General features: G+C 64.7%; 46 protein-coding genes, 2 tRNA genes and 1 pseudogene (2 of these 49 running past the window's edge). 16 read left to right on the top strand and 33 right to left on the bottom strand.

Features of this window, described 5'->3' with window-relative positions; all coding sequences use genetic code 11:
- The 3 genes from QFZ30_RS05620 to mtrA all read right to left on the bottom strand — a co-directional run.
- On the bottom strand, positions 1 to 1,677 hold the 5' portion of the coding sequence (locus tag QFZ30_RS05620; protein WP_307074268.1) for an LpqB family beta-propeller domain-containing protein. The gene continues 42 nt to the left of window position 1, outside the view; the window shows 1,677 of its 1,719 coding nt (coding positions 1-1,677); the start codon lies at positions 1,675 to 1,677; its stop codon lies beyond the left edge, outside the window.
- Entirely contained in the window at positions 1,674 to 3,500 is a 1,827-nt protein-coding gene (gene mtrB, locus QFZ30_RS05615; protein WP_307080069.1) for an MtrAB system histidine kinase MtrB, read from the bottom strand. The genes QFZ30_RS05620 and mtrB overlap by 4 nt, the downstream gene beginning before the upstream one ends.
- A 121-nt stretch (positions 3,501 to 3,621) precedes the next feature.
- The gene (mtrA, locus tag QFZ30_RS05610; protein ID WP_307074266.1) at positions 3,622 to 4,296 is read right to left on the bottom strand and encodes an MtrAB system response regulator MtrA; all 675 of its coding nucleotides are present in this window, start codon (positions 4,294 to 4,296) and stop codon (positions 3,622 to 3,624) included.
- A 236-nt stretch (positions 4,297 to 4,532) separates the two neighbouring features.
- Here mtrA and QFZ30_RS05605 point away from each other — a divergent pair, with 236 nt between their 5' ends.
- The 6 genes from QFZ30_RS05605 to QFZ30_RS05580 are packed head-to-tail and all read left to right on the top strand — an operon-like array spanning position 4,533 to position 10,656.
- Positions 4,533 to 5,774, top strand: coding sequence for a DUF7847 domain-containing protein (locus QFZ30_RS05605; RefSeq protein ID WP_307074264.1), 1,242 nt, complete (start codon positions 4,533 to 4,535; stop codon positions 5,772 to 5,774).
- Complete coding sequence (locus tag QFZ30_RS05600; protein WP_307074262.1) at positions 5,764 to 6,411, top strand: DUF4129 domain-containing protein; 648 nt, start codon at positions 5,764 to 5,766, stop codon at positions 6,409 to 6,411. The genes QFZ30_RS05605 and QFZ30_RS05600 overlap by 11 nt, the downstream gene beginning before the upstream one ends.
- Positions 6,408 to 7,607 carry a DUF4350 domain-containing protein gene (locus QFZ30_RS05595; protein ID WP_307074260.1) on the top strand — a complete coding sequence of 400 codons (1,200 nt, stop codon included), beginning with the start codon at positions 6,408 to 6,410 and terminating at the stop codon, positions 7,605 to 7,607. The genes QFZ30_RS05600 and QFZ30_RS05595 overlap by 4 nt, the downstream gene beginning before the upstream one ends.
- On the top strand, positions 7,604 to 8,599 hold the full coding sequence (locus tag QFZ30_RS05590) for an AAA family ATPase (protein ID WP_307074257.1): 996 nt from the start codon (positions 7,604 to 7,606) through the stop codon (positions 8,597 to 8,599). The genes QFZ30_RS05595 and QFZ30_RS05590 overlap by 4 nt, the downstream gene beginning before the upstream one ends.
- A gap of 4 nt (positions 8,600 to 8,603) precedes the next feature.
- Complete coding sequence (locus QFZ30_RS05585) at positions 8,604 to 9,896, top strand: DUF58 domain-containing protein (RefSeq protein WP_307074255.1); 1,293 nt, start codon at positions 8,604 to 8,606, stop codon at positions 9,894 to 9,896.
- A gap of 46 nt (positions 9,897 to 9,942) precedes the next feature.
- Positions 9,943 to 10,656 carry a DUF4166 domain-containing protein gene (locus tag QFZ30_RS05580; protein WP_307080068.1) on the top strand — a complete coding sequence of 238 codons (714 nt, stop codon included), beginning with the start codon at positions 9,943 to 9,945 and terminating at the stop codon, positions 10,654 to 10,656.
- Positions 10,657 to 10,704: 48 nt separating this feature from the next.
- Here the strand turns inward: QFZ30_RS05580 and QFZ30_RS05575 are convergent, their stop codons facing one another.
- From QFZ30_RS05575 to mnmA, 7 genes and pseudogenes are all read right to left on the bottom strand, one after another.
- A complete protein-coding gene (locus QFZ30_RS05575; RefSeq protein WP_307080066.1) occupies positions 10,705 to 11,766 on the bottom strand; it encodes a hypothetical protein in 1,062 nt (353 codons plus the stop codon).
- A 104-nt stretch (positions 11,767 to 11,870) separates the two neighbouring features.
- A pseudogene (locus QFZ30_RS05570) lies at positions 11,871 to 12,254 on the bottom strand (chorismate mutase); the annotation flags it as partial.
- Between the two features lie 108 nt (positions 12,255 to 12,362).
- Complete coding sequence (locus QFZ30_RS05565) at positions 12,363 to 14,078, bottom strand: ABC transporter ATP-binding protein (RefSeq protein WP_307074250.1); 1,716 nt, start codon at positions 14,076 to 14,078, stop codon at positions 12,363 to 12,365.
- Positions 14,075 to 15,088, bottom strand: coding sequence for an ABC transporter permease (locus tag QFZ30_RS05560; RefSeq protein ID WP_307074248.1), 1,014 nt, complete (start codon positions 15,086 to 15,088; stop codon positions 14,075 to 14,077). The genes QFZ30_RS05565 and QFZ30_RS05560 overlap by 4 nt, the downstream gene beginning before the upstream one ends.
- Positions 15,088 to 16,170 carry an ABC transporter permease gene (locus QFZ30_RS05555; RefSeq protein WP_307074246.1) on the bottom strand — a complete coding sequence of 361 codons (1,083 nt, stop codon included), beginning with the start codon at positions 16,168 to 16,170 and terminating at the stop codon, positions 15,088 to 15,090. The genes QFZ30_RS05560 and QFZ30_RS05555 overlap by 1 nt, the downstream gene beginning before the upstream one ends.
- Before the next feature lie 95 nt (positions 16,171 to 16,265).
- Entirely contained in the window at positions 16,266 to 17,903 is a 1,638-nt protein-coding gene (locus QFZ30_RS05550) for an ABC transporter substrate-binding protein (RefSeq protein WP_307074244.1), read from the bottom strand.
- Positions 17,904 to 18,173: 270 nt separating this feature from the next.
- Entirely contained in the window at positions 18,174 to 19,322 is a 1,149-nt protein-coding gene (gene mnmA / locus QFZ30_RS05545) for a tRNA 2-thiouridine(34) synthase MnmA (RefSeq protein ID WP_307074242.1), read from the bottom strand.
- A 149-nt stretch (positions 19,323 to 19,471) separates the two neighbouring features.
- Here mnmA and QFZ30_RS05540 point away from each other — a divergent pair, with 149 nt between their 5' ends.
- On the top strand, positions 19,472 to 20,737 hold the full coding sequence (locus tag QFZ30_RS05540; protein WP_307074239.1) for an NAD(P)/FAD-dependent oxidoreductase: 1,266 nt from the start codon (positions 19,472 to 19,474) through the stop codon (positions 20,735 to 20,737).
- Here QFZ30_RS05540 and QFZ30_RS05535 read toward each other — a convergent pair.
- Both QFZ30_RS05535 and QFZ30_RS05530 read right to left on the bottom strand, forming a co-directional pair.
- A complete protein-coding gene (locus tag QFZ30_RS05535) occupies positions 20,716 to 21,945 on the bottom strand; it encodes a cysteine desulfurase family protein (RefSeq protein WP_307074237.1) in 1,230 nt (409 codons plus the stop codon). The two genes, QFZ30_RS05540 and QFZ30_RS05535, sit on opposite strands and share 22 nt — an antisense overlap.
- An 82-nt stretch (positions 21,946 to 22,027) precedes the next feature.
- Positions 22,028 to 22,690: a helix-turn-helix transcriptional regulator gene (locus tag QFZ30_RS05530; RefSeq protein WP_307074235.1), complete on the bottom strand. Its 663-nt coding sequence runs from the start codon at positions 22,688 to 22,690 to the stop codon at positions 22,028 to 22,030.
- 89 nt (positions 22,691 to 22,779) lie between these two features.
- Between QFZ30_RS05530 and QFZ30_RS05525 the strand changes: the two genes are divergently transcribed.
- Positions 22,780 to 23,205, top strand: a complete 426-nt coding sequence (locus tag QFZ30_RS05525; protein ID WP_307074233.1) for a DoxX family membrane protein — start codon at positions 22,780 to 22,782, stop codon at positions 23,203 to 23,205.
- A 13-nt stretch (positions 23,206 to 23,218) separates the two neighbouring features.
- Here the strand turns inward: QFZ30_RS05525 and QFZ30_RS05520 are convergent, their stop codons facing one another.
- Positions 23,219 to 23,887, bottom strand: coding sequence for a hypothetical protein (locus tag QFZ30_RS05520; RefSeq protein ID WP_307074231.1), 669 nt, complete (start codon positions 23,885 to 23,887; stop codon positions 23,219 to 23,221).
- A gap of 301 nt (positions 23,888 to 24,188) precedes the next feature.
- Here QFZ30_RS05520 and QFZ30_RS05515 point away from each other — a divergent pair, with 301 nt between their 5' ends.
- Positions 24,189 to 25,154: a J domain-containing protein gene (locus QFZ30_RS05515; protein WP_307074230.1), complete on the top strand. Its 966-nt coding sequence runs from the start codon at positions 24,189 to 24,191 to the stop codon at positions 25,152 to 25,154.
- 30 nt (positions 25,155 to 25,184) lie between these two features.
- On the top strand, positions 25,185 to 25,652 hold the full coding sequence (locus QFZ30_RS05510) for a tRNA (cytidine(34)-2'-O)-methyltransferase (protein ID WP_307074228.1): 468 nt from the start codon (positions 25,185 to 25,187) through the stop codon (positions 25,650 to 25,652).
- A gap of 33 nt (positions 25,653 to 25,685) precedes the next feature.
- Here the strand turns inward: QFZ30_RS05510 and purU are convergent, their stop codons facing one another.
- Genes purU through glyA form a run of 7 tightly spaced genes read right to left on the bottom strand, consistent with a single transcriptional unit; the run spans position 25,686 to position 34,564 of the window.
- Entirely contained in the window at positions 25,686 to 26,582 is an 897-nt protein-coding gene (gene purU / locus QFZ30_RS05505) for a formyltetrahydrofolate deformylase (protein ID WP_307074226.1), read from the bottom strand.
- Positions 26,583 to 26,585: 3 nt separating this feature from the next.
- The gene (locus QFZ30_RS05500) at positions 26,586 to 27,959 is read right to left on the bottom strand and encodes an L-serine ammonia-lyase (protein WP_307074224.1); all 1,374 of its coding nucleotides are present in this window, start codon (positions 27,957 to 27,959) and stop codon (positions 26,586 to 26,588) included.
- Complete coding sequence (locus tag QFZ30_RS05495; RefSeq protein ID WP_307074222.1) at positions 27,960 to 28,598, bottom strand: sarcosine oxidase subunit gamma; 639 nt, start codon at positions 28,596 to 28,598, stop codon at positions 27,960 to 27,962. It lies immediately after the preceding gene.
- Complete coding sequence (locus QFZ30_RS05490) at positions 28,591 to 31,551, bottom strand: 2Fe-2S iron-sulfur cluster-binding protein (protein ID WP_307074220.1); 2,961 nt, start codon at positions 31,549 to 31,551, stop codon at positions 28,591 to 28,593. The genes QFZ30_RS05495 and QFZ30_RS05490 overlap by 8 nt, the downstream gene beginning before the upstream one ends.
- Positions 31,548 to 31,943: a sarcosine oxidase subunit delta gene (locus tag QFZ30_RS05485; RefSeq protein ID WP_307074219.1), complete on the bottom strand. Its 396-nt coding sequence runs from the start codon at positions 31,941 to 31,943 to the stop codon at positions 31,548 to 31,550. The genes QFZ30_RS05490 and QFZ30_RS05485 overlap by 4 nt, the downstream gene beginning before the upstream one ends.
- 27 nt (positions 31,944 to 31,970) lie before the next feature.
- Complete coding sequence (locus QFZ30_RS05480; protein WP_307074217.1) at positions 31,971 to 33,191, bottom strand: sarcosine oxidase subunit beta family protein; 1,221 nt, start codon at positions 33,189 to 33,191, stop codon at positions 31,971 to 31,973.
- On the bottom strand, positions 33,188 to 34,564 hold the full coding sequence (gene glyA / locus QFZ30_RS05475; protein ID WP_307074214.1) for a serine hydroxymethyltransferase: 1,377 nt from the start codon (positions 34,562 to 34,564) through the stop codon (positions 33,188 to 33,190). The genes QFZ30_RS05480 and glyA overlap by 4 nt, the downstream gene beginning before the upstream one ends.
- 359 nt (positions 34,565 to 34,923) lie before the next feature.
- Here glyA and sigK point away from each other — a divergent pair, with 359 nt between their 5' ends.
- Together sigK and QFZ30_RS05465 are read left to right on the top strand one after the other, a co-directional pair.
- Entirely contained in the window at positions 34,924 to 35,532 is a 609-nt protein-coding gene (sigK, locus tag QFZ30_RS05470) for an ECF RNA polymerase sigma factor SigK (RefSeq protein ID WP_307074212.1), read from the top strand.
- Between the two features lies 1 nt (position 35,533).
- Positions 35,534 to 36,358, top strand: a complete 825-nt coding sequence (locus QFZ30_RS05465; protein ID WP_307074210.1) for an anti-sigma factor — start codon at positions 35,534 to 35,536, stop codon at positions 36,356 to 36,358.
- 34 nt (positions 36,359 to 36,392) lie between these two features.
- Here the strand turns inward: QFZ30_RS05465 and QFZ30_RS05460 are convergent, their stop codons facing one another.
- From QFZ30_RS05460 to QFZ30_RS05445, 4 genes are all read right to left on the bottom strand, one after another.
- Complete coding sequence (locus QFZ30_RS05460) at positions 36,393 to 37,172, bottom strand: PIG-L deacetylase family protein (RefSeq protein WP_307074208.1); 780 nt, start codon at positions 37,170 to 37,172, stop codon at positions 36,393 to 36,395.
- A 3-nt stretch (positions 37,173 to 37,175) separates the two neighbouring features.
- Positions 37,176 to 38,129 (bottom strand): electron transfer flavoprotein subunit alpha/FixB family protein, encoded by a 954-nt coding sequence (locus tag QFZ30_RS05455; protein ID WP_307074206.1) that lies wholly within the window; start codon positions 38,127 to 38,129, stop codon positions 37,176 to 37,178.
- 14 nt (positions 38,130 to 38,143) lie between these two features.
- On the bottom strand, positions 38,144 to 38,944 hold the full coding sequence (locus tag QFZ30_RS05450; RefSeq protein ID WP_307080064.1) for an electron transfer flavoprotein subunit beta/FixA family protein: 801 nt from the start codon (positions 38,942 to 38,944) through the stop codon (positions 38,144 to 38,146).
- A 237-nt stretch (positions 38,945 to 39,181) separates the two neighbouring features.
- Positions 39,182 to 40,888, bottom strand: coding sequence for a S1C family serine protease (locus QFZ30_RS05445; RefSeq protein ID WP_307074204.1), 1,707 nt, complete (start codon positions 40,886 to 40,888; stop codon positions 39,182 to 39,184).
- Positions 40,889 to 41,186: 298 nt separating this feature from the next.
- Here QFZ30_RS05445 and QFZ30_RS05440 point away from each other — a divergent pair, with 298 nt between their 5' ends.
- Both QFZ30_RS05440 and QFZ30_RS05435 read left to right on the top strand, forming a co-directional pair.
- Entirely contained in the window at positions 41,187 to 43,226 is a 2,040-nt protein-coding gene (locus QFZ30_RS05440; protein ID WP_307074202.1) for a TPM domain-containing protein, read from the top strand.
- Between the two features lie 109 nt (positions 43,227 to 43,335).
- Positions 43,336 to 44,127, top strand: a complete 792-nt coding sequence (locus tag QFZ30_RS05435; RefSeq protein WP_307074200.1) for a PspA/IM30 family protein — start codon at positions 43,336 to 43,338, stop codon at positions 44,125 to 44,127.
- 150 nt (positions 44,128 to 44,277) lie between these two features.
- Here the strand turns inward: QFZ30_RS05435 and QFZ30_RS05430 are convergent, their stop codons facing one another.
- From QFZ30_RS05430 to QFZ30_RS05410, 5 genes are all read right to left on the bottom strand, one after another.
- The gene (locus tag QFZ30_RS05430) at positions 44,278 to 45,210 is read right to left on the bottom strand and encodes a cytochrome b/b6 domain-containing protein (protein WP_307074198.1); all 933 of its coding nucleotides are present in this window, start codon (positions 45,208 to 45,210) and stop codon (positions 44,278 to 44,280) included.
- 138 nt (positions 45,211 to 45,348) lie between these two features.
- Positions 45,349 to 45,422: transfer RNA gene (locus tag QFZ30_RS05425), tRNA-Met, on the bottom strand.
- Positions 45,423 to 45,555: 133 nt separating this feature from the next.
- Positions 45,556 to 45,629, bottom strand: a tRNA-Met gene (locus QFZ30_RS05420).
- A gap of 206 nt (positions 45,630 to 45,835) precedes the next feature.
- Positions 45,836 to 48,883, bottom strand: a complete 3,048-nt coding sequence (locus tag QFZ30_RS05415) for a UPF0182 family membrane protein (RefSeq protein WP_307074196.1) — start codon at positions 48,881 to 48,883, stop codon at positions 45,836 to 45,838.
- 136 nt (positions 48,884 to 49,019) lie between these two features.
- The gene (locus tag QFZ30_RS05410; RefSeq protein ID WP_307080062.1) at positions 49,020 to 50,081 is read right to left on the bottom strand and encodes a YlbL family protein; all 1,062 of its coding nucleotides are present in this window, start codon (positions 50,079 to 50,081) and stop codon (positions 49,020 to 49,022) included.
- 264 nt (positions 50,082 to 50,345) lie between these two features.
- On the opposite strand from QFZ30_RS05410, the gene QFZ30_RS05405 reads away from it, so the two are divergent.
- The gene (locus QFZ30_RS05405) at positions 50,346 to 51,911 is read left to right on the top strand and encodes a zinc-dependent metalloprotease (RefSeq protein WP_307074193.1); all 1,566 of its coding nucleotides are present in this window, start codon (positions 50,346 to 50,348) and stop codon (positions 51,909 to 51,911) included.
- 9 nt (positions 51,912 to 51,920) lie between these two features.
- Here QFZ30_RS05405 and QFZ30_RS05400 read toward each other — a convergent pair whose 3' ends face one another.
- From QFZ30_RS05400 to nudC, 3 genes are all read right to left on the bottom strand, one after another.
- A complete protein-coding gene (locus tag QFZ30_RS05400) occupies positions 51,921 to 52,541 on the bottom strand; it encodes a M48 metallopeptidase family protein (protein WP_307074190.1) in 621 nt (206 codons plus the stop codon).
- A complete protein-coding gene (locus QFZ30_RS05395; RefSeq protein WP_307074187.1) occupies positions 52,538 to 54,673 on the bottom strand; it encodes an ATP-dependent DNA helicase UvrD2 in 2,136 nt (711 codons plus the stop codon). The genes QFZ30_RS05400 and QFZ30_RS05395 overlap by 4 nt, the downstream gene beginning before the upstream one ends.
- Before the next feature lie 81 nt (positions 54,674 to 54,754).
- Positions 54,755 to 55,777, bottom strand: a complete 1,023-nt coding sequence (gene nudC, locus QFZ30_RS05390) for an NAD(+) diphosphatase (RefSeq protein WP_307074185.1) — start codon at positions 55,775 to 55,777, stop codon at positions 54,755 to 54,757.
- A gap of 149 nt (positions 55,778 to 55,926) precedes the next feature.
- Here nudC and QFZ30_RS05385 point away from each other — a divergent pair, with 149 nt between their 5' ends.
- The gene (locus QFZ30_RS05385) at positions 55,927 to 57,219 is read left to right on the top strand and encodes a macrolide 2'-phosphotransferase (protein WP_307074183.1); all 1,293 of its coding nucleotides are present in this window, start codon (positions 55,927 to 55,929) and stop codon (positions 57,217 to 57,219) included.
- Here the strand turns inward: QFZ30_RS05385 and QFZ30_RS05380 are convergent.
- Positions 57,206 to 57,671: the final stretch of an ATP-dependent helicase gene (locus QFZ30_RS05380; RefSeq protein ID WP_307074181.1), read on the bottom strand. 3,038 nt of this gene lie beyond the right edge of the window; only the last 466 of its 3,504 coding nucleotides appear in the window; its start codon lies beyond the right edge, outside the window; its stop codon occupies positions 57,206 to 57,208. The two genes, QFZ30_RS05385 and QFZ30_RS05380, sit on opposite strands and share 14 nt — an antisense overlap.

Here is a 57,671-nt window from a genome sequence, read left to right as displayed (position 1 = left end):
AGACCAGCCGTTGCCCAGCCGCTGGAAGATTCCCTCAGCGGATTGCGCGTAGATCTCCTCGGTTCCGTTTCCGGCGCTGAGTCCCACCAGCCCGGGCCACGGCGCCAGCTGCTGCGGCTGACCGGAGGTGAGGGACAGCAGCTCCGGCGTCACGTTCGCGGCCGCTGAGCCCTTCATGACCGCCACGGTGGTGTCAGTGACCCAGACACCTTGGTCGGGCTCGCTGCCCGTCTCAAGTGTTATGGGTGGCGTCAGCTCCCTGGGGGTTCCGTCCGCCGCCCGGATGATCCCGGCAACCTGCACCCGCGTCTTGCCGTTTTGCTCCGAAATCACCAGCGCGCGCACTCCCTCCCGGGACACCCTCAGATCCTTGATGGTCCTGCCGGCAAGCCAGGAAGGGGCAAGCGTGACAGTCGGAACGGCAGCGCCCTCGGCCACGCCCGCGGGCCGGTACGCGACGATTTCAGTTCCGCCGGTCGGCCCGGGGCCAGCAGTCCAGACCCAGTCCTGGAGACTGAACGACGGATGCGTCAGGGTGCTGCGTGTCGTCAGTGCCCTGGCCGGCTGTCCCGGAACCATGCTGTAGAGCATGGTGCGGCTTTCGTTCAGGAATGCGACCGTCTGGGACACCGGTGACTCCGCCGGAAAGCGTGGTCCCAGCGCTGAGACCGTCTGCATATCCGGCAGCGGCGAAACACGGTTGTTTTCATAGCGCACCAACTCGTTGCCGCTCACAGCGATCTGGCGGGCAGGTACGCTCTTATCCTGGACCGGGGGCAGCACCGAGCCGTTGTCTTCCACCCGCACAAGGTCCTGGTTGGCCCGTAGCTCGACATTGACCACATCAGGCTGGCTGCGGAAGGTAAGTGCAAGCTGCGTCTGCATCCGAAGCCGGTCCTCGGTGGATGCTTCGGTGAGTTCCTTGGCTGTGAGGTCCACCTGCGCAGCACCTGACACCACCGGCACCGATTCACGGGCCAGTTTGATTCCGGACGGAAACGCGGTCACCACTGCTCCCCGAAGGTACGGGGCCGGGCCGGCGAGCAGAGCACTGGTCATAGCCTTGACCGTCTTGTTCTTAATGAACCAGCGGACGTCCGGAACGGCGTAGGTGAAGCTGGGATCGTAAAAGTAGATCGGATAGGCACCGTAAATCACCTTGAAGGTTTCCTCAGGGATAGCCGTCCCGTCCGGAATGGCGGAGATCCGCCATTCACCGTCAACCTGGGTGACTGTGGCCGGGATGTTCTCCTTGGTACCCTCCGGCGTCTGGGTTGCGATGCCGTCCGCGTCAACCGTGTAGGCAACGTCCAGTTCGTAGTTGTACACATTTTCGACGCCGGTGCTGACCACCCGTGCTTCGCGGTACACCAAGGCGCGCTGGTCCGGCTTCCACGCCACAGAGGACGCCTGCGTGAGATATTCGCGGGCAACCGCGTAGTCATCCTCATAGCCGCTCCCGGCCCGGTAGAAATCCTCGATGATGGTCTCCGGCGCAGCGCCGGCCTGGGGCGCGGCTGGAAGGAACACTGGGGCGGTGAGGTTTCCGGCGCTTCCCTCACTGCTTTTCCCTACCGGGCCAGCGGTGGGTATGCGGGCGCACGAGGCCAGCAGGAGGACAAGCATCATCAGCAACACGGCAGCATGGTGCCGCTTCCCAAGGTTCTTTCCTGTCATGGCGTCTCCTTCGGCACCGCGGTCACGCCGGACCGCGGTGCCGCCGCCGCGTCGCCGTCTCCCTGTGCATCGTCCGGTACCCGCACACTTTCCGGAGCCTGTGGCACAGGCGCGGGGCCGGGGTCCATGACCAGCATGTTCCTGCCCGCCTGCACCTCCGGCAGGAGTATGTCCTCCGGTTCGAGTTGCACCGGCGACCTGTCGATCTCTTCCCCCTGCCGCAGGGGCACGGTGAGCCGGAAGTTAGCTCCGGTGCCCTTCTTGCCCCAGGCCTGCAGCCAACCATTGTGGAGCTTGGTGTCCTCCATGGCAATGGACAGTCCCAGGCCGCTGCCGCCCGTGGTCCGCGCGCGGGCGGGATCGGCCCGCCAGAACCTGTCAAAGACCCGGGCGGCCTCCGCCGGGGTCATGCCGATGCCGTGGTCACGGACCGCAATCCCCACGGCGGTCTGGTTGGCCGCGACGGTTATGTTCACAGGTCTGCCCTCCCCGTGCTCCACTGCGTTCAGGATCAGGTTCCGCAGGATCCTGTCGATCCGGCGGGCGTCCATCTCCACCACGATGCCCTCGGCGGGGGCGCGGAGGGTGATTTCCGAGCCGTACTCGGCGGCCACCGGCGCCGCTCCTTCGATGACGTGGGCAATGACCTGCAGGATGTCCTCCGGTTCGGCGTCAAGCATGGCCACACCGGCATCAAAGCGGGAGATCTCCAGCAGGTCCGACAGGAGCGACTGGAACCGCTCCACCTGGTTGTACAGCAGTTCCGCGGAGCGCTTGTTGATGGGGTCGAAATCGTGGCGGGCGTCGTACAGGACTTCCGCGGCCATCCTCACAGTGGTCAGCGGCGTCCGAAGCTCATGCGAAACGTCAGAGACGAAGCGCTGCTGCATCTGGGAAAGCGTGGCGAGCTGCGTGATCTGCTCCTGGAGGCTGGCTGCCATGTGGTTGAACGAAGCTCCGAGGCGGGCCACTTCGTCTTCACCTTTAACCACCATGCGTTCCTGCAGCTGGCCGGCGGCAAGCTTTTCCGAAACCAGGGCAGCGTGGCTGACCGGGCTGACCACGTTGCGCGTGACGTACCAGGCGATGGCGCCGATCATCAGCACCAGGACGGCGCCGCCGGCCCACAGCACGCTTTGGATTTCGTCGAGCGTCTGCTGAGCCGTGTTGAGGTCGTAGATCAAGTAGAGCTCGTACACGGTCCCATTGAAGTCCACCTTGTTGCCCACCGCGATGCCCGGCCGGTCCTCGGTGCCTACCGGAATCACGGTGGACGCCCAGTACTGGTCCTTCCCGGACTGCTGCACCGCTTTCCGAAGGTCCGGCGGGATGACGCTGACCGTCAGCTGATCGGAGGCCCTGGATTCAACCCAGCGGTTCCGTGGCTTGGTCTGCTGCGGCATGGCCTCAAATACATAGCGACGCTGGATCTCATCTCCACGCCCCTCAACTGCGGTCAGGGTGTCGTAGACAAGGGTGATGACACTGGACTGGTCGGTGACCTGGGCGCCGTCGAACGTGTCCTGGACCTGCTTGACGTTATACCGGGTCTCGGACTCGGCCTGGGTCAGTCGCTCCTGGAAGAGGTTGTTGGCGATCTGGTTGGACAGATAGGCGCCGACCACCGCGAACGACGTCACGGACAGCAGCAGCGTGGTGAGGACCGTTCGGAACTGAAGCGACCGTCGCCAGCGCCGATGAAGTGACCTTGCAAGGTAGCGAATGGCAGGGAAAAACCGGCTGAGGCCGGTGCTGACGAGGCGGGCGACCCTGACGCCGACGATCAGGGCCCGCCGCCTCCAGATGCGGGCGCGGAGCGGCAGCCGCGTCAGCCCGGCCGCGAGTGCATCCGTATGCTCTGGGGTGCTGTGATGCTCCGGGCGAGCCTCCGGCTGCCCGGTGGGGACGTCCTCCGGCGTACGGCCCCGGTCTGCTCCTGAGGGGTCAGGAACCTGCTTTGTAGCCGACACCACGAACCGTCATTACTACTTCCGGAGCCTCCGGATCCCGTTCGATCTTTGACCGGAGGCGCTGGACATGGACGTTGACCAGCCTGGTGTCCGCTGCATGGCGGTAGCCCCAAACCTGTTCAAGAAGCAGTTCCCGGGTGAATACCTGCCATGGCTTCCGTGCCAGTGCCACGAGAAGGTCGAACTCAAGCGGAGTCAAGGAGATGCGCTCATCGCCGCGGCTCACAGTGTGGCCGGCGACGTCAATGGTGATGTCAGCAATCCGAAGCGTTTCAGGAGCCTTCTGGTCGCCCGGCCGCAGGCGGGCCCGGACGCGGGCGACAAGCTCGGCCGGTTTGAAAGGCTTCGGCACGTAGTCATCGGCGCCGGATTCCAGCCCGCGGACGACGTCGGATGTGTCCGACTTTGCGGTGAGCATCACGATGGGCACGTCTGATTCCGAACGGATCTGCCGGCAGACTTCAATGCCATCCACACCGGGAAGCATGAGGTCAAGCAGCACGAGGTCCGGCTTGGATGATTGGAATACATCAAGCGCCTGGCCGCCGTCGGCGCAGAAGACCGGCTCGAAGCCGTCGTTACGGAGGACAATTCCAATCATTTCGGCCAGCGCTTCGTCATCGTCAACTACCAGAATGCGTGCCTTCATAGTTATATATTCCCTTATTGATCAGGCTTTGTCCTGTTGAACGCCTCCACGGCATGGCGCCGGGCTATGACGCCCGACGCCGGAACTATAGTCTGGGATCGTGCCGGCTGCCGCCGGGTGCCCACCGCCTGAGCTGCGGCGGCGTGTCCCGGAGGGAAGGCGCAGCGGGAAAGCGGCGCAGAAAGCGGACGGTCCCGCCCGGGGGAAGGAACAGGTTGTCACAACAGGATCCGAATATGCCGTGGCCGCAACAGGGCGGCCCCGCGCCATGGGTGCCGCAGCCTGGCTCCGGACAGGCGGGATGGGGCGGACAGCCTGTGTGGGGTCCGCCGCCAGCTCCGCCGCCCGGTTCTCAACAGCAGCCATGGGGTACACCGCCCTACAATCCTTACGGCGGTCCGCCGCCCTACCGCCAGCCCCAGTATGTCGCCCCGCCCAAGCCCGGCATCATTCCGCTGCGTCCGCTGATGTTCGGCGAAATCCTGGACGGTTCCTTCCAGACCATCAGGCGAAACGCAAAAGCCATGCTGGGGGCCGCCCTGCTGGCGCAGTCACTTGTCGCCGTGCTGACCGCCGTCGTCACAGTGCTTCCCGCCGCTTCCGCCGGATCCTTGGAAACGTGGGCCGGGGGCCTCAACCAGCAGGAGCTCGTCTCGGTGGGGCTGGGCTTTGCCGGTGGCATCCTGCTTTTTAGCGTGTTGACCCTGTTCATTTCTACCGTGCTCCAAGGTGCAATGGTGGTGCCGGTGGCGCGGTCCGTTCTCAACCGACCCACCGGCTTCCGGCAGATGTGGCAGCTAGCGCGTTCCCGCGCCTGGGCGCTGGTCCGCCTGGCCGGGCTGCTGGTTGTTGGCGGCCTGCTCGCCGTGCTGCTGTATGCGGCGCTGACCGTCCTGTTGATCAGCACCTCCGGCGGAATCGGCGCCCTGGTCCTCATCCCCTTGGGGATCGCTCTCTTTGCACTGTGGATCTGGATTTACATCAAGCTCATGGTTGCTCCGGCCGCGGTGGTCATCGAGGAGCTCGGGGCCGTAGACGGCCTGCGCAGGTCGTGGCACCTCACGCGCGGCAACTGGTGGCGCATCCTGGGAATCACCCTCGTGGTGTTGATCATGGTGGGCGTCATCTCCCAGGTGGTGATGATCCCAGTCAGCCTGCTCTCCGCCTTCTTCACCGGTGTGGTCTTACCCCATGGAGGCCCCGAACAGGAAGTCACCGCAGCAGTGGCACTGGGCATTGCCACAGCCATCATCAGCGCACTCGTGGGCGCGGTGGGCTACGCCTTCCAGACGTCCGTCATGGCACTGCTCTACCTGGACCTCAGGATGCGCAAGGACGGCCTGGACATGGCACTTCTCCGGCTGCTGGAATCAGGCGCGGACCCCGAGGGCGTCCCGGGCCGCGGCCTACCCGTGTACAAAGAAGGACCGGGACACGGTGCACCCCCGGCATACGGGGCATGGCCGGATGTCCGCTGAACCTCCGGTGATGCCCGGCAGTGACGAAGCCCGCCGCTGGGCCGTGGAGGAACTGTCCAAGCCCGAGTACCGCGAAGCGGCCCCCGGCTGGCTGATCGGGCTATGGCAGGATCTGGTGGACTGGCTGCGCTCCCTGGGCAACTCCCCCGGCCTGGACGGCACAGCCGGGGCTCCGCTGATCGGGGTAGGCATCGCCGTGGTGATCGGGGTCGCCATCCTGCTGGCCCGTCCCCGCCTGAACGCGAGGTCGGCGCCGCATCGCGACGTGTTCGACGTCGACTCGACCATGAGCGCATCGGCTTACCGTGTGCGCGCCGCAGCGGCGGCCTCAGCGGGCGAGTGGAGTGCCGCCGTCGTCGACTGCTTCCGTGCGCTGGTTCGCACCGCCGAGGACAGGAACGTCCTGGACGCGCGGCCGGGCAGGACAGCAGATGAAGTGGCGCGCGAATTGGCCAGCCCCTTCAGCCCCGAAGCCCGGCGGCTCGGCTGGGCAGCCAGGACATTCGACGGGATCCGCTACGGCAACGAGGCGGCTGGCCGGGATGACTACGCCGCCATGCTGGAACTCGATGCCGCCCTGCAGTCCCTGAAACCGGCCAACGCCGCTGTTCCGGCCGAGCCGGCGGTGCCCCGATGACCCAGGATCTGCAAAGCAGGCATAAGGCGGACTCCGGTCCCACCGAAGAAGTTCCACCGCGTGCCAAAGCCATTTCGTGGCTGCGGCGGCATCGGGGCCGGACATTGATCGGCGCGGTGTTCGCCGTCGCACTCACGGTGGTCATCTCCGGGCAGCTGGCTCCAAAGGGTGACACCGTGCCGTTATCTGTCCACAACGCCGGCCCTGGCGGGGCCAGGGCCGTGAGCGAAATCCTGGGCCGCCACGGCGTAACCGTGGACAACGTGGGTTCCTTTGGCGCCGCATTGGCCGCCGTGACCGACAGGCCGGGTGCCACGCTCCTGCTGTATGACCGGAACGGATTCCTGGATGGATCCCAGCTGGAACAGCTCAGGGCAGCGGCCGGACGGTTGGTGGTGGTGACCCCGCGGCTCCATACCCTGGCGGGGCTGCATGGCGGAATCCGGCAGGCCGGCGTGGTACCGGAGACGTCGCCCACCCTGGAGCCGGGGTGCGGGAATGACGATGCGGAATCCGCGGGAACGGTATCCGGAGAATCCGGCTTCCTGTACGACGGCGGCACGCTTTGCTACCGTCCGCCGGGAACGGCCGCCGGGCTGCTCGCCTTCACAGACAACGGTGCGCTGACTGTTCTCGGCAGCACCACACTTCTCAGCAACGGGCGGCTGGCCGAGCACGGACACGCCGCGCTGGCCCTCAGGACGCTTGGCAGCTCCAAGGACCTGGTCTGGTACCTCCCTGGGCTCGCTGATGTGAACGCCGCCGACTCGACGCAGACGCTCGATGACCTTGCACCGGATTGGGTGCCGTTCGTGGGCCCCTGGCTGGCCTTCGTGGCGCTGCTGGCAATGGTCTGGCGCGGACGGCGCCTTGGCCCGCTGGTCTTTGAACCGCTGCCCGTTGTGGTCAAAGCAGTGGAAACAGCAGAGGGCCGTGCGCGGCTCTACCACGATTCACACGCCGTGGACCGTGCCCGGGACAACCTGCGGGCCGGCACTCTCTTGAGGCTGGCGAAAGAGCTGCGGCTGGGCCCGGATGCCACTGCTGACGCCGTCGCAGAAGCAGCAGCCCGGCACCTTGCCCGGCCGGTGAGCCACATCAAGGAACTTGTCCAGGAGCATCCCCGGAACGAAGCCAGGCTGGTGCAATGGTCACAGGAACTGGACAAACTAGAGAACGAGGTAAGGACCCGATGAACGAACAGAGCAGCGGCCCGCAGATCCTGGATTCCAGGCAGCATGATCCTGCACGCCAGTCGCTCCTGGACGTCCGCCACGAGGTGGCCAAGGCCGTGGTGGGCCAGGATTCCACGGTCACGGGGCTGCTGATCGCCCTGCTGTCGCAGGGGCATGTGCTCCTCGAGGGAGTGCCAGGCGTTGCCAAAACGCTGCTGGTACGCGCCTTGTCTGCCGCGCTGAGCCTGGATACCAAACGCATCCAGTTCACCCCGGACCTGATGCCCGGTGATGTCACCGGCTCCTTGGTGTACGACTCCCACACCTCGGAGTTCAGCTTCCGCGAGGGGCCGGTTTTTACCAACATCCTGCTCGCTGATGAAATCAACCGCACGCCGCCCAAGACCCAGGCATCCCTGCTGGAGGCCATGGAAGAGCGGCAGGTTTCGGTGGACGGTGTGTCTCGGCCGCTGCCTGCACCGTTCCTGGTGGCGGCAACCCAGAACCCGGTGGAATACGAGGGGACCTATCCCCTGCCCGAAGCCCAGCTGGACCGCTTCCTCCTCAAGCTCACCATGCCCCTCCCTGACCGGACGGACGAGATGGAGGTGATCCGGCGGCATGCGTCCGGGTTCAATCCCCGCGACCTGGCGGCAGCCGGTGTCCGGGCCGTGGCCGGCGCGCAGAACCTTGGACGCGCACGCCAGGCCGTGGCCACCGTGGCCGTCGAACCGGAGATCATCGGTTACATCGTGGACCTGGTGCGGGCGACCCGGGCCGCACCGTCGTTCCAGCTGGGCGTCTCGCCCCGGGGAGCCACTGCACTGTTGAACACGTCGCGCGCCTGGGCCTGGCTTTCCGGCCGGAGTTTCGTCACTCCCGACGACGTCAAGGCGCTGGCGCTCCCTTGCCTGCGGCATCGTGTGGCCCTGCACCCGGAAGCCCAGATGGACGGGGTCCGCGTGGATGATGTGCTGCACAGCATCCTGGCCTCCGTCCCCGTACCCCGCTGACCGAATGGCACTCTCCGGGCGTTTTGTGCTCCTGGCGCTGCTTGGCCTGGCGCCGGTGTTGCTGTTGCCCGGGTGGGGGACGGTCCTGGGCGTGGTCCTCGTATTGTCTGCGCTCCTGGCCGTGGAACTCGGTTTGGCTGCTTCCCTGCGCAGCGTCGACGTGCAGCGCTCCGAGCCCGGCAACGTCACCCTGCACGGCACGGCCGTCTCCACCCTCACGGTCCGCAACAACGGCCGGCGCCGGCTGCGCGCAACAGTCCGCGACGCGTGGCAGCCTTCGGCCGGCGCACAGAATCCAGTACAGGAGGTGGAGGTGCCCGCCGGGGAAAGCCGCCGGGTGATGGTACGTCTCCGGCCGGTCCGCCGCGGAGACCTGCGCGCTCCGCACGTGACGTTGCGCTCGCAAGGGCCGCTCCGGCTTGCTGCCCGCCAGCGCACCCTGGAGTGTCCCGGTTCCGTGCGGGTCCTGCCTCCTTTTCACTCGCGACGGCACCTGCCGTCCAAACTCCGCAAGTTGAGGGAGCTCGACGGCAAAGCCGCTGTACAGATCCGGGGCGCAGGGACCGAGTTCGATTCGCTCCGCGACTACGTCCGCGGGGATGACGTGCGTTCCATCGACTGGCGGGCAACCGCCCGCCGTTCCGCCGTCGTCGTACGCACATGGCGGCCGGAACGTGACCGGCGGGTGGTGATCATCCTGGACACGTCCCGGACATCAGCGGCCCGGATCGACGACGAACCGCGCCTGGACACCGGTATGGAAGCTGCCCTCCTGCTGGCAGTCCTGGCAGAAAGGGGCGGCGACAGGGTGGACTTCGTTGCCTTTGACCGCCGCCCCCGGGCCAGGGCAGGATCCGCCACCGCCGGAAACCTCCTGGGCCAACTGGTGCAGGCAATGGCACCCCTCGAAGCGGAACTGATCGAACTGGACTGGTCCGGCATCCCCGGCCAGGTCCGGGCCGTCTCGGCGCACCGCTCCCTGGTTGTGCTGCTGACGTCGTTGGAGGGCGGCGCCCCCGAAGAAGGGCTCATCCCCGTGGCTGCGCAGCTGGCACAGCAGCATGTTGTGGTGGTGGCCGCGGTACGCGATCCCATGCTGGGCCTGATGCTCCAGGAACGTCACAACGCCTCCAGTGTCTTCCGGGCGGCCGCAGCCGAGCGCGCCCTCCTGGAACGGGAGGCAGTCAGCTCGCAGCTTCGGCACCACGGCGTGGAGGTGGTGGATGCGGAACCGCACCAACTGCCTCCGCAGCTGGCTGACATGTACATCCGGCTCAAGGCTGCCGGTAGATTGTGAAATCACACGCAGCGCCGCTGTTCCTACCGCCACCAGGAGGCCCATGATGAACATCCCCATCTACCAACAGGCCTTGGGCGGAGACTTCAACCGGCTGCAGCCCGAGCTCCGGGACTATTTTTCCCTGGTCCCGGGTTCCGGACAGTACGGCGTCGGCGAGGGTGTGTTCGACGTCGTGGGTTGCAGGCAGCGGTGGCTGAGTCCGCTGCTGAGGCTCACGTCCGGCGAGGAAGCGTTCTTCCCGGAGTACGGCGAAAGTATTCCGTTCAGGATCGAAAACCATGCTCATCAGGATCCCTTCGGGCGCTCCAGCCTGACCGCAAGGCGCGAGATCCGCTTCCCCGGGCGCACCCGGATTTTCCAGGACACCACCAGCGTCACTGACCTGGACAACGGTCCCCAGCTGGTGGACTACGTGGGCAGGTACCGGCGCGTGGTGACTGACCTTAACCTCAGCGCCACGGCGGAGGGCCGGCTACGCGGCGTCTCGGACGGCTCCAGGCTGTTTATCGGTCCCCTGCGCCTGGCGCTCCCGGCCGCGCTTGATGCCAAGGCCTACGCCGAGCAGTGGTGGGACGCGTCAGCGGGAGTAAACGGGAAGCACCGCATCCAGGTCAAGGTCATCCAGCCACAGCTGGGACTGGTCCTGGTGTATGCGGGAAGCTTCGACTACCGGTTGCGTCCCTACTCCGGCGGCAGCTCGGCGCAGAGCTACCTGCCGCCTTATGCCCAGCCTGACCGTTGGGAGCGCCGGACCTAGCCGGCCGCAGCCGGGATGGTTCAGTCCGGACGGTTCAGTCCGGATGGTTCAGCCCTGTGCCCGCTGGTTCAGTCCGTCCGCCACCTGGGTGAGGCGGTTCAGGGCTGCTGTGGCCGTTGACGGTGTGTGGCCGGCCAGTCCCGCCGAGGGGGTGATCCGCACGGTGCTGAGGGACGACGCCGGCAGGCCCAGCTGGTGCCAGGGTCGCCAGACGGAATCGACGGCGTCAGCCACTTTGGGCAGCGTGCTCGTGCCGACGTCCAAGGTTCCGGCCCAGAGACGCTTGCCAGCCTCAACCGCTCCGGCGAGCTGCTCCCACTGTCGGGAAGTCAGCGCCTTCAGCGGGACCGCTATACCGTCTGCGCCAGCGGCCAGGATCCGGTCAAACGGTGCCTCGATCTCCGGAACCGAAACAGCGATTTCGGCGGCTCCCGCAGCCCGGAGCGCGTCAATCACCAGGCGCCAGGACTCGGTGACCTCCTGGCCGCCCACGGCGCGCAGTGTGCGGTAACCACTCGACGTCGGAATAGTGCCGGCAAGCACGGCAGCGATGTCCGGTTCGTCGAGCTGGACCACCAGCCGGGCACCCGGGACCGCCGAGGAAACCCGGGACAAATGGCTTCCCACGCCGGCGGCCAGGGAGGCCGCCACATCGCGGCGTGCACCGTAGTCGATGAGCGACCGCTCGCCGTTGTGGAGATGCAGGCCTGCTGCGAGGCTGAGCGGGCCGAGCAGTTGGACCTTGATTTCTGCGGCCGCGGTGTCCTCCGCCCCGGCCACGTCCGCAAGGACGTTGATATCAGTTGACAACGCGGACGCGGCGCGGCGGAAGTCCTTGCCTGGCCGGTCAACCAGGCGCCAGCCATAGGGCTGGACATCCACTGCCATCTCCACGAGGAGCGACGCCGTCCGTCCCAAAGCATCGGAACCCACTCCGCGGTCCGGAAGTTCAGCCAGGAAGGGAAGATGCGGACTGCCGAGTTCGCCGCGGATAATCCGGGCGGCCTCCACGGGGTCCTCCCCCGGCCAGGGACCCAGCCCGGTGGCAGTCACCTCCAGGGGTGCAGCGCTGACCCTGGCTGGTTTGCTCGGGTCCTGCCGGTGGGTCACTCTCACGCGACGGCGGACGCTTGCGGGCCGGACGAGATGCCTGTCCCTTGGCCGACCTGTTGGCCGACCTGCTGTCCGTCCTGTGCCGGACCCGGTGCCGGATCCTGCTTGCCTGCAGCAGCCTGATGGTCTTCGGCGATCGCTTCGTGGTGGCGGATGACCTCGCCGATGATGAAGTTCAGGAACTTTTCCGCAAAGGCAGGATCAAGGTGTGCTTCCTCAGCCAGCCGCCGGAGCCGGGCGATCTGGGCGGTTTCGCGGCCGGGGTCGCCTGCAGGAAGGCGGTGGGCTGCCTTGAGGAAGCCCACCTTCTGGGTGGCCTTGAACCGTTCGGCCAGAAGGTAAACCAAGGTGGCATCGATGTTGTCGATGCTGGAACGGATGGACAGCAGTTCCGCCATCACCGAGTTGTCCACGTGGCCTGCCAGCGAACTGGCGGAAGCGTCGTAGGTTTCGGGGTCAGGAACATCGTGGTTTTGCTGCGTCATGATCCAAGTCTATGGGCAGCCACGGACATCCCGCCCGTTTGAAGCGCCGGCGCGGGAGGACACCCCGCCTGGCTAAGTGGCGGGGTGTCCTCCCTATGGGCCTGGGGGTCAGATACCAAGCAGCGTGCGGTGTTCCTCCCGGCGTCGTGCCTGTTCGTCCGGGTCCGGCACGGGAAGGGAGGCGATCAGCCGCTTGGTGTATTCATGCTGCGGCGCTCCCATGACCTGGCTGCCGATGCCCTGCTCCACCAGTTTGCCTTTGTACAGCACGCCCACCCAGTGAGAAAGGATATCCACCACTGCAAGGTCGTGGCTGATGAACAGTGCTGCGAAGCCAAACTCCCTCTGGATCTCCTTGAACAGCTCCAGTACCTTTGCCTGCACGGAAACGTCCAGGGCCGACGTCGGCTCGTCCGCGATCAGCAGCTTCGGGTTAAGGATCAGCGCCCGGGCCAGCGAGGCCCGCTGACGCTGTCCGCCGGATAGCTCGTGCGGGAAGCGGTCAGCGTACGACGCCGGCAACTGTACTGATTCGAGCAGCTCACCGACGCGTTTGCGCGCCTGCGCCGGAGAAGGTTTGGTGTGGATGATCATCGGCTCCGCGACGCAGTCGCCGATGGTCAGCTGCGGGTTGAAGGACGCCGCAGGATCCTGGAAGACGAACCCGATGTCCTTCCGCAGCGGCTTGAAAGTGCGCTCCTTGAGATTCAGCATCTCGTAGCCCAGCACCTTAAGGCTGCCGCCCGTTGTCCGGTTCAGTCCCGCAATGGCCCGGCCGATGGTGGTCTTTCCGGAGCCGGATTCGCCCACGAGCCCGAAGACTTCGCCCTCCGAGACCGTGAAGCTGACCCCGTCAACGGCCTTGAAGGACGGAGCCCCCAACCGGCCAGGGTACTCGATCGTCAGGTCCTTGGCCTCCACCAAGACCTTTGCCTTTTGGTGGGCGCGCTCCGTCATGCCCGCCGACGCCGAGTTGTGCCCCAGGTGGGGCACTGCCGCCAGCAACTTCTTGGTGTAGTCCTTTTTGGGTTGCGCGAACAGCATGCGCGAGGTTGCTTCCTCCACCACGTCGCCCTGGTACATCACCACGACGCGGTCGGCCAGATCAGCCACCACGCCCATGTTGTGCGTAATCAGCACTATGGAGGTCCCGTACTTGTCCCGCAGGTCCCGCAGCAACTGAAGAATCTCCGCCTGGACGGTGACGTCAAGTGCCGTGGTGGGTTCATCGGCCACAATCAGCCCGGGGTTCAGGGCCAGGGCCGCCGCGATGACCACACGCTGCTTCTGCCCTCCCGAGAACTGGTGCGGATAGTAATTAACGCGGTGTTCTGGATCCGGAATCCCCACCTTCCGCAGCGCCTCAATGGCACGGGCCTTGGCAACTTTGGCCGAGACCCGCTTGCCGCCAGCGCCTCCGGCGTGGGCCCGGATTCCCTCGGCAATCTGCCAGCCCACGGTGAACACCGGGTTCAACGCAGTGGAGGGCTCCTGGAACACCATGGCCACGTCGCGCCCGCGGATCTGCCGCAGCTTCGATGCGCTGACGCTGATGACGTTGTTTCCATTGATAAGTACGGCGCCGCCGCTGGTGGCGGTCTCCGGGAGCAGCCCAAGAATAGTCTTGGCGGTCACCGTCTTGCCGGAGCCTGATTCACCCACGATGGCCAGAACCTCACCGGCGCGAACATCGAGGCTAACGTCCTTGACGGCGTAAACGTCGCCGCCGTCGGTGGCGAACGTGACTTTGAGGTGGTCTATCTCCAGGACGGGCTGGTTCGCCGGCCTGGACTGGTCAGATACCGGATCAATATTGACGGTCACAGTCCCCTCACATCCGCTGAGATGGCAGCCTGCGCGGCCGCCGTTGATGGTCCCGGGCCGCCCTTGGCGCCGGCCGCCCTGCGTCCGCGAAGGCGGGGGTCGTTCAGGTCGTTGATGCTTTCTCCTACGAGGGTGAGGCCGACCACCGCCAATACAATGGCCAGGCCGGGGAACACACCGGTCCACCAAATGCCGGAGGAGGCATCTGACATCGCCTTGTTCAGGTCAAAGCCCCATTCGGCGGCGGAGCTTGGCTCGATACCGAAGCCCAGGAAGCCCAACCCAGCCAGTGTGAGGATGGCTTCGGAGGCGTTGAGCGTAAAGATCAGAGGCAGGGTCCGGGTGGCGTTGGCGAAGATGTGCCGACTAATGATCCTGGCGCTGGAGGCGCCAACAACCTGGGCTGATTCCACAAACGGTTCGGCCTTGAGCCGGATGGTTTCCGCGCGGATCACCCGGAAATACTGCGGTACAAACACTGCCGTGATGGCGAACCCGCAGGCCAGGATGCCGCCCCAGAATCCAGACTGTCCCTTGTTTATCGCAATCGACATCACGATGGCCACGAGGAGCGTCGGGAACGCGTAAATTGCGTCAGCGATCACCACCAGTATGCGGTCCAGCCAGCCGCCGAAGTAGCCGCTGACCAGTCCCAGGAATACCCCCAGGAAGATGGACATCAGCACGGCAGCAACAATCACCGCCGCTGCTGTCTGCGATCCCCAGATCACCCGGGACAGGACATCGTAGCCGCCAACAGTTGTACCCCACAGATGCTTGCCACCGGGTTCGGCCTGAGCCGGGAACGAACCGGCGGCATCGGAAATCTGGGAATATCCGTAGGGAGCCAGCAGCGGCGCAAAAGCAGCGGCCACCACAAAGACGGCACAAAGCACGACGCCGATGAGCAGCATGGTGCGTTGCAGGCCAACGCTCTGGCGGATGTGGGAAGAGACCGGAAGCCGGTCCAGCAAGGACTTCTTTCTCGGTGCTGGTGATGTAGCTCCCATCAGTACCTCACCCGCGGATCAATCAGGGCCGCGGCAATGTCAACCACGAAATTGGTGACCGCCACAATCACGGCGAGCAGCATGACGATGCCCTGGACGGCCACAAAGTCACGCGCAGTGAGGTACTGCGCCAGCTGATACCCGAGGCCCTTCCACTCGAAGGTGGTTTCGGTCAGCACCGCACCGCCGAGCAGCAGTGCAATCTGCAAACCCATCACCGTGATGATGGGGATCAGTGCCGGCTTGTAGGCGTGCTTTGTTACCAGCCTGTATTCGCTGACTCCACGGGACCTGCCTGCCTCAACATAGTCCTTGCCCAGGGTGCCGATCACGTTCGTGCGGACCAGGCGGAGGAAGACGCCAGCGGTCAGAAGGCCAAGCGCGACGGCCGGCAGGACTGCGTGGTGGACGATGTCGCCGAAGGCTGAAAGGTCGCCGCTTCGCAGGGCGTCCAGCCAGTAGATGCCAGTGGGCGCCACCAGCCTGCCCATCGCCAATTCTGTTGTGGTGGAAGCACGGCCGGCAACCGGGAACCAGCCCAGCCCCACAGAAAAAGTCAGCTTCAGCAGCAGGCCCGCAAAGAAGACAGGGGTTGCATAGCAAAGGATGGCGAACGTGCGCAGGAAAGCGTCCGGAACCTTGTCGCGTTTGTGCGCGGCAAACATTCCGAGGGGAATTCCTACGAGCAACGCCACCGCTACGGCATTGATGCTCAGTTCCAGGGTGGCGGCTCCAAACTTGGCAAGCATCTCAACGACGGGCCGGCCATCTGAAATAGTCCGGCCGAAGTTGCCGGTGGCGATGTTGCCAAGGTACTCGATGTACTGAATTAAAAGGTTCCGGTCGTAGCCGGCCTGGTGAACCAACGCGTCTATCTGTTCCTGTGGCAGGCGCCCACCCTGGGCGGCGGTGATGGGATCGCCGGTGATCCGCATAAGGAAGAAAACCAGGGTGACGAGAATGAAGATCGTCGGGAAAATGAGCAGGAAGCGGATCAGGATATACCTCCCGAGGCCACCTCCCGCGGCTTTGGATTTGGGGGCTGCAACCGTTGGCGGCGGCGCATCAATCAATGTTGCCATGCTGTCCCTGCTTGGTCTGGGAAACGAAAAGTGTGGAGCCAACACGCAGGAGGCAGGGCCGATCGGCCCCACCTCCTACGTTGGTGTATTCGTGATTACTTGGAAATGGTCCCGAGCCGGAACTTAAACGACGCATCCAGTGTGGAGTCCACGCCTTTCACGTTGGTCCCTGAAACGGCCACCTGTGCACCTTGCAGCAACGGCAGGGTTGAGATGTCCTTGGCAAGCAGGTTCTGGACCTCCTGTATCGTCTTCTCACGCTCTGCCTTATCAGCTGTAATGAGCTGTTTGGCGATCAGCGTCTCGACCTCAGCGTTGGAGTAGTGGTTATTCATGAAGCCACCGCCCACGAAGAAGGGTGTGAGGTAGTTGTCAGCATCGCTGAAGTCCGGGAACCAGCCGAGCTGGAAGACGGGGTAGCTGTCTTTCTTCGAAGCCGTGTTGTAAGTAACCCATTCGGTTGACTGGAGATCCACTGTGAACAGTCCGCTCTTCTCCAGCTGGTCCTTGATCATCGCGTATTCATCACCTGATGAATTGCCATAGTGGTCAGGGTTGTACTGCAGCTTGATGTTGACGGGGCCTGTGATGCCGGCGTCGGCCATGACCTTTTTTGCCTTGTCCAGGCTGGGCTTGCCGGAGCCGTCCCCATAGGCTTCCTTGAAGGACTCATTGGCGCCGGCGAAACCGGACGGAACGTTGGACCACATGGGCAAGTACGTGCCCTTGTAGACCTGGTCCGAAATGGCCTGGCGGTCGATGAGATCAGCTGCGGCCTGCCGGACGGCAAGCGCCTTCTTCGGATCCGCTTCCGGAGTCTTTGCGCCGAACGGCATGGTGTCGAAGTTGAAGACGATGTACCGCATCTCGCCGCCGGGTCCCACATGGACCTTGACGTTGGAGTCCTTCTTGAGGTCGTCGATGTCCGTGGCGCTCAGGCTCCGGTTGGCAACATCGATCTGCCCGCCCTTGACCTCCAACTTCATGTTGGTCTGATCTGTGTAGTACTTGATGGTCGCCCCAGCGTTGGCTGGCTTGCCAAGTACGCCCTTGTAGTCGGGCCACGCCTTCAGGCTGACCAGCGTGTTCTTGTTGAAGGAGTCAATGACGTATTGGCCGTGGAAGGCATTGGCTTTGACAATCTCATCGTCGCTGAGGAGCTTGTCTGCCGGGAAAACTTCATCGTCAACGATCGGGGCGGCAGGGCTGGTCAGAATCTGCGGGAACGTTTGGTCGTTGGCCTTCTCCAGCGTGAAAACCACGGTAGTGGCGTCCGGCGTGGCAATGGATTCAATGTTGGTCAACAACGATGCGGGGCCGTTGGGATCGCTGATCTTGACCTGTCGATCAAAGGAGAACTTGACGTCCTTTGAATCCAGCACGTGTCCATTGGCCCATTTAAGGTCGCCCTTCAACTTGACAGTGAATTCCGTGGGCGTGGTGAACGAGGCCGATTCGGCCAGGTCCGGCGTGGGTTCGGCACCACCAGGCTTGGAGTTTAAGAGGAAGGAGTAAATCTGGTTCATCACCATGAACGAACCGTTGTCGTACGAGCCCGCCGGATCCAGTGCGGTGACCTTATCCGTGGTGCCATACGCAATGACGCTGTTTGCATTCTCGGATGCTGTACTGCCACCGCCGCCGCCTGAGGGGCCCGTGCAGGCAGTCAATGCGAAAGCGGAAACGCCTGTGAGCGCGATTGCGCTCCGCAAGGCTTTGGTGCTCTTTGTCATCTGTGAACTTTCTGTTCGATGAGTACGCGCTCGCCGCCCGCTTATGGGTGGGTTAACTCGAGCGGGCAGCGTGCTGTCCTGATGCCATGATTCAATCAGACGGGTACGCAGTGAATCGTTTCACTTTGTGAGTTGAGACACAAAATTTACCTGATTGGTTCTTTACTCTCACTTTTCATTTCAGGGCGGCGAAAGAGGCCGCCGGCCAAGAGTTAACGGCACGGCCTAGCGGCACAGAAGCAGCCCGGCCGCTGAGCTGCGCCGCGGTGCCTAGAGTTCGGCGCGCTGGAGCGAGCGGGCGGCGTCGATGGTGGCCTGCCCCAGCACGCGGCTGCCCTGGTACAGGACCACGGTCTGGCCAGGAGCCACCCCACGGAGCGGATTGGTCAGCGTCACAACCAGCTGGTCCGCCACGCCATCCCCGGCGTCGACGGCCTCCGTGCCACGTTCCATCCGCGCCGTGGCCGGGACGGGGTCACCGTGGGCTCGGACTTGGGCGTAGCAGTCAAACTCTGATCCCGTCCCCACTTCGGCGATGGGCAGCCCCGCCCAGGACACCTTGATGCCCCGGATCTCGTCGATGGCCAAAAGCGCCTCGGGTCCTACCACAACCCTGTTTTCCTTGGGCCGGATCTCCAGCACGAAACGGGGCTTTCCGTCCGCCGCCGGCGTGCCCAGCTTCAGGCCGCGGCGCTGTCCCACGGTGAAGGCGTTTGCCCCGGGGTGCTCCCCCACCTTGGTGCCGGTCTCGTCCACGATGTCACCGGTGGTCATGTCGATCTTCTCGGCAAGCCAGCCTGCTGTGTCGCCGTCGGGGATGAAGCAAATGTCATGGCTGTCAGGCTTGTTGGCCACGGAGAGGCCACGGCGCTCGGCTTCCGCACGCACCTCGGCCTTGGAAGGCGTGTCCGCCAGCGGGAACATGGAGTGCTGGAGCTGCTCGTGGGTGAGGACACCGAGAACGTAGCTCTGGTCCTTGGCCCAGTCCGCGGCGCGGTGAAGTTCCGGGTTCCCCTCGGCATCTGTGATCACTTTGGCGTAGTGGCCGGTGCAGACGGCGTCAAACCCCAAGGCAATAGCCTTCTCGAGCAGCGCGGCAAACTTGATGCGCTCGTTGCACCGCATGCAGGGGTTCGGGGTCCGGCCGGCAGCGTACTCGTCAATGAAGTCCTGAACCACGTCTTCCTTGAAGCGCTCGGAAAAATCCCAGACGTAGTACGGGATTCCCAGCACGTCGCAGGCCCGCCAGGCGTCGCGTGAGTCTTCAATGGTGCAGCAGCCCCGGCTGCCCGTCCGCAAGGTGCCGGGCATCCGGGAGAGCGCAAGGTGGACGCCGACGACGTCGTGGCCTGCCTCGACGGCACGTGCTGCGGCAACGGCGGAATCGACTCCGCCGCTCATGGCTGCTAGAACTCGCATGCTGGCTTTCCGTAGATCAAGGGTGGTTTGGTTTGGAAGTATGAAGCGTGGCCCGGCGAAGGTCCCGGACGCAATGCACGCTTACCTATTCTAATGCCTGCGTCAATCGGCCATAGTTGAGCTACGAATCCGAGGAGGGACGCAGGGCCATGGCTGCAGAAAACGATGCTGGAAGAATCGTGATCGCCGGGGGCGGGCTGGCCGGGGCCACGGCGGCGCAGACACTCCGTTCCGAAGGCCACACCGGTCCGGTGATCCTGCTCGGCATGGAGAAGCACATTCCCTACCTGCGGCCTCCCCTGTCGAAGGAATATCTGCTGGGCAAGGCTGCCGAGGACACCGTCCCGGTGGTGCCGGAAGGCTGGTACGGGGAGAACGACGTCGACCTCCGCCTGGGCGTCTCTGTCACCGGCATCCACCCGGATGCGCGGAGCGTAGATCTGAGCGACGGAACGTCGCTGCACTACGGCTCCCTGCTGCTCGCCACCGGGGCAACACCACGCAGACTGACGCTGGCAGGAAGCGAACTGTCCGGTGTTTCGACTTTCCGCACCCTGGACGACAGCAGGCGGCTGCGGCTCAGCCTTGGGGCCGGCGGAAAGAACGTTGTGATGATCGGCTCGGGCTGGATCGGCATGGAACTCGCGGCAGCCGCAGCGACATATGGCAACAAGGTGACCCTGCTCGGATTGGAGGACATCCCCCTTGCCGCCGCCATCGGCCCCGACCTGGGACGCTTCTTCCGGTCCCTCCACGAAGCAAACGGTGTAAGTTTCCGCCTTCCCGCGTCAGCCCGCGAAATCATCGGGGAAGCCGGAACCGTCACGGGCGTAGTCACAGATTCCGGAGAACTGCTCCGGGCCGACGTCGTGATCATCGCCGTGGGGGTGGATCCGGGGGCGCAGCTCGCACGCGGTGCGGGACTCGAGATGGACAACGGCATCCTGACCGACGCGTCTCTCCGGACCAGCGCACCCGGCATCTTTGCTGCCGGCGATGTTGCCAATGCCCTGCACCCGTTTACCGGTGAACACCATCGCAGCGAGCACTGGTCAAATGCTCTAAACGGCGGAAAGGTTGCCGCCAAGGCGATGCTGGGACAGGACGCCACCCACAGCACCATTCCCTACTTCTACACGGACCAGTTTGACGTCAGCATGGAATATTCAGGCTTCCCTACGTTAGCGGAAGGGGCAGTGCCGGTGATCAGGGGTTCCTTGGAACGCAAAGAGTTCATTGCCTTCTGGCAACGGGACTCAAGGGTGGTGGCCGGCATGAGTGTCAACTGGCCGCGGAAGGCCCGGCCAGGGGCGCAGAAGACCATCAAAGCCCTGATCTCCGCGCGCACCCCGGTCCGCCCCGAGAGGCTGGCGGACGGTTCCGTGGGCCTCGATCAGCTCCTGCCGGAGGCCTGACGAGCCACGGTGCCGGCGGTCTGGATCGAGGATTCGTGCCCTGCCATGCCTGCCTGCAGCGCCTTAAGGTACGCGCCGGGAAGGGCCGCAAGCAAGGCATCTACGTCCGCCTCGCCTGATGCATGGCCCAGGGTGAACCGCTGGGCGCCGCGGGCTGTTTCCTCATCCAGTCCCATGGCCAGCAGCACGTGGGACGGCCTGGGAACTCCGGCCGTACAGGCAGATCCTGTGGACGATTCCACACCCGCGAGGTCCAGCAGGAAAAGCAGCGAATCACCTTCACAGCCAGGGAAGGTGAAATGCGCGTTGCCGGGAAGCCGCCCCTCCCCCGGCGCGCCACGCAGGACAGCCTCCGGGACACGCTGGCGAACGCCGTCGATCAGGCGGTCGCGCAGGGCCGAGATCCGTGCGGATTCGGTGGCTAGCTGGGTGGTGGCGGCTTGTGCTGCTGCCGCGAAGGCTGCAATCGACGCCGTATCGAGCGTCCCGGAACGCACATCCCGCTCCTGTCCGCCACCGTGCTGGACCGGCGTCAGGCTGACCGCGCGTCCCAGCAGCAGTGCACCCACCCCCACAGGGCCGCCGATCTTGTGCCCGGAAATGGACATGGCGTCCAGGCCCGCGGCCTTGAAGTCCACGGGGAGCGAGCCGAAGGCCTGCACCGCATCCGAATGGACCGGCACGCCCGCGGCGTGCGCAAGCTCCACGATGGTGTGCACCGGTTGGATGGTGCCCACTTCGTTATTTGCCCACATCACTGTCACGAGTGCGATGGACTCCGGGTCCCGGGTCAGCTCAGATTTGAGAACGTCCAGGTCCACAACGCCGTCGCTGTCCACGGGCAGCCAGGTGACCTCGGCGCCCTCGTGACTTTCCAGCCATTCCACGGTGTCCAGTACTGCATGGTGTTCGACGGCGGAGCAGAGGATGCGGCGCCGGGAAGGGTTTCCTCCGGACCGGGACCAGTACAGGCCCTTCACGGCCAGGTTGTCCGATTCAGTCCCCCCGGACGTGAAGATGACTTCGGAGGGATGGGCACCGGCTGCCGCGGCAATGGTTTCCCGGGCGTCCTCCACCGAGCGGCGGGCCCTACGGCCTGAGCCGTGCAGCGAGGACGGGTTGCCGGTACGGGCAAGTTCCCGGGTCAGAGCGGCCAGCGCCTCGGCGGAAAGAGGCGTGGTGGCTGCATGATCCAAGTAAACGGGCACCCATCAATTCTAGCCGTGTCCACCCTGCAGCGACTCGAACGGCTGGCCAGCGCGGATGCGAACGTCAAGGCAAGCCCATCTGTCAGGGCGGCGTAATCCTGGCGCAGCATTGGCCGGGCGCACTGTTTTTCGCCACCCGCTCCTCCGATTCCCCACAGCCCGCAGCCGCCCCACTCAGAAAAGCGCCGTTCATGGCGCAGACCACCGCCGGGTGCCCATCAGAGAGCCGATGGAAGGGGCAGTTCACCAGCACGAAGCCGCCTTTTCCGTCAGGCTCAGGCTGATAGCCCTCCGCCGACAGGAAGACTTCAAGGCTGCCACTCCCCGCCGCCATGGCCCGGCCCGTCCCATACGACGCCGCCAGCAGAGACTCACGGACCGGCCGGCCCGCGGCCACGGAATCCTCAATGGCGGTGGCCATCAATTCGCCGGCGAGATCGTAATTCCGGTCCGGGACAGAGGCGCCTACCTCGTGCACGGCAGGCCGGTACATTTTGGCAGGTCGGCCCGAGCCCGGGCCCGCTTTTTCGGCCGGTTTATGAAATTCAACAGCCAGCATGCCATCCTCCACCAGCCTGTCCAGATGAAACGATGCCGTACTCCTCGGCAGCCCCAGGGCCAGCGCGGCGTCATCTCGCCCCACTGCCTGGTCTGAGGCCGTCACCAGTTCGAAAAGCTGGCGGCGCTTCTCGTCACCCAGCGAGGCGACGGCCGCAATCCGGCGCACCCACGGAAGTCTGCGCATAAAACACCCTTCTTCTAAAAACAAGATCCATTGCTTAATCTTCCGACGATATCTAAAATAATGATACCTACTTTTAGAAGGAGCGAGCCATGAAAACCACCTCCGCAGCAAGGGCAAGCGGCCAGACGCCGGTTATGGAGCCGCGCCGCCAAGCCTTTCTCCTGCTGCGCACCGTGTTTACTGTCGCGCCCATAGTTTTTGGGCTCGATAAATTCACGAACATCCTTGCCGACTGGACCGTCTACTTGGCTCCCGTGGCAACGGATATGGTCCCGCTGCCGGCGCAGACCATCATGTACATCGTCGGCGTCGTCGAGATCATCGCTGGCATCGCTGTTGCGGTCCGTCCGCGGTTCGGATCCCTTCTCGTGGCCGTCTGGCTGCTCGGAATCATCGTCAACCTCCTGATCCTGGGCGGATTCTACGATGTGGCGCTCCGCGATTTCGGCCTGCTCGTCGGGGCACTGGCCCTGAACCGGCTTTCCCCTGCAGGCTCCTGGCGGTCACGCCGATAGAGCGGTCACGCCGTTAATTCGACGGCGGAACAATCAGCAGGCGCTGCGCGACGTCCGCGCGGGCAGCTGCGAGGGCGGCGGCGTCTGGGCAGGCGACCGAGATGTAGACGGACGATCCGGCAGTTCCAAAAAGCCTGGCCATGATGGCCGTGGCCTTGGCTCCGGGACGGGCGGGCTGCTCAAGCACCAGCACTTCCACCCTGGGCCCTGGTTTTTCCGGGTCGCCGCCCCAACGGAGCGTTTCCGTTTTCAGGTATTCGGGCAGGATGCTTGGATCAAGGTACGTGAAGAGGGCAATGGTTGACTCACGGTCGTCGCCGCGGACCAGGGGCGACTGGTTGGTCCGGACCTTAGCCGCCACCAGGCAGCCGTCGGCCTTCAGGTACTGACTCTCGCCAGCCGCGTTTTCCTTGACCAGCTTCCAGCCGGGCGCCTCCTTCAACCCGTTGGAGATCCCCACAGGAACTCCTTGCGCGAGCGAACCACCCGCGGTAAACGGCATGTCCTTGGCAGCCACAGCCTCGGCGTCGTGGCCGGGCGTGATGGTGGGGGTGGTCAGGGCAGAAGCTGTCTGCTCCACTTTCGGCGCAGCCGGATCCGGAATGCCGACGCTGCAGCCACCAAGCGATGCCGCACCAAGCAAAGAACCCACTACCAGTACCGCCGCGGCCTGTGCCTTCATTCCGCCCCCCATACTCTCCACACGCTTGGCCATTCCCGGCCGTCATCCTCCAAGAGTCTAGACTCCAGCCGGCCCGGTCCGGCGGCGGACTTCGCCCGACGTCGGACCCAAATAAAGGCCGCCCACAGCGGATCCCTAACAGCGCAGGGGGCCGTTTTCCGCGACGGCCTCTCTCATGGCCTGAATTTACGCCCGCCGCGGGAACCACAGCTGCCGGCACACTCGTTGTCTGGGCAGGCCCATAAACTGGGCTGACAGGGCTGCCTCCGTGGACTGGCCGTATCAAAAGAAGGATGAGTGCTTGACCGAGACCAGCAGCTCCCATTACCAGGTGCTCCGCGTCGCCGTGACAGCCACCGACAAGGAGATCAAGGTGGCCTACCGCAAGGCTGCCCGCAAAGCCCATCCCGATCACGGCGGTGATGCCGCCGCCTTCCGGCGCGTGACCGCAGCGTATGAGACCCTCATCGACCCCAAACGCAGAAGCGCGTACGACCGCTCCTACGCCGCAGGCAAAGCGGGCAACGGTTCGGATGAAGGCGCTCCGGGGCCGCACTTTGACGCGCCCGCCGCGGGAAGCCATGCTTCGGCCACCGTCCACCGCCCGAACGCTCCGCGCAACACCGCCGGAGATGCACCGGTCTATGTCCCGCCTTACGACCCGGCCGCGTTTGAGGCGGCCGGCGCGGTGCCTCTGATTCCCCTTAGCCAGGCTAGCCAACAGGTTCATGGCATTCCCCGGAAGCGGGGCATATTTGGTGCCGATGCCCGGATCCAGCGTGAAATGCGGACCGTGCAGCTCATCAGCCGCCAGGTCCTGCCCGCGATTCCGGCGGCACGGCTGATCAACGGGCTGCAGTCACCGGCAGACAACAGCCACATTGACCACGCCCTGCTGTCGGGCTATCGGCTCGCCCTCATCGGTTCCATGCTCCTGCCCAAGGGCGCTTACGCCTGGGACGGGCAGACGCTGAACCACGGCGGACGCTCCATCGCCCCGCCGCAACTGGCCCACGTTGTACGGGCTATGCAGGACATCTTCCCCGAGTTGAACGTTACGGGCTGGACCGTCATCCACAGCCCCGACGGGAACCTGCACGAGCCCGTCATCGACCGGCACCGCCGGTCGGCAGGCGGCCACGACACCATCCAAGTGGTCAACGCGGCGGGACTGGTCCGCGGCCTCAAGCAGTTCCTGTCCTCCGGTCCCGCGCCCAACACCGTTAATGTGCCGGTGCTGGCCAGGCTGCTGCGGGGCATGCACTGACGCTGTTCACCGGTTGGCTAGGATTGAACGGTGTTCCGTATCCTCTTCAACGCCCCCGAAATCCCGGGCAACACCGGCAATGCCATTCGGCTGGCAGCTATCACCGGCGCCGAACTGCATCTGGTGGAACCCCTCGGCTTCGACTTTTCCGACGCCAAGCTCAAGCGTGCCGGCCTTGACTACCACGATCTCGCCGTCGTTACGGTGCATGACACCATCGAGGACGCCTGGAATGCTCTTCAGCCCGATCGCGTGTACGCCTTCACCTCAGACGGCCAGGCCAGCTACACGGACATCGAATACCGCCCCGGCGATGTGCTGATGTTCGGCCAGGAATCCGTGGGCCTGCCCGAACACCTCAAGAGCGATCCGCATGTGACCGCGACCGTCCGGCTGCCCATGCTGCCGTCCTTGCGCTCGCTGAATCTTGCCAACGCCGCGTCCATTGCCGTCTACGAAGCGTGGCGGCAACACGGATTCGCCGGCGCGCAGACCTGACGTCGACTCCTGACCTGGACCTGCGCGGAAGTCCTATTTCAGAACGATTGTTCTGTTCCCATTGAGGATGATGCGGCCTTCGCAGTGCCAGCGGACGGCGTTGCTGAGGGCTTTGCATTCGGTGTCGCGGCCTGCAGCAACCAGGTCCTCGGGCCCATAGGTGTGGTCCACCTCCACTACCTGTTGGGCAATGATGGGACCCTCGTCCAGCTCGCCGTTCACATAGTGGGCGGTGGCACCCACGGTCTTCACGCCGCGGGCATAGGCCTGGTGGTAAGGCTTGGCGCCCTTAAAGCTGGGCAGGAACGAGTGGTGGATGTTGATGGCACGCCCGTCCAGCTTGCGGGTAAGACCGTCGCTGAGGACCTGCATGTATCGGGCCAGCACCACGAGTTCCACGTCGAACTCGTCCACAAGTTCCAGCAGCCGCGCTTCGGCTGCCGGCTTGGTGGCTGCGGTGACCGGCAAGTGGAAGAACGGGATCCCGTGCCATTCAACCAGCGTCTGATGGTCCGTGTGGTTCGAGACCACAGCCACCACGTCCACCGGCAGTTCGCCGTTCCTGGCACGGAACAGCAGGTCGTTGAGGCAGTGCCCGAACTTGGACACCATGATCAGCACCCGGCGTCGCGAGCGGTGCTTTTCGAGCTGCCATCGCATGCCGTACTTCTCGCCGAGCGGGGCAAAAGCGGCCCGCAGCTTATCCACGGTGGAGTCATCGCCGTCGGAGGCAAAATGCACCCGCATGAAAAAGTGGCCTTCAGAACGGTCGCCAAACTGCTTGTTGTCGATGATGTCGCAGCCGTGTTCCAGCAGGAAGCCCGAGACGGCGTGCACGATGCCTGGCGCTTCGGGGCAGTCGAGCGTCAGTACGTGTTCCACGGTGGTGGCCGGCTGGGAGGCCGGTGTTTCAGCTTGGATCGTGGTCATGGTTCAGCACTCGATCACATTCACGGCGAGTCCTCCTCGGGAGGTTTCCTTGTACTTGGTTTTCATGTCGGCTCCTGTTTCGCGCATCGTCTTGATGGCTTTGTCGAGGGATACCTTGTGGCTGCCGTCGCCGTGCAGGGCAAGGCGGGCGGCGTTGATGGCCTTGACACTGGCGATGGCGTTGCGTTCGATGCAGGGGATCTGCACCAGCCCGCCAACGGGGTCGCAGGTCAGGCCGAGATTGTGTTCAATGCCCACCTCGGCGGCGTTCTCCACCTGGGCCGGCGTGCCGCCCAGCACTTCGCAGAGCCCGGCGGCGGCCATGGAGCAGGCCGAACCTACTTCACCCTGGCAGCCCACTTCCGCCCCGGAGATGGAGGCGTTGATTTTGAACAGGATTCCGACGGCGGCCGCGGCCAGGAGGAAACGGACCACACCGTCGTCGTTGGCTCCCGGAACAAATTTCACATAGTAGTGCAGCACCGCGGGAACGATGCCGGCTGCGCCGTTGGTGGGCGCCGTGACGATGCGCCCCCCAGCCGCATTTTCCTCGTTGACCGCGAGGGCGAAGAGGTTGACCCATTCCATCGCCCGGAGCGGATCGGTGACGCCGGTGTCCGCCGTCAGGGTTTGGAATAGCGACGGCGCCCGCCGCCTGACGTTCAATCCGCCGGGAAGGATCCCTTCCGCGGCGCAGCCATTGTCCACGCATTCGCGCATGACGGCCCAGAGTCCCAGCAGCTTCTCCCGGAGTTCCGCTTCGCTGCGCCAGGTGAGTTCATTGGCGAGCATCACGTCCGAGATGGACATCCCCTCCTTGCTGCAGAGGTCCAGGAGTTCGTCGGCCGTGGTGAAGGGGTACGGAAGTGGGGTGTCATCGGCCACAATGCGGTCGCCGGCGTCGGCCTCCCCATCCACCACGAAGCCGCCGCCGATCGAATAGAAGCTCCGTTCACTGAGCACAGCGCCAGCATGATCCAAGGCGCGGAAGGTCATGCCGTTGGGGTGGGCCGGGAGGGACTTGCGCCGGTGCAGCACCACGTCCTCGTCCCAGTTGAAGTCCACCCGGTGGTCCCCGCCCACCCACAGCTCGGCGTCGAGGGCAGCCGCGGCCACCTGGTCATCTGCCGTGGTTGTGTCCACGGTTTCGGGGTCCAGGCCCTTGAACCCCAGGACCACGGCCTTGTCAGAGCCGTGGCCGCGCCCGGTGGCTCCGAGCGAGCCGAACAGTTCGGCCTGCACCCGCGAGGTGGAAGCCAGGTGTCCATCGTCTTTGAGTCCGTCCGCGAACAGCTTCGCTGCCCGCATCGGGCCCACCGTGTGTGACGACGACGGCCCGATGCCAACAGAGAACAGGTCCAGGACGCTGAGCGCCATTTAGGGGACCTCTGGGGCAGCGTACTCACGCATGGCATCAAGGAGCCAGCGGCCCAGGAAGTCGGCGAACGAGGAGCGGGGGAAGAGCCGGTAGCTCTCCTCACCGGTCTTCCAGAGGACCACGGGGATGTTGCCGATTTCCGTGGAGAGTGCCGTGCCGGCCTTGAACACGCGCGGGTGGAGGTCCAGGGAGCAGCCCTTTTCCAGGACAGCGCGGGACTGTGGCCCGGTCAGTTCGAAGGTGGTGCGGTTGGCGGAGAGGTCCACCACCTGGCCTTCGCCGTCGGCGAGCGCTTCCCTGAGCGCCGGCATGAGGTCGCCGCCAAGGGACTCGTGGGCTTCCATGGGTGCCACCACCATGAATTCCGCCGGTCCGAGCCACAGCACGGCGGTCTCGCCGGTGCCGCTGACGCCGCCGGACGCTGCGGGCAGCCCGCCGGTGACGGAGGCGATCCGCCGCCCGGCGTCGGAGTCCCGGCCGACCCTGACGCCCACCATGGTCAGGAAGGTCACTTCGCCAAGTTCGACAACGCCCCGGACGGATCCGGTTTCAAACGCTGCCCTGAGCAGGGCGGCCGGGCTGGTCCGGAGAGACAGGTGCTTCTGGTAGGAGGTTGCTGGTGCTGCTGTTTCAGCCATCTTTGCGGGTCCCTTCGGGGTCAAAAAGTACGGTTTCTGCCACAACAACGTCGACCAGTTGGTCTCCGGCGACGGCCACCAGGGTTTCGCCGATGCGGTTCCGGCCGTTCTTGATCAGGGCAAGTCCGAAAGACCTGCCCAGCGCCGCGCTGTGGTAGCTGGAGGTTACGAAGCCTTCCATGGGGACCGGCCCGTAAGCCGGATTGGTGGAACGGCCCTTTTCCACCAGCTGGGTCCCTTCCGGCAGCCGAAGGGTGCCGTCGACAGGGAGCACGCTGACGAGGTGCTTGCGGTCCTCGCGCTGGGCATCGGCCCGGGCATATGAGCGCTTACCGATGAACTCCTTGGCCTTGGAGACCACCCATTCCATTCCGGCGTCCTGCGGTGTGACCGTGCCGTCGGTGTCCTGCCCGACGATCGGGTAGCCCTTTTCGGCGCGGAGTACGTGCATGGTTTCGGTGCCGTACGGGGTGATGTTGAATTCGGCCCCGGCGGCGGCCACGGCCTCCCAGGTGTTCAGCCCGCACCAGGTCGGCACGTTGATCTCGTAGGCCAGCTCGCCGGAGAAGGAAATCCGGCAGACCCGGGCCCGCACTCCGGAAGCGAGCGTGGTTTCGCGGAAGGTCATAAACGGGAAGGCTTCGGGCTCCAGCCCACCATTGGCAGCCAGTTCCGGTGCTACCTTGGCCAGGACCGCGCGGGACTTGGGCCCGACGACAGCAATGGTGCTCCACTGTTCGGTCACCGAGGTGCAGTGCACGTCCAGGTCCGGCCACTCGGTCTGCAGCCATTCCTCCAGCCAGTCCAGCACTTTCGCGGCGCCGCCGGTGGTTGTGGTCATGAAGTAGCGGTCCTCGTCGAGGCGGAGGGTCACGCCGTCGTCGAAGATCATGCCGTCCGCCATGCACATCACGCCGTAGCGGGCGGAACCGGGTGCGAGCTTCTTGAAGGCGTTGGTGTAGATCCGGTTGAGGAACTCGCCGGCGTCCTTGCCCCGGATTTCGATCTTGCCCAGAGTGGTGGCGTCCATAAAGCCCACAGACTCGCGGACGGCGGCGCACTCGCGCAGGACGGCCTCGTCCATGTCCTCCCCGTCCTGCGGGTAGTACCAGGGCCGCTTCCACTGTCCGACGTCTTCGAACAGGGCACCGCGGGAGACGTGCCACGGGTGGATGGATGTCTTGCGGGCGGGGTCGAACAGTTCGCCGCGCTGGCGTCCGGCCAGGGCCGCGAAGGCCACCGGCGTGAATGGTGCCCGGTACGTGGTGGTGCCGATGTCGCCGATGCCGCGGGACGCTTCGCCGGCCTGCCGGAGCGCGGCGGCGATGACGCCGATCGCGTTGACGCCGGAGGTCTTACCCTGGTCGTTGGCGGTGCTGATGGAGGTGTATCGCTTGATGTGCTCCACGGACCGCATTCCGGCCCCGGTGGACCGCAGGACGTCCGCCACTGACTGGTCGCGCTGGAAATCAACGAAGTGGTGGAACCAGTCATCCGGGGTGCCGGTCTCTCCCGGCACCAGCCACAACTGGCGGGTGGGGGCGGACGCCTTCGGCTCGCCGATCGGGGAGGGCTCGACGGCGGACGTGAAGCCGGCAGCGATGGCTGCGGCTGCTCCGGCGGAGATGCCTTCGGCGAGGCAGTCAACGAGGTCGAAGCTGCCGCGGCCGGAGCCGACCACCTGCTGGTTGGGTACCACGGTGCCCGGCACGAAAGCCGCGAGCCCATCGTCCCAGCGAAGCTTCCCCTGCCGCTGCGAGTGGAGGTGGACCAGCGGGCTCCAGCCGCCGGACACTGCCAGCAGGTCGCAGGCGATGTGTTCGATGCCGGAGGTGAGTTCGCCGTCGTCGTTAATGCTCCGGACGGTCACGGCGTCCAACCGGCCGTCACCGTTGGTTCCGGCGGCGGTGGAGGTGCTGGTGTTGGCCACGGCGCTGCCGATCAGCACCCGTGTACCGGCCTCGACCGCGGCAGCGGCAACGCCGGTGAGCCGCGGACGGGCGTCGACGACTGCCGCAACCTTGACTCCGGCGGCCCGCAGGTCCGATGCCAGGGCGTAGGCGCTGTCGTTAGTGGTGCTGATGACCACGCGCTGCCCGGCGGCAACGGCGTAGCGGTTGAGGTAGCTGCGGACGGCTGAAGCGAGCATGATGCCCGGACGGTCGTTGTTCTCAAAGACCAGCGGGCGTTCGTGGGCGCCGGGGGCCAGCACCACCTGGTTGGCACGGATGTGCCAAATCCGCTGCCGGGACACTCCGGGGGCAGCCGGGGCTGACAGGTGGTCGGTACGGTTCTGCACGGCGATGACGTAGTTGGCATCGTAGGCGCCGAACGCCGTGGTGCGGTTCAGGACGGTGCATTCCCCGGCGGAGACGAGCTCGGCTTCAACGTCCGCCACCCATTCCAGGGCCGGTTTGCCCTCGATGGTCTCGGCCAGGTCAGGCGCCGCGGGGCCGGACAGGAGCGTTCCGCCCAGTTCGGGCTGGTCGTCCAGCAGCATCACCCGGGCGCCGGTGCGGACGGCCTCGCGGGCCGCGGCCAGGCCGGCGGGGCCGCCGCCGATCACCAGGACGTCCGTGTGCACGTACTTCTTGTCGTACTCGGCCCGGTCTTCCTCCGGGTCCAGCCGGCCCAGACCGTTGAGCAGGTCCGCCTTCAGGCCGTCCACCAGAGTGACGGTGGTGGCGGGGAGCATCGACTCAGCCACGTGGCCCGGGAAGCGCCGTTCCACTCTGACCAGCGCGTTGGGTTCCTCCACCCCCGCAGCCATGATGCCGCGGGGCCGGTCCTCGTAGAGCGAGTTGCCGGCGGCTATACGGCCGTTGGCGAGCAGGGCCGAGGCGAGCGTGTCGCCGGGGTGGCCGGTGAATTCCTCACCGTCCACGGTGAAACGCCAGGAGATGGTGCGGTCGATGCGTCCGCCGGCGGCGAGGCGGGCGTTCTGGGAAGTCACTTGGTTGCTCCTTCCGGGGCGCTGGTGCTGGTTGCAGAGGTGCTTGGCGAAGCGGTCCCGATGGTGGTGCTGTCAGCGGCGGTGCTGGCGGTGCCGGATTCGGCCGCCGCCGGGAAAGCCGATGCGGGCCGGGGTGTGCCCATCGGGTAGACGGCCTGGATGTCGTAGGTGACCGTGTCGCGGAGCATGTTGAACCACTGGCGGCAGCCGGTGCTGTGGAGCCAGCGCTCGGCGAAGGTGCCATTGGTGTTGTCGCGGTAGAACAGGAATTCGGCCCATTCACGGTCGTTCAGCTCGTTCGGGTTCTCCGGGTAGGGCACGTGGGCCTGGCCGCCATAGTGGAACTCGGTCTCGTCGCGCGAGCCGCAGTTGGGGCAGGAGATAAGCAGCATGTGCGTCTTCTTTCTGATGGACGGCGGCTAGTGGGCCACGGCGGCGGCGCCGTGTTCATCGATCAGTGCACCGGTCTCGAAGCGTTCCAGCGCAAACGGCCTGTTCAGCTTGTGCGGGGCCCCGGTAGCGATGGTGTGCGCAAACGTCATCCCGGCGGCGGGTGTTCCTTTGAAGCCGCCGGTCCCCCAACCGCAGTTCACGAACATGTTTTCCACCGGGGTGGTGCCGACGATGGGCGAGGCGTCGAGTGTGGTGTCCACGATGCCGCCCCAGGTCCGGAGCACGTGGGCCCGGGCGAAGATCGGGAAGAGTTCGACGGCGGCTGCCATCTGGTGCTCGATCACATGGAAGGAGCCGCGCTGGCCGTATCCGTTGTAGGAATCAACGCCGGCGCCCATCACCAGCTCCCCCTTGTGGGCCTGGGAGACGTAGACGTGCACGTGGTTGGACATGACCACGGTGGGGTGGACAGGTTCGTGCAGTTCGGAGACCAGGGCCTGCAGTGGATGGGACTGGATGGGCAGCCGAAACCCAGCCATCTCGGCCAGCACGGAGCTGTGTCCGGCGGCGCAAAGGCCGACTTTTTCGGTGTGGATGGTGCCCTGGTTGGTTTTGACGCCGACGACGCGGTTGCCGTCCTTCAGGAAGCCGGTGACCTCGCAGTTCTGGATGATGTCCACGCCCAGTTCGTCGCATTTCCGGGCGAAGGCCCAGGCGACGTGGTCGTGCTTGGCGATGCCTGCGCGCGGCTGGTATGTGGCTCCCATGACGGGGTAGCGGATGTTGTCGTTGATGTTCAGGATGGGGCAGAGTTCCTTGACCTGCTGCGGATCCAGCCATTCAGCGTCCACGCCGTTGAGCTTGTTTGCTCCCACTCGCCGCATGCTTTCGCGCACGTCACCCAGGGTGTGGGCGAGGTTCATGACACCGCGCTGGCTGAACAGGAAGTCGTATTCGAGCTCCTCCGGCAGGATTTCCCAGAGCTTCAGCGCGTGCTCGTAGATGGCAGCGCTCTCGTCCCAGAGGTAGTTGGAGCGGATGATGGTGGTGTTCCGGGCCATGTTGCCGCCGGCCAGCCAGCCCTTCTCCAGGACGGCGATGTTGGTCATCCCGTGGTTCTTGGCCAGGAAGTAGGCCGTGGCCAGGCCGTGGCCGCCGCCGCCCACAATGACGGCGTCATAGGACGACTTGGGCTCCGGGTTCCGCCAGAGGAAATCCGGGTGTTCCGGGAGGTGGTGGGTGCTCACTGGGCCCCTCCAATCATTTCAGCCTCGAACGCGGCAATCTCGGTGCCGCTCCCGTCCTGGGAAAGATGCGAGTAGATGGGGAACTGCTCGGACAGGGCTGTGACCCGGGCGCGGAGTTCGACGGCGGTGGCGTCACTGAGGGTTCCGTCACCGGAGCTGCCGTCGGTGTTTCCGCCGATACTGGCGGCGGCGATGAGCGCCGTCGCGATGATGTCCGCTACTTCGGCGAATTCGACGGCGCCGAAGCCGCGGGTGGCAAGGGCCGGGGTTCCGATCCTGAGGCCGGAAGAGACCATGGGCGGGCGGGGGTCGAAGGGCACGGCGTTGCGGTTGACCGTGATGCCGATCCGGTGCAGGGCGTCTTCGGCCTGCTGTCCGTCCAGTTCAGAGTTCCGCAGGTCCACCAGGACCAGGTGCACATCGGTGCCGCCGTTGACCACGGAGATGCCCGACGCGGCAACGTCGTGGCGGAGCAGCCGCTCGGCCAGCAGCTTGGATCCCTGCAGGACGCGTTCCTGGCGTTCTTTGAACCCGGTGGAGGCGGCGATCTTGAAGGCCACCGCTTTAGCAGCGATGACGTGCTGGAGGGGGCCGCCCTGCTGGCCGGGGAACACTGCGCTGTTGATCTTGCGGGCGTACTGTTCCTTCGCGAGGATGACGCCACCGCGCGGGCCTCCGAGGGTCTTGTGCGTGGTGGTGGTGACGACGTCGGCATAGGGCACCGGATTGGGGTGGAGCCCCGCCGCCACGAGGCCGGCGAAGTGGGCCATATCCACCATGAGGTACGCGTCCACGAGGTCCGCGATCCTGCGGAACTCGGCGAAGTCGAGATGACGGGAGTACGCAGACCAGCCGGCCACGATCATGCGCGGGCGGTGCTCCAGGGCCAGGGCCTCCACTTCAGCCATGTCCACGAGGTGATCGGTCTTGCTTACGTGGTACGGGACCACGTTGTAGAGCTTCCCGGAAAAGTTGAGGCGCATGCCATGGGTCAGGTGGCCGCCGTGGGCCAGATCCAGGCCCATGATGGTGTCGCCCGGATCCAGCAGCGCGAACATTGCCGCGGCGTTTGCCTGGGCTCCTGAGTGCGGCTGGACGTTGGCGAACTCCGCACCGAACAGGGTCTTCACCCTGTCGATGGCCAGCTGCTCAATAACGTCCACGTGCTCGCAGCCGCCGTAGTAGCGCTTGCCCGGGTAGCCCTCGGCATACTTGTTGGTGAGGACCGAGCCCTGCGCCTCCATGACGGCGGCCGGCGCGAAATTCTCGGACGCGATCATCTCCAGCGTGGACTGCTGGCGGAACAGTTCCCGGGCAACAGCCTGTTGCACTTCGAGGTCAACCTGCTCCAGCGACTGGCTCAATGGCTCCATAGGTGTTGTTCCTTACGTCAGGCAGTACATCTAAAATACTTATTATCACGCACTGATATATTAGTGTTGATGCAATAATATGTTGCACATCACTAAGCGTCAATAGGAGCCACCATTGGCTTTTGAGCACACGATACGGAAAATTCTGTAACCGTAGCGTCCAGCCGGGCGAACCAGCACGACGTCCCGGAGCAATCCGGAACCATGGCTGCACCGAATCACTCATGAGACATTCCATGGTCGGCGAGGAGCGGCAGGTGACACTACTGGAAGGGGAACACTCCACTGAACCGCAGGGGTCGGCTGCCACTGCCAATGACGCAGCTGGTTCACCGCCAGGAGACCTATGCTGGAAAGTGATGGAAACTCCCAATGCGCCAAAGGTCGAGGCCCCGGCCGCCGTCACAGAGTCGCCTGCCGACGTCGGCCGGCACCTGGCTGGCCTGCTCGGCCGCATCGCCCAAGGCGACCAGGCCGCGTTCGCGGAGTTCTACCAGCTGACTTCGCGCAGGGTCTTCGGTATGGCCCGGAGAGTCCTGGTCGACCCCGAACTCAGTGAAGACGCCACCCAGGAGGTTTTCCTGCAGGTCTGGCAAAACGCCGCGAACTTCAATCCCGAGGCCGGGAGCCCGCTCTCGTGGCTGATGACAATTTCGCACCGCCGTGCCGTGGACAAAGTACGTTCTACACAGTCCTCCACCGACCGCGAAGCCCGGTACGGGGCCAGTACCCAGGACATCGATCACGATTCCGTATCTGATGAGGTAGGAAACAAGCTTGAGGCGGAGGCGGTGGTCCGATGCCTGGAAACACTGACCGCTACGCAGCAAGAATCCGTTCGGCTTGCCTACTATGGCGGCCTCACGTACCGGGAAGTTGCGGAGCAGCTGAACGCCGCAGTGCCCACCATCAAGTCCCGCATTCGCGACGGACTGATCCGATTGAAGACATGCCTGGGGGTGAGTTGAGATGACGGAAATGAACAATTCTGAAGGCAACCGACGGCCGGGCTCGTTCGGCGACGCCGTTGCCACGGACCTGGCTTCAGGGCGTGCCGTGGAACTGGCTGAGCTGTATGCCCTGGACGCCGTGACAGATGCCGAGCGCTCCGCCATTGATGAGTACATCTCCTCCGCGACTGAAGCTGAGCGCAGCTCCTTCTTGGAGCGGGTCCGCCAGGCCCGTGAAACGCTCGCGACAACATTCACGGCCGAGGAGGAGCCACCCGTGGATCTCTTCGCGCGCATTGCGTCGCAACTGCCCGCCCAGCCGACCCCGCAACCCAAGAAAACAACCATGGACGGCGATGATCTGTCCGTATTGAGGCAACGCAGGGAAGAACGACGCCGTCCGGCCGGTGCACGCCGTTGGCTTGCGGGCGTCGCTGCGGCGGCAGTCATAGCACTCGGCGGGGTGGGCGTAGGCGCCTACATCGCGGACCAGAATGATCCGCTGAACCAGGTTGTCCGGGCCGACGATGTCCGCGAAGCATCCGTGGACGTGTCCGGCGGTGGAACCGCCACCCTTCTGATCTCCCCGTCGAAGGATGCAGCGGTGGTCAAGATGAACGGCGTGCCCGCCCCGCCGGCGGGCAAGGTCTACCAGATGTGGCTGATCCCGAAGGATGGCTCAGCACCGGTTTCCCAGGGCCTGATGGACGAAGCTGCACTGTCCAAACCCGCCGTCGTGAAGGGAATCGCATCCGCCGCATCCCTCGGCATCACGGTGGAGCCGGTGGGAGGCTCAGCCGTCCCGACGCTGCCTACGGTGGCCGACGCCGCTCTGGGCGCCTGAGAGACGCATATGACAGGCGTTACAGGTGGCAATCCTAGAAGCCGGCGATGGTCCCCGGGCCGTTGACTGTAACGACGTGGAACGCTTCTGCGCTGCGGCCATCAGCCATTCCGGCGCGCTTGGCATTCGCGGACATTCCCTTGCGGACCTCGGCTTCCATCGCGGCGGCATCGGGGTGCTGGCTGACGTGGACGTGGATGGCCTGGAGTTTCTGCTCCACGTGGTCAGTGACGTCCACAAAGTGGTTCTCGCGCTCATCCGGTCCCGCGTAGAGCCAGAGCCACGGCAGCTTGTAGGCCGCCAAGCCTGATTCGGCAAGCTCCGGATAGGCGAACGGGTTCTCCACGGCAGGGTAGACGGCTCGCGTCACGGCTTCCCCGACCGCGAGGTGGTCCGGGTGGCTCTTCTGGATCCTGCCCCAGTTCCGCTCCGGATGCATTGCCACGACGACGTCGGGCCGGATTTCGCGGACCAGTTTCACCACACCAAACATCACCTGGTGGTTCGGCTCGAGGAAGCCGTCCCGCTCATTGAGGTAACGGATGTCGGTGACCCCAACGAGCCCCGCAGCCCGCTCCTGCTCGGCGGCCCGCAAAGCGATGATCTCCGCCCGGTGGGCGGGATCGAAGCCTCCGGCGTCGCCGTCGGTCATGATGCAGTAGGTGACCTGCACTCCGGCTGCCGTCCAGGCAGCTATGGTGCCCGCGGCACCAAAATCGATGTCGTCCGGATGCGCTGCGAAGCAGAGCACCCGTTCAACCCGGTGCTTGTCCGGGTTGAACGGGCTCTGCGCTGGAACAGCATGGTCAGTCAAGGATCAGCCTTTGCGCTTCTTGATCTCTTCTGTGGCTTGGGGAAGGACGTCAAAGAGGTCCCCGATGATGCCGAAGTCGGCGATCTCAAAGACAGGCGATTCAGCGTCCTTGTTCACGGCCACAATGACCTTCGCCGTCTGCATTCCGGCCTTCTGCTGGATGGCACCGGAGATGCCAACGGAAATGTAAAGCTGCGGCGAGACCGTCTTTCCGGTCTGGCCCACTTGGGCGTCGTGGCTGATCCAGCCGGCGTCTGTCGCCGCACGGGAGGCTCCCACGGCAGCGCCCAAGGCATCGGCCAGCTGCTCTACCGGACCGAAGTCACCGTCCAGGCCACGCCCGCCAGCCACCACGATCCGCGCGTCGGTCAGGTCCGGGCGGCCGCTGGCGGTCTTCTGCTGGCGTTCAGTGATACGTGCTGCCGCGGCCGTGCTGTCGGCCGGGACCTCAATGGTTGCCGCTTCGGGCGAACTCGGAGCCGTTGCCGGCTCCGGCGTCACGTTGTTGGCCTTCACCGTCAGCACGGAAACCGGCGTCGTGGCCTTCGCAGCAGTGGTGTACGAGCCCGCCAGGACGGATTTGTGTGCTGTACCGTCGGCATCAACCGCCACAACGTCCGTGATGACTCCTGCGTTCAGCCGGATACCCAGCCGCGCCGCAATCTCCTTGCCCTCGGGCGAGTTGTCCAGGAGTACGGTGCCGGCACCTGTCGCAGCCACGGCGGCGGCCAGATAGGCGGCCTTGGGTGCCACGAGATAGTCGTCCAGGTCCTGGGCCGACGGACGGAAGACCGCGCCGACGCCGTATTCGGCAAGCGCGGCCGAAACGCCGCTGTGCAGCTCGCCGTTCAAGGCAACGGCGGTCTCGCCCAGGGAACGCCCAAGGGTCAGCAGTTCGAGGCTGCTCTTCTTCAGGGCGTCGCCCGGGTTATCGATGAATACGAGTACGTTTGCCATGTCTGTGATCCCTCTTAAAGCAGCTTCTGTGCGGCCAGGAAGTCGACGAGCCTGATACCCGCGTCGCCTTCGTCTGTGATGATTGTTCCGGCGGTGCGCGGCGGGCGTTCCTCCGCAGACGTCACCGTGGTCCAGGATCCTGCGCGGCCCACCTGCGAGGGATCAACTCCGATGTCCTGGAGGGAGAGGGTGGTGATGCTCTTCCGCTTAGCGGCGATGATGCCCTTGAAATTGGGATACCGCGGCTCGTTGATCTGGTCCGTCACCGACACCACCGCGGGGAGTGATGCTTCAACAGTCTCCGAGTAGGTATCGGCGTCCCGGCGGGCGGTGAGCCGTCCGCCGTCGACCTCCAGGGACGACGCAAACGTGACCTGCGGGAGACTGAGCCGCTCCGCCAGCTGCGCCGGCACAAGGGACGTTTCACCGTCCGTGGATGCCATGCCGGTGAGTACGAGGTCCACCGGGGCACCCGCTCCGAGGTGGCGGATGGCTGCTGCGAGGGCCAGTGACGTGGCGGCTGCGTCCGAGCCGGCCAGGGCGTCGTCAGTGAGGTGCACACCTTCGGTGGCGCCCATCTGCAGCGATTTTTTCACAGCGTTCACTGCACCCGCCGGCCCCATGCTCAGGGCAATGACCTGGTTGCCGGCCTTACTCCCGCCGCGGGCTTCGGCCAGCTGCAGTGCGGCTTCCAGGGCGTATTCGTCCAGCTCGGACAGGATGCTTTCGTCGCGGTCCGTGGTGTAGCCCTCCCCGTTGAGGTGACGGTCAAACTGCGCGTCCGGTACATGCTTGACCAGGACGATGATCTTCAATGTCTCTTCCACTGTATTTACAGCAGCCTTCCATGCTTGTGGATAGCCAGCCGGGTGAGGTCGTGGCCGCGGAACGCCCGGGGTTCGGGTAGCTTCTAGCTAACCATATAGCCGGGCCCCGGGCCCGTCCCGTTAACCCCTGTGTCAGCCTGCCTTGCCAGGACAGGAAAAACGACGACGGCGGGGCACCGTCTGAGGTGACCTCCGCCGTCGTGGGGGCTGCTTTTGCTGTGCTTCCTACTGGTCGGGCGCGGTACCCAGCGTGACATCGAGCGTCTGCTCCTGGCCGTTGCGCAGGACGGTGATCTTCACCGTGGATCCCCCGGCCTGTTCGCGGACAGCGGCCGTCAGCTGGTTGGGATCGCTGATGGTCAGGTCATTGAACCTGGTCACGACGTCGCCCACCTTGATGCCCGCCTTGGCGGCCGCGGAACCGGATTCGACGGTGGCGACGTCTGCCCCCACGGAGAATCCGGACGATGAACCGGAGGTGGACTTGTCCTTGACGCTCACGCCCAGCTGGCCGTGGGACACCTTGCCGTTAGCAATGATCTCCTGGGCAACGCGCTTGGCGTTGTTGATGGGGATGCTGAAACCCACGCCGATGTTCCCGCTCTGGGATGATGAGGTCGAGTCTGAACCGGCCGAGGCAATGGCCACGTTGACCCCGATGATCTCACCCTTGCTGTTGACCAGCGCGCCGCCGGAGTTCCCGGGGTTGATGGCGGCATCAGTCTGGATGACATTGATGGAAATGGAGCCTTGGCCTGTGGCGTTCTGGCCCTGGCCGCCGTCCGGAGGTGCGAACTGGAAGCCCTGATCTCCGCCTTGGGACTTGTCGCCATCCTTCGGTGCCGCCGACGAAGCAACGCTGATGGTCCGGTTGAGCGTTGAGACAATGCCGTCAGTCACCGTGCCGGTCAGACCCAACGGGGAACCGATGGCGATGGCCGTGTCCCCCACATTGAGCTTTGAAGAATCTCCAAGGGTGGCTGCGGTCAGGCCGGAGGGGTCGTCCACCTTGATGACTGCGAGGTCAGAAAGTGGATCGGTGCCCACAACCTTGGCGGTCAGGACCTTGCCCGCACTTGTGCGGACCTCAATGGCGGCACTCGCTGTCTGGCCGTCCAAGGTCACCACGTGGGTGTTGGTCAGGATATGACCATCGTTGTCCAGGATGATGCCGGAGCCGGTGCCGCCCGAGCTGCCAGTCGTGGCGCTGATAGTCACCACGCTGGGGGACGCTTTCAATGCCGCAGCCGTGATGGCATTGACGTCGTCCTTGTTGTTGACGATGACGGTTTCCGGCTGGCTGCTGCTGCTTGCCGAGGACGGGGAGCCGTTGTTGAAAAGGTTCGCGGATCCTACGGTGGCCACGCCGCCGCCCACCAGGCCGGCGGCCAGGATGCTGGCCACCAGCGTGCCCACGCCGAACGTTGCTTTCCTACGAGGCGCATCAGCCGGATTCGGAGTGGTGCCAAGCCCGCCGGGCGATGCCGCATGGGCCCCGTGCTGGGCGTATTGCTGACCGGGGTGGTACTGGCCCGGATTCTGGTTCTGGTGCTGCCCGTAAATGTGCTGGCCCTGGTTGTGTGGGGCGGTGTTCTGCTGGCCGGGGTTCTGCTGGCCGTAGAACGGTTCCCGCGGAGGATAGACAGGACGCGGTGCCCCCGGAAGCTGTTGGGTGGGGTGTTCACCCTCCTGCGGGCGGTCCAGGCTCTCCGTCGGATTATCGTGCCCGTCGGAACCCGCGCCGGCGCCTTCGGTACCGCGCTGATCCCCGCTTGCGGCCGCCTTGGGATGGTGCAGGGCGGGATCGTGCAGCGGCGCAGGGCTTTCCCCATGCCGCTGTTCAGGCTGCTGCCCGTCCTGCGGTTCCGGCACCTGCCGTGAGCCCGGATTCCGGTTCTCAGGCGCTGCACCCGGCGTTGGGTTCTCAGTCATTGGACTTCCTTTCATCCTCGTCTGTATTAACTATGGACTCCTTGGCTGGAACTAGCGCGGACGTTAGCTGGGAGGTTCCTGAATGACGATCCGGGAGTTTGTCCAGCGACTTGCCATGCCCCCCAGTTCGTTTCGCTGGTGGCATATTCACCGTTGTGGACGCACCAATAGGTGCACCATAGAATCAAGAGGAATTGCCACAGCGACCTGCGGCTTTACACCACGCGTGGGGGCGCTGCTGCATTCTGAGACGACTGATTCGTCCCGAATCGGTGTCAGGCGTGCTGAAGGGTTGCACATGCGGTCAAAGTTCAAACGTATTCTCGCCGTGATCGGCCTGACCGGGCTGTTGGCGGTTCCCGCTGGCGCGGCCTGGGCCGAACCGCCCGTGACTCTGGACCCAGTCACGAAGATTGTCGATTCGGCCGGGGTCCTGGGAGGCGACAAAGCCAAAGTTGAGGCTGCCATCAAGAAGCTTGGAACCGACCACTCAACGGTGCTCCACGTCGTTACCGTCAAGAAGTTCGAAAGCCCCAACGAGCGCGAAGCCTGGACGGACCAGGTAGCCGAACAGGCCGGCCTGGGATCCAATGCCCTGATCTTCGCCGTTGCTACCGATACAAGGCAGTACAACCTGAATAAGGGCGGCAGCAAGATCACCACTGCCCAAATTGAAAACATCAAGAGCAAAGCCATCGGCCCGCAGCTTGCGAATGGCAACTATGCCCAGGCCGCGATAGATGCTGCGGCGGCCATCGGCGACGCCGCTGGCGGCGGCAGCGGTAATGTCCCCGGCGACGGCGCCGGCACCGCAGTCCTGGTCGGAACCGGAGTCGTCGCTGTCGGAGGGGCAGGCGCCTACCTCTACTTCCGCAACAAGCGGAAGAAGGCGGCCCAAGCATCCAGCGCCAGTTATGGCCCGCAGGGCCAGGAGCTGGATCCTCTGGCGTCGCTCAGTGTGGAGGAACTCCGTCGCAAGAGCGGCTCCCTGATCATCGAGGCCGATGACGCCATCAAGTCCAGCGAGCAGGAACTCGGGTTTGCCCAGGCGCAGTACGGCGATGCCGCCATCGGCAACTTCACCAAGGCGCTGGCGGAAGCCAAGGGCCACATGTCCGAATCGTTCAAGCTGCAGCAGCAGCTGGACGACCATATTCCGGACACCGAAGAGCAGCAGCGGAGCTGGCTGGGCGAAATCATCCGCCGTTCCGAGGCCGCCCTGGCGTCGCTGCAGGAGCAGAAGGCCGATTTCGATTCATTGCGGGAGTTGGAGAAGAATGCCCCGCAGGCCTTGGCAGCTGTCAGCGCAGGGGCGCAGGAGGCGGATGCGAAGATCGCCAGTGCCGAACAGTCGCTGACCGCTCTGCGCGCCAAGTATGCAGACAGCGCCCTGGTACAGGTATCGGACAACATCACCCAGGCAAAGGAACGCCTGGCCTTTGTGCAGAACGCCGAGGCCGCAGCCCAGGAGAAGCTCTCTGCCGGCGAGGCCAGCCTGGCAGCCGTCGCCGTCCGGGCGTCGGAAGAGAGCCTGCACCAGACCAACGTTCTCCTCGACGCCATAGCCAAGGTCTCCTCCAGCCTGGACGAGGCCCGTAACGGCCTCGAGGCCGCCGTCGTCGAGACTTCCCAGGACCTAGCCCAGGCGAAGGCCATGATCCAGTCCGGGGCCCACCCCGAACTGGCAGGCCCGGTGGCCGGAGTTGAGGCTGCCTTGGGCCAGGTCAAAGCGGAGATCCAAGGCGGCAAGATTGACCCCATCGCCACCTTGGACCGAGTGGAAAGCGCCCATCAGGCCTTGGACCAGGCTCTGACCGGCATCCGGGACCAGCAGGAGCAGGCCCGGCGCGCCCAGGCCTCGCTGCAGCAGACCATCATGGCCGCCCAGGCCCAGATCAGCGCCACCTCCGACTACATCACTGCCCGGCGTGGCGGAGTAGGGACGGAGGCCCGCACCCGGTTGGCTGAATCGCAGCGCAATCTCGACTACGCGCTTTCCATCTCGCGCAACGATCCCGTGACGGCACTCACGTATGCCCAGCAGGCCCACGCGTTGGCCGCACAGGCGGCCCAGCTTGCCCAGGCCGACGTGGACAACTTTGGCGGCTATGCCAACCAGGGCTATGGCGGCGGAGGAATGTTCGGCGGAGGTGGCGGAGGAGGGCTGGGTGGTGCCATCCTGGGCGGCATTCTCATCAACTCCATCCTCAACGGCGGCGGTGGCGGCGGCTGGGGCGGCGGCCACAGCGACGGCGGCGGCTGGGGCGGCGGAGATTCCGGCGGAGGCGACTTCGGCGGTGGCTGGGGCGGAGACTCCGGCGGCGGCGGGGATTTCTAGTTGGATGAAAGCTAGCGCCAGCCGGAACGATCCGGCGGCGGATAGAAGCGGTACAACAACTGTTCACTGATTTCAGTGGCCACCACTGAGCAGGACGAAAGGTAACACCATGGTTAAGCAGTCCATTTTCGGCCGGATCGCGCAGCTCGCAAAGGCGAACATCAACACCTTGCTGGACAACGCTGAGGATCCGCAGAAGATGCTGGACCAGATGGTCCGGGACTACACCAACAACATCGCGGAGGCTGAATCCGCAGTTGCCCAGACCATCGGCAACCTGCGCATGCTCCAGGACGACTACCACGAGGACATCAAGAACGCCCGCGACTGGGGCAACAAGGCCCTCGCAGCCTCACGCAAAGCAGACGAGTACCGCAGCAGCGGCGATGTGGTCGACGCCGAGAAATTCGACAACCTTGCCAAGGTTGCCCTGCAGCGCCAGATGGCTGCTGAGAGCGAGGCGAAGGGCGCTGAGCCCAGCATCGCGTCCCAGACCGAGGTGGTTGACAAGCTCAAGTCCGGCCTTGACCAGATGAAGGGCAAGCTAAACGAGCTCACCAGCAAGCGCAACGAGCTCGTGGCCCGCTCCAAGACGGCAGCGGCCCAGTCCCAGGTCCACGACGCCATCAAGAGCATCGACTTCATGGATCCCACCAGCGAGGTGGGCCGCTTCGAAGAGAAGATCCGCCGCGAAGAGGCCAAGGTCCGGGGCCAGCAGGAACTTGCCGCCTCCAGCCTGGACGCCCAGTTCAACCAGCTTGAGGACCTTGGCGAGCAAGTAGAAATCGAGGCTCGCCTGGCTGCGCTCAAGTCCGGCGGCGCCAAGCCCGCCATCGGCGCATCCGGTGCCCACGCAGCTTCGGAATCGACCGTCGACGAAGCCGATTTCGACAAGCTCTAGCCAGCAACGGGGCCAACAGCCCGCCGTTCCAGCAAAGGCCGGGGTTCATGATGAACCCCGGCCTTTGCCGTGGAGACCTTCAGGAGGGCCAAGGACGGCTGTGTGGCGTCAGGAGGCCCCAGCGGGCCACTGTGGGGTGCCTGCCGGCGCTCAGCGGCTGACTTTGCCCATCAGTGAGGCAATGGGGCGCAGGAAGATGGGCCGTGCCAGGAACCAGGCCGCGACCATAACGGCAACCGACGCGGCGAACACCCAGAATCCGAACCAGCCGGCGTCGTCGCTTCCGCCGTACATGTGGTTCAGGTTGCGCAGGGCTCCCGTGGCCAGGACCAGGAAAACATGCACCGCAACGAACGCCACAAAGTAGATCATGACGGGGAAATGGATAGCCCGCGCCAGCTCGATCGGGTAGGCCTTGTTCAGGGCGGCTGCCTTCTTCGGCCAGGCGGAGGAGGTCCGGATGCCGGAGATGAAGGCAAGCGGTGCGGCAATGAAAACCGTGACGAAGTAGGTGAGCAGCTGGAGCGCGTTGTAGTTCACCCAGCCGTTCTCGGTAGGCCAGTTCAGGGACGCGTATTGAAGGGCCGCTGACAATGCATTCGGAACGGCATCCCAGCTCGTGGGAACGATCCGCATCCATTGCCCCGTGGCGAACAGCAGGATCGCGAAAACCACGCCGTTAAGGATCCACAGTGCGTCCAGGGTCAGGTGGAACCAGAGTTCCAGCGTGATCTTGGTGGGGGGCGTCTTGGTCTTGATCAGGCCCTTGTTATTTCGCGTCCAGTGTCCGCTGGGGCGCGTGGTGGTCCGCACCTGCCAGCCCGTGCGGATGATGAGGAGCAGGAAGAAAGCGTTCAGGAAATGCTGCCATGCCAGCCAGGCAGGAAATCCTACCGGTGCACCGTCGGGAAGCTCTGAGTGGCCAGGATAGTCCGCCAGGAAAGAGGCAACCGCCGGGAGGCCCGTCATCCACTTGGCAAGCAGCACTACCAGCACCAGCGCTACGAGAACGGCAGGAACACCCCAGTACAGTCTTGACCGCTTGCCCGTGGCGGAGCCGGGCTTCTTCGTGGGTGTGGACATCGAACAACATTCCTCTCGAGAATGATTGACCAGTGCTCAAAATGTGAGGCTCTGCGAAAGAGAATACTAGGAACTACTAGTATTCTCAGAAAAAGAAGGCCCCGGCCGGCATATCTGCCGGTCGGGGCCTTCACATAGTTGCGGGGACAGGATTTGAACCTGTGACCTCTGGGTTATGAGCCCAGCGAGCTACCGAACTGCTCCACCCCGCGTCGCTTGATCAACTCTACCCTAGTTTTGCGGGCACTTTCTCCACTGCGGGCGTGTGCCGCCGAAGCCGTGGGAACCGCGGCCGCTTAAACAAGAAAGCCCGGATCTGTTTCCAGTATCCGGACTTTCCGTCAGTTGCGGGGACAGGATTTGAACCTGTGACCTCTGGGTTATGAGCCCAGCGAGCTACCGAACTGCTCCACCCCGCGTCGCAAGATCAACACTACCGCCCGGTGAACGGGAGGCCAAATCGGGATGACGTGATGTGCGTCTCGGCTCTGGCTTAATGAGCTTCTGACATGGGAGAACGTCCCGCTGCCCACCAGACGCCAGCAGCCCGGCCGCGCTCTCACTGGAGCGGGGCCGGGCTGCTGGAGCTGCCAGTTTCTGGCTGGTCTTTATCTGTTGCTCGCTGTCAGTTGCTCGCCGCAGGCGACGGTGTTGCCGTCCCCGTGGCGCTTCCGGACTGTACGGCCGTAGGAGCGGCTGTAGGCGACGGTGTGGCCGTAGGAGGCGGCGTGGGCTCTGGAACTATAGCGGGGATCTTGGCTTCAGCGTCCAGGGCCTTCTGGAGCGCGGCAGCGAGCTTCTTCTGCTGCTCCCCGTACGCCGCGAAGTCACCTGCAGCCAGGGCCGCTTGGCCCGCCCTGATGGCGGCATTCGCCTCGTCCAGCGCGGCCTTCAGTTCAGCCTTGGCATCCGCCACGCCTGTGGGCGGGGTGGCTCCGGGATTGACGGGAGTCTGGCCGTTGTTGCCGGAGTCACCCGCTGCCGCGCCAGAGTCTCCGCCGAACAGCTGTTTGAGGGCCTCGTCAAGGGTGGCGGCGAAGCCCACCTTGTCTCCAAACGCCACCAGCACGCGCTGCAGGGTGGGGTAGGACGTCTCACCCGTTGACTTGAGGTAGACCGGTTGGACGTACAGGATGCCCCCGCCCACCGGAAGGGTGAGGAGGTTGCCGTTCAGCACGTCCGAGGCGCCCTGGCGGAGCAAGTTCAGCGCCTGCGAGACCGTGGGGTCCGAGTTGAACTTGTTCTGCGCCTGCCCGGGACCCGGAACCTGCGTCTCCGGCGGAATCTGGAGAAGCCTCAGCTTGCCGTAGCTCTCGGCCTTGACGCCCTTCTGGTTGCCCGCGTCCGAGTCGGCTGCCAGGAATCCGTAGAGGACGTTGCGTGCGCTTCCGTTCACAATCTGCGGAATAAACGACGATGTGAGCTGGAAAGCTGGCTGCTCCTGATCCGGCATTTGCAGCGACATATAGAACGGGGGCTGTTTGACATCGGTGGCGGAATCCGCGGTGGGATCCGCCGGCACGCTCCATACTTCGTCACTCTTGTAGAAGCTGACGGGATCCGTGACGTGGTAGCGGCCCAGGAGTTCGCGTTGGACCTTGAACAGGTCCTCCGGATACCGGACGTGGCTCATGACGTCCGCCGACATCTCCGAGTAGGGCTTAAGGGACGTCGGGAAGACTTTCTGCCAGGACTTCAGGATGGGATCCTGATCGTCCCACGCATACAGGGTCACCGAACCGTCGTAGGCGTCCACTGTGGCCTTGACCGAGTTCCTGATGTAGTTCACCGAACTGTTCGGCAGGGCCACCGCCCGTCCGGCAGTGGTCTGCGAGTCGGCGGTGGCCTCGGACAGCTGTTCCTGCTGCGAATACGGGTAGTACTGGCTGGTGGTGTAGCCGTCCACGATCCACTTGACCCGACCGTCCACGACTGCGGGATAGGCATTCCCGTCCACGGTCAGGTAGGGGGCCACTTTCTGGACCCGCTCGCGCGGGTTCCGGTCATAGAGAATCTGGGACTCCTCATTGACCCCGTCGGACAGCAGCAGGTCAGAAGACTGGAATTTGATTGCGTACAGGACCTTGTTGAAGAAACTGCCCACGTTGGGCCCGCCGTTGCCAGTAAAGGTGTACTGGGTCTCGCCGTCACCCTCCTTGCCGGAAGGCCTGTCCTGCTCACGGTTGGGAGCCCCCTCAGGGGCGCCCACTATGGAGTATTCCGGGGAACTTTCACCGAAGTAGATCCGCGGCTCGTAGGTGGAATCGTCGCCAAGGACGCCGGTGGACGGAATACCCGACTGGAGGAACTCGGGCTTGCCATCAACCGTGAACTTGTTTCCCTTGGCCGCGACAACGCCATAGCCGTGCGTGTAGACGACGTGCTGGTTGAGCCAGCCCTGTTGGTTGGTCGCGACATTGCCGGGGTTCAGCTCGCGAACAGCGATGACGGTGTCCTGCACTTTTCCGTCCACCTCGTAGCGGTCCACGTTGAGTGCCTGCGGGAACTGATAGTACGGGCGGTACTGCTCGAGTTGCGAGAACGCATCCGAGATCAGATTCGGGTCAAGCAGCCGGATGTTGGCGGTGGTCTGGGCGTCCGGCGCGAGGGCACCTGTGGTGGCGGTGTTCGTGGCGTTGTACCGCTCCACCTGGATCTTGTCCAAGCCGTAGGCTGCGCGTGTCAAATCGATGTTGCGCTTGATGTACTGATTCTCCAAGGTCTGCTCGGAGGGGCGCACCTGGAACTGCTGGATCACCCACGGATAGACACCTCCGGCAAGGATCGAAGTGATGATCAGCATGGCCGTGCCAATGACGGGCAGGCGCCAGCGGCCGATCACTGCTGCGACGATGAAGAGGATAGCCACCAGTGCGGCCGCGACAGCCAGGATGGCCTTGGTAGGGATGACCGCGTTCACGTCCGTGTAGAGCGCGCCGGCCCAGCGGCCTCCATTGTTCTGGACGGACGCATACCGGTCCAGCCAGAAATTGGCGCCCAAGAGAAGGAGGAATGTGGCGCCTGTGACGGCCAGGTGGATCTGGGCGGCGCGGCTGGTGAAGATGCCCCGTTCCATGAGCCGGATGCTGCCGTAAAGGTAGTGGGTCAGAATGCCGGCGATGCCGGCGATGACCACAACGCTGATGAGGAAGCCCGTGATGAATCCCAGGAACGGAAGCGTCATGAGGTAGAAGCTGATGTCCAGGTTGAACACGGGATCGTTCTGGCCGAACGACTCCTGGTTGAAGAACAGCAGCACTTTCTGCCACTGACTGGCAGCAGCGCTGCCGGCGAACAACCCGAACATGATGGGCAGTCCAACCATCACAACCCGGCGGACCGGCTCCAGCTGGGCCTGGTAGCGGTTCAGGTTGTCACGGATTTCGGAGTCGGGGGCATATACCGGCCGGGCATGGTAGGCAATCCGGATGGCGAAAAAGACGGCCAGGAACATGACGGCGAAGCCCGCGGCGAAGATCCCGATGCGTGCCAGGTTTTCCGTCAGGAACACTTCAAAGAAACCGAGCTGCCTGTACCAGAGAACGTCAGTCCACACGTTGGCGAAGAAGATGAAACCCACCACAACAAGGGCAACAACTATCAGCGTGGGTGTCAGAGCGCCGCGTCTTGAGACGGGTCTTCCGGGCGGGATGGGGCTGGTGGGACGTGACAAACTCGGTACCTCATAGCTAGTCGTCAGATTTACATTCGAAGCGTGCGTGCGAGCGACGTCCGCCACCAGTCAAGCGTGTGGCAACGTCCGTCATATCTGCCACGAGTGGCAGTAAAGCTTAGTTCCTGGCCTCAGTCTAGTTGCTGGTGCAGCCAGGCAGGCCGGACGTGTCCTGGCCGGAGCCAGCGAGTTCGACGGCGCTTCGCGCCTCAGCGAGGTTCTCCACTTTCACCACTTGCAGTCCATCCGGAATGTGCCCCACGACATCGTCGCAATTTGCCGCGGGAGCAAGGAAAAGCGTGGCTCCGCCGGCTCTTGCTCCCTGCATTTTCTGGCCGATCCCGCCGATGGGGCCCACTACCCCGTCCGGAGAAATCGAGCCCGACCCTGCGACGTGCTTACCGCCGGTGAGATCTCCCGGAGTCACGGTGTCAATGATGCCCAACGAAAACATCAGCCCGGCACTGGGACCGGCCACGTTATCGAGTGCGATGTTCACGTCGAACGGGAAGGAAAACCGGTATTTGAGCATGACGCCAAGAATGTAGCGGCCGGCGCCGTTGTCCACTGGCGTCACGGTCTCAGTGACAGCCTCCCCGGCCCGCTCCACCACAACAGAGACCGGCTTCCCCTTTCCTGCGGCCAGCTCGTCCTGTATGACGGACAAGGTGGTGATCGGCTTGCCATTGATGGACTCGAACACGTCGTCCGGTTCGATCTTGCCCTCAGATGGCGAACCGTCGGAAAGGCCAGCGGCCTGGAGCTGCTGGCCAAAAGGGATTTTGAGTTCCCTCAACGCGGAAGCGACAGCGTTCTCCTTGGAAGTGGTCATGGCCACGGCACCTTGTTCCGAGGCCTCTTCCTTCGTGGTCCCGGTGGGATAAATCAGTTCCTCCGGATAGACCGCCTTGGTACGGTCAAGCCAGGCGGCAAACGCGCCGAGAAGGCTGACCGGGCCGTTGGGGCCGCCGTCGACATAGACGGTTGTCAGGTCCAGGTTCCCTTTCGCGGGATAGGTTTCGTGGCCCGTAACACTGATGACGGGGCTGCCCTTGGCCTGGCCCAGTGTGTTGAACGTCGGGCCGGCTGTCTCCACGACGTAGGGCACCGGAATTGTTCCGGCCGCAAGTCCAAGCCCCAAGGCCAGCAGGCCGGAGACCATCATGACGGAGACCCTGTTGTCCCTGGGGCTCTCCATCCGCGGCCCTGGCCCCTCCGGGGACAGGGCATGGCGTGTGGCACCGCCAGGTACTTCATCGGCCGCTGCTGCGCCGGGGTTGAGCCTGTCAGCGTGGTCCTCGGATGGATGTTCGCCACGGGTAGTAGTCACCCAAGCAACACTACGCGTTTCCGCCTCCCGCCAGCTCTTTGCCTACAGCGAACGTGGACCTTCTCCGGCAGACAGCCGACCCTCCCCGGGGTACCGTGAAGTTGAACAGTCACACCGACGATCGGCGGGATCATGACCTCCAACCCACTCAATCCGTCCAATGGCGACGACACGCCAAAGGATCCGTTGACAGAAATGCTGCAGAACCTCATGGGCGGCAAGGGGCTGGAAAACATCGACCCCGCCGAGCTGGCCAAGGCAGCGGGCCTGCCCGACGACCCCAACCTCCTGGCGCAGATGTTCTCCCAGGTCCAGGCGATGATGAGCGCTCCCTCGGAAGGACCCGTTAACTGGCAGCTCGCACACGAGAATGCGCGGCGGGTTGCTGCCAGCAGCACTGACCCTTCAGTCACCTCCGTGCAGTCGCGCGAAGTGGACGAGGCCCTCCGCCTCGCCGAATTGTGGCTCGATCCGGTCACGGATCTGCCCGCCACCGGCCTGATCGGCCGCGCATGGTCCCGCGCTGAGTGGGTGGAGGCCACCCTCGGAACCTGGAAGAGGCTCACCGAACCGGTCGCGAACAGCATCGCCAACGCTCTGTCGAGCGCCATGACCGAGCAGATGCCAGAGGAAATGAAGTCCATGATGGGCGGTGCCTCTTCCATGCTGCAGAACATGGGCGGGGCCATCTTCGGGATGCAGCTTGGGCAGGCGATCGGCGCCCTGTCGGCCGAGGTGGTCAGCTCCACGGACATCGGCGTGCCGCTGGCCGACCTCGAGATGGCACTGCTGCCGGCGAACGTCACCTCCTTCGGCGAGGGCCTGAGCCTGCCGGAGAACGACGTCCGCCTTTTCCTGGCGGTCCGCGAGGCTGCCCACGCGCGCCTGTTCATCCAGGTTCCGTGGCTGCGGGGTCACCTGCTCGGCGCGATCGAGGCCTACGCACGCGGCATCCACATCGACACGTCGAGGATCGAGGAGCTGGCCCGGGATCTTGATCCCAGCAACCCGGAAGGCATCCAGGAGGCACTGTCCCAGGGCGTCTTTATGCCACAGCGGACACCCGCACAGGAACAGGCCCTGGAAAAGCTCGAGACGGCCTTGGCTCTGGTTGAAGGGTGGGTGGACGAACTGACCGCCGCCGCCACGGAGAAGCTGCTGCCCTCCGCGGCTGCCCTGCGTGAAGCTGTCCGCCGGCGCCGTGCCACCGGAGGTCCCGCGGAGCACGCGTTCTCTTCATTGGTGGGGCTGGAACTGCGTCCCCGCCGCCTGCGTGAGGCCGCCGCCCTGTGGGCGAGCCTCAAGGACGAACGTGGCATCGAGGGCCGCGATGCCATCTGGCAGCACCCCGATCTGCTTCCGACCGCCGAGGACCTCGATGATCCGCACGGCTTCAGCGGCCGCCGCAAACTGGCGGAAGCCAGCGACAGCGAAGTTGACGATGCGCTGCAGAAACTGTTGAACGGCGGCTTCGACGAAGCCCCGGAACCCGACGCCGACGCCGACGGGAAGCCCACGACGAATACGGCAGAAACCACCGATGAGCCAGCGGCTGGAGAATCAGCTGCCGAGGAACCCCGTAAGGGTTCCGACGCAGGCAAACCCGGCAACGGCTCTGACGACGCAGCCGAGGGCGAGCAGGGTTCGGACGACACCGGTTCGGACGAAACCGGCGAAGGCGGGCAGCCAAAGAGTTAGGCCAGAGGCTTAGTCGACGTCGGTCGGCTGGAGATTGTCCGGCGCCACGGTGTCCGGCTGGAGGCCGCGCGCGGTGGCGAAAGAAACCCCCTCCAGGAATGCCTTGGCCCGCTGTGTCTCCGGATAGGCCTCCAGCAGCTTCCAGAAGGCGGCGTTGTGCCCGGCCACCAGCAGGTGGGCCAGCTCGTGGAGGAGCACGTAGTCGATGACCCACTGCGGCATGGGCCTGAGCTTCTCGGAGAGCCTGATGGTGCCCTCGGACGGCGTTGCCGACCCCCAACGGGAGTTTTGGTTACTGACCCAGCGGACCGACGTCGGCACAGCCCGACCGCCGAGGTAACGGGCGGAGAGGTCGGCGGCGTGGGCCGCCAGCGCGGCTTCCGTGGCCGGGTGTTTCTTTCCCTTGTGGAGGCGCCTCTCCCCCTGGCGGTGCAGCTTCTCCAGCATCCGGTGCACCCATTCGGATTCCTGGGCCGCGGTGAACCGGGCCGGTATGGCCACCACTGCCGTTCCGTTTTCCCAAAAAGCCGCAACGGTCCGTGTACGGCGGGCCGACCGCCTCACCTCGACAGGAGCCCCGTCCGGTGTGGTCAGCCGCAGCGCCACAGGCGCCTCCGCCCGGTGTCTCACAGGGTGGTGCTTTCAACCAGGACACGGAGCACGTCTTCGCCGTAGCGTTCCAGTTTTGAAGGCCCGACGCCGGCGAGGGAGGCCAGTTCCTCAAGGGAGGCAGGCTTGGCCTCCGCTATAGCCGTCAGCGTGGCGTCCGTAAACACCACGAAGGCGGGCACGTCGGACGAGAGTGCGACTTCCTTCCGCCATTGCCGGAGCGCGTCGAACGTCTGTTCCTCATAACTGGGGGGACAGCCGTTGCAGCGCCCCACTTTGCGCTCCGCGCCGCTTGCCAGCATGCTGCCGCAGACCCGGCACATAGCGGGCGCGGCGGCTTTGCGGCGTGGCGCCGGACCCTTGCCGCGCGCGCTGGAACTGGCCACCGAATCCGGCCGGAGCCCGTCAAGGAACCGGGAAGGTTTCCTGTTTGCGCGGCCCCCAGGGGTTCGGGCCGTGGACCAGGACAGAGCAAGGTGCTCCCGCGCCCGGGTGATTCCGACATAGAGGAGCCGGCGTTCCTCATCCACGGCCTCAGGAGTGTCGGCGAAGGAAATCGGCATCAGGCCTTCGCTGAGGCCCACCAGGAAGACGGCATCCCACTCAAGGCCCTTGGCCGCGTGCAGGGAAGCAAGGGTGACACCCTGGACCGTGGGCGCATGCTGCGCCAGCGACCTTTCCTGCAGTTCATTGACAAAATCCGCGAGGCTGAACTGCCCGCCGCGGGTCTGAACCAGTTCATCCGCGAGGGCCACCAGCGCCGCCAGGGATTCCCAGCGTTCCCTCAGTGCCCCGCCGTTGTGTGGAGCGGCGTCGGTATAGCCCAGGGATGCGACGATGTCGCGGACAAGCTGGCCGAGCGGCTCCGGGGCCGCAGTTTCGGCCACTGCCCTGGTCGCGGCCCTCAGCTGAAGGATTGCGTCCCTTACTTCCTTACGGGCGAAGAACCGCTCACCGCCGCGCAACTGGTAGCCGATGCCGGCCGCTGCCAGCGCCTGCTCATATGCTTCAGACTGCCCGTTGGTGCGGAAGAGTACAGCCACCTGGCTCGCCGGAGTACCGGCGTCGAGAAGTTCCCGGATCTTGAGCGCCACAGTGGCGGCTTCCGCTTCATCGTCGGCGCATTCGGTGAAGTGCGGCGCCGGGCCGGCCGGGCGCTGGGCAACCAGTTGCAACGGCGTAGCCCACGCCGCATCCGCCACCGGTCCGCCGCTGCGCCGCCCGGCCAGGAGATCGTTGGCGAGCCTGACCACCTGGGGCGTGGAGCGGTAGTCGCGGATCAGCTTCACCACATTGGCTTCGGGATACCTGGCCTTGAACCCCAGCAAGTGCTTGGGCGAGGCCCCGGTGAAGGAATAGATGGTCTGGCTTGCGTCGCCCACAACGCACAGCTCATCCCGGCCTCCCAGCCACAGCTCGAGGAGGCGTTGCTGCAGCGGGGAAACGTCCTGGTACTCATCGACGACAAAGTGCCGGTACTGTTCGCGGACCGTGGCCGCCACCTTCTGGTCCTCCTGGAGGATACCCACGGTGATCAGCAGCACGTCCTCGAAATCTATGACATTGCGGTCGGTCTTGACGTCCTCGTAGGACTGGAAGACCCTGGCGACGGCCGTGAGGTCGAACCCGCCAGGGGTCCCCCTCCCCTGCGCATTTTCCAAGTAGTTGGCCGGCGTCAACATGGAAACCTTTGCCCATTCGATCTCCGAAGCGAGGTCCCGGATGGAGGCGCGGTCCGTGCTGAGCCTCAGGCGGCGCGCCGCCTCGGCGATCATCTGCGCTTTGTGGTCCAGAAGGTTCGGCAATGTGCCGCCGACTGCCTGCGGCCAGAAAAACTGGAGCTGCCTCAGCGCGGCGGCGTGGAACGTCCGCGCCTGGACGTTGGCGACGCCGAGGTCCCGCAGCCTGCTGCGCATTTCCGCGGCAGCCCGGGCTGTGAACGTCACGGCCAGGAGCCGCTGCGGGTTGTACACCCCTGAGTGCACGCCATAGGCAATCCGGTGGGTGATGGCCCGGGTCTTTCCCGTGCCGGCCCCGGCAAGCACGCACAGCGGTCCGTTCAGTGTGCTTGCGGCTTCCCGCTGTTCAGCATCCAGTCCCCCGAGAATCCGTTCCTCGAGGGACTCTGTGCTGTCAAAATTCTCTGTGGTCACTTCTGCTGCTCTGTTGTCTCGACTGCCGCATGCTGGAGTCTGGTCGATGGGTGATGCCCGGTTTCACGAGCCGGCGCTGGTTCAGGTCTCTGTTCGGTCCATGATTCGTCCGCCATACCAGTGCTCGATCAGCGAGCGGGCGATGGACAGGCGGCTGGAGATGGTTATTTCGCCGTTCAGCACTGCCTCCTGGAGTTCCTCCCGGCTGAACCAGCGCGCGCGGGTCACCTCCACGCCGTCGGGCGTTGCCGTTGTATCGGCGGTGATGGCGGTAAATCCAAGCATAAGGGAAGCGGGGAACGGCCATGACTGCGAGCCCAGATACTGGCAGCCGGTGACCCGGACGCCCACTTCCTCGTGGATCTCCCTGACCACGGCCTGTTCAAGAGACTCGCCCGGTTCAACAAACCCGGCCAGCGTGGAATAGTTCCTGGCGTCCGCGGGTCCGCCGCCACCGAGCAGCAGCCGTCCGTCCGGTCCCACAACGGTGACGATAATTGCCGGATCGGTGCGCGGGTAGTGTTCCGAGCCATCCTCAGGGCAGCGGCGGACCCAGCCGCCGGCTTCCACGACAGTGGCCGCTCCGCACCGCGGACAGCGGGTATGGCCGGAATGCCAGTTGGCAATTGCGCTGGCTTCAACGAACAGGGCGGTGTCAGTGGGATTGAGCGCGGAGGCAATGTCGCGGAACCCGGTCCAGGAAGCATCGGCCGGGATCCCCGCCATTCCGCGTTCCACAGGGGCACGGAGCACAAAGAGCAGGAGTTCGGTGCCGGCGGGCAGGTCCGAACCGTCCAGGGCAGAGCCAAGGTAGATCACCTGGTCCAGCGCGGAACCAAGGTCCGTGAGACGTTCCCGGAGCGCGGCCGCTTCAGTCAGCAGCAGGCCGTTCCCCTGCACCAGAGCCTGCCGGCCTGACAGGACCGCCGCCAATGTTCCTTCGCGTCCCAAGAGTTCCTCGACCATGCCTGGCCTGATGCGGCCGGCAGAGCCGCGGTCCACCAAGGCAGGCCGCACTGGAAGCACGGTATCGAACAGATGGTTTGCTGGCAGCTGTGCTGCCTGCGTCTGGTAGGCCGGGGTAACGGACTCCGCATGACTCATGTGTCCACCGTACTGACTCCTACCGACATTTGATATTTCGGGCGGGGGCGCCCCCAAGCCCACCGCCGGTAGGCCGAGATTTGAAGCCTATCTGGAGACTCGCCGCCGCACATCGTTGTCTTGGACGCCACTCAATCTACCGTGGAACGGTGAGAAGAAAACCGATCGAACTGGCAGCCGTGGCAACTGCGGCAGTCCCCGGGCTGACCCCGACCGCCGTTAGCGCTGCGCCGGACGATCCCGCGGATTTCGACTCCGCGCTGCTCCTTGATTCGGAAGGCAAACGCTGGCGCGTCCGTTCGCCGCAGCATGCGGAAGCCAGCGCCAGGCTTGAAACGGAATTTCTTGTGCTCCGTGCCTTTGCGCCGGCGATCCGGGCCGAATTGCCGTTCCTGATGCCCACCGTGGCCGGCAGTGTCCGGCTGGGCAGCCTCAGTACGTTCGTCTACTCCCATCTGGCCGGGAGTACCAGGAGCGTGGAGGAACTCACAGCGGGTCCGGACGCCCTTGCCCGGGAAATAGGCGTGGCCCTGGCCGCGATCCATGATCTGCCCCATGCGCTGGTCAGCAACGCGGATCTCCCCAGCTACACCCCCAACGAATTCCGGCAGCGCAGACTGAACGAGCTGGATCAGGCTGCCACAACCGGCAAGATCCCTCCCTCGCTCCTGCTTCGCTGGGAACATGCCCTGGAAGACGTGTCCCTGTGGCGGTTCAACCCCTGCGTGGTTCACGGAGACCTCCATGAGGACAACCTGCTGGTGGACGGCGGGCGCGTCACAGCCGTGACTGGCTGGACGGACCTGAGAATCGGCGACCCTGCCGATGATTTCGCCTGGCTGGTTGCCTCCAACGAGCAGGATTTCGTTGACACCGTACTCAGCAGCTACACCAGCAGCCGCAGGGACGTGCCGGATAAGCATCTGCTCCGGCGTGCCGCACTTTCCGCCGAGTTTGCCTTGGCACAATTCCTGGTCAAGGGTGTCGCGGCCGCTGACGCCGACATGATTTCCGAGGCCGAGAGCATGCTCGAAACGCTCGCCAGCGACATCGCGGAGCACGGCGGGCAGTCCATTAGCGTGGAACCGTTACCGGCTGCGGCCGAACCGGGCCCCGCGCAAGCATCGGGTGCGGAACAGGCGGGTGCGGACCAGGCAGGTACGGAACCGTCAAGTGCACCCGCCCGGGACACAGGCAGCGTAAGCCCAGTGTCCGTCCAGACCCCGGCGGTAACAGTGGTGCCCGTGCCTGCGGAGGTGCCAATGCCTGCCTCTGCGGTGCCTGCCGTCCACGTGACGCCGATTCCGGCGGAAGAACAGGCCGCAGCGGCGGAAGATCAGGCTCAGGAAGGTTCTGCTCCGGCGGAAGCTCCCAAAGGATCTCTGACGCCCGACGACACGTCCACCGCGGCCATCACCATCATCGACGTCAAGAAGGACTGACGCTCAGGGCTGATGTCACAATCTGCTCCAGCTCCGTGGCGGATCCGAGGTCGTGCGGACGCACCACCTGGTTGTCCGCCACGTAGAAGAATGCGGCCCTGACCTCCTCCAATGCAACGCCTTTCAGCCGGGCCCAAGCCAGCCGGTACACGGCCAGCTGCACAGACTTGGCCTTAAGCTGTGCGGCCGAGGGCCGGTGGCCGGTTTTCCAGTCGACCAGGTCCCAGCGGCCGTCCGCGTCACGGAATACGGCATCGATGCGGCCGCGGACCACCACCTCGCCCACCCGGGTCTCCACGGGAACCTCCACGAAGGCGGGCGAACGGTTGGCCCACTCGGACGCCCGAAAGGTACCCACCATGGCGTCGAGGTCGTAGGCAGCGTCGATGTGATCGTCCGAGCCGGGAGCTTCGCCGAGATCCAGCATCCCGGCGGCGCCGAAGTATTCCTCC

Source organism: Arthrobacter pascens (genome assembly GCF_030815585.1).
In the GTDB taxonomy this organism is placed as follows: domain Bacteria; phylum Actinomycetota; class Actinomycetes; order Actinomycetales; family Micrococcaceae; genus Arthrobacter; species Arthrobacter pascens_A.
The sequence above is the reverse complement of the archived record's forward strand: the minus strand, read 5'-3'. Positions and strand labels throughout refer to the sequence as shown.

Bases quoted from the DNA above. Each gene is read 5' to 3' on its own strand.
- mtrA (WP_307074266.1), bottom strand. From the start codon at position 4,296: ATGAAGGCACGCATTCTGGTAGTTGACGATGACGAAGCGCTGGCCGAA.
- QFZ30_RS05605 (WP_307074264.1), top strand. From the start codon at position 4,533: ATGCCGTGGCCGCAACAGGGCGGCCCCGCGCCATGGGTGCCGCAGCCT.
- QFZ30_RS05600 (WP_307074262.1), top strand. From the start codon at position 5,764: ATGTCCGCTGAACCTCCGGTGATGCCCGGCAGTGACGAAGCCCGCCGC.
- QFZ30_RS05595 (WP_307074260.1), top strand. From the start codon at position 6,408: ATGACCCAGGATCTGCAAAGCAGGCATAAGGCGGACTCCGGTCCCACC.
- QFZ30_RS05590 (WP_307074257.1), top strand. From the start codon at position 7,604: ATGAACGAACAGAGCAGCGGCCCGCAGATCCTGGATTCCAGGCAGCAT.
- QFZ30_RS05585 (WP_307074255.1), top strand. From the start codon at position 8,604: ATGGCACTCTCCGGGCGTTTTGTGCTCCTGGCGCTGCTTGGCCTGGCG.
- QFZ30_RS05580 (WP_307080068.1), top strand. From the start codon at position 9,943: ATGAACATCCCCATCTACCAACAGGCCTTGGGCGGAGACTTCAACCGG.
- QFZ30_RS05560 (WP_307074248.1), bottom strand. From the start codon at position 15,088: ATGGGAGCTACATCACCAGCACCGAGAAAGAAGTCCTTGCTGGACCGG.
- QFZ30_RS05555 (WP_307074246.1), bottom strand. From the start codon at position 16,170: ATGGCAACATTGATTGATGCGCCGCCGCCAACGGTTGCAGCCCCCAAA.
- QFZ30_RS05550 (WP_307074244.1), bottom strand. From the start codon at position 17,903: ATGACAAAGAGCACCAAAGCCTTGCGGAGCGCAATCGCGCTCACAGGC.
- mnmA (WP_307074242.1), bottom strand. From the start codon at position 19,322: ATGCGAGTTCTAGCAGCCATGAGCGGCGGAGTCGATTCCGCCGTTGCC.
- QFZ30_RS05540 (WP_307074239.1), top strand. From the start codon at position 19,472: ATGGCTGCAGAAAACGATGCTGGAAGAATCGTGATCGCCGGGGGCGGG.
- QFZ30_RS05530 (WP_307074235.1), bottom strand. From the start codon at position 22,690: ATGCGCAGACTTCCGTGGGTGCGCCGGATTGCGGCCGTCGCCTCGCTG.
- QFZ30_RS05525 (WP_307074233.1), top strand. From the start codon at position 22,780: ATGAAAACCACCTCCGCAGCAAGGGCAAGCGGCCAGACGCCGGTTATG.
- QFZ30_RS05520 (WP_307074231.1), bottom strand. From the start codon at position 23,887: ATGAAGGCACAGGCCGCGGCGGTACTGGTAGTGGGTTCTTTGCTTGGT.
- purU (WP_307074226.1), bottom strand. From the start codon at position 26,582: ATGACCACGATCCAAGCTGAAACACCGGCCTCCCAGCCGGCCACCACC.
- QFZ30_RS05500 (WP_307074224.1), bottom strand. From the start codon at position 27,959: ATGGCGCTCAGCGTCCTGGACCTGTTCTCTGTTGGCATCGGGCCGTCG.
- QFZ30_RS05495 (WP_307074222.1), bottom strand. From the start codon at position 28,598: ATGGCTGAAACAGCAGCACCAGCAACCTCCTACCAGAAGCACCTGTCT.
- QFZ30_RS05485 (WP_307074219.1), bottom strand. From the start codon at position 31,943: ATGCTGCTTATCTCCTGCCCCAACTGCGGCTCGCGCGACGAGACCGAG.
- glyA (WP_307074214.1), bottom strand. From the start codon at position 34,564: ATGGAGCCATTGAGCCAGTCGCTGGAGCAGGTTGACCTCGAAGTGCAA.
- sigK (WP_307074212.1), top strand. From the start codon at position 34,924: ATGGAAACTCCCAATGCGCCAAAGGTCGAGGCCCCGGCCGCCGTCACA.
- QFZ30_RS05465 (WP_307074210.1), top strand. From the start codon at position 35,534: ATGACGGAAATGAACAATTCTGAAGGCAACCGACGGCCGGGCTCGTTC.
- QFZ30_RS05455 (WP_307074206.1), bottom strand. From the start codon at position 38,129: ATGGCAAACGTACTCGTATTCATCGATAACCCGGGCGACGCCCTGAAG.
- QFZ30_RS05445 (WP_307074204.1), bottom strand. From the start codon at position 40,888: ATGACTGAGAACCCAACGCCGGGTGCAGCGCCTGAGAACCGGAATCCG.
- QFZ30_RS05440 (WP_307074202.1), top strand. From the start codon at position 41,187: ATGCGGTCAAAGTTCAAACGTATTCTCGCCGTGATCGGCCTGACCGGG.
- QFZ30_RS05435 (WP_307074200.1), top strand. From the start codon at position 43,336: ATGGTTAAGCAGTCCATTTTCGGCCGGATCGCGCAGCTCGCAAAGGCG.
- QFZ30_RS05430 (WP_307074198.1), bottom strand. From the start codon at position 45,210: ATGTCCACACCCACGAAGAAGCCCGGCTCCGCCACGGGCAAGCGGTCA.
- QFZ30_RS05410 (WP_307080062.1), bottom strand. From the start codon at position 50,081: ATGGAGAGCCCCAGGGACAACAGGGTCTCCGTCATGATGGTCTCCGGC.
- QFZ30_RS05405 (WP_307074193.1), top strand. From the start codon at position 50,346: ATGACCTCCAACCCACTCAATCCGTCCAATGGCGACGACACGCCAAAG.
- nudC (WP_307074185.1), bottom strand. From the start codon at position 55,777: ATGAGTCATGCGGAGTCCGTTACCCCGGCCTACCAGACGCAGGCAGCA.